The following is a 53,529-nucleotide window of genomic DNA, read 5'->3' on the forward strand; positions in this document are numbered from 1 at the left end:
AGGAAGCCGACCTCGCTGCCGCCGGAGAGAAGATCGCCGCCGAACTCGAAGCCGCCGGCATCGACGTCCTGCTCGACGACCGCGACGAGCGCGCGGGCGTAAAGTTCAAGGACGCGGAATTGATCGGCGTGCCCTACCGCATCAACATCGGCAAGAAGCTCGCCGAAGGCCAGGTGGAGCTCGTCGACCGCCTCCAGCAGACGACAACAGATGTTGCAGTCGAGGAAGTGACACAAACCCTCCAGCGCCTTCTCACCGCATCCAAGTAACGTAGTCATTGCCGGTAGCGATTGTTCCGCCGACCCGCTAACCGCTGTTCTGCTATTTAGCTATTCCGCTGTCTCCCTGGCCCTCTCCCATGCCCGTAAAAGTCAAGCTCGGTCGCAACGCACCCTCCCGCAGTTCCACCGGCACACGTCTGCTGCAGTTTCTCCTTGCCGGCGTTGCGATCGTCGCGGTCGCATGCCTGCTGGTCTTTGGCTTCTACTGGCTCAAGTACCGCGGCCTCGTCGACGATCGCCTCAAGCAGGGCCCGCTCTTCGCCTCGCTCGCACAGGTGTACGCCGCGCCGCAGGAGGTCCGTCCCGGCCAGCAGCGCACCGCGGACAGCATCGCAGCCTCGCTGCGCCGCTCCGGCTACAACGGCGATGCCGCGCACGGCAACCCCATGGGCAGCTTCGAGCTGCGCAGCAACTCCATCCTCATCAAGCCCGGCCCGCAGAGCTTCCTCGCCACCGATGGCGCGACGATCAACACCTCCGGCGGCGTGGTTCAGTCCATCTCCGCCGAGAACGGCGCAGCCCTCGCAGGCTACAAGCTCGAGCCGCAGCTCATCACCGCACTCTCGGAAGACAAGGGCCGCACCAAGCGCCGCCTCGTCACCTACAACCAGATTCCGCCGCAGATGGTGCAGGCGGTCATGGCCATCGAGGATCGCCGCTTCTTCGATCATGGCGGCCTCAACTACGCGCGCACTATAAAGTGCGCCGTGCAGGACATGCTCGCGCACCACATGAGCTGCGGCGGTTCCACGCTCACGCAGCAGCTCGCACGCGGCTTTTTCCTCACGCCCGAGAAGACCTACTCGCGCAAGATCGCCGAGATCGTCATCACCTTCCAACTCGAGTCGCGCTTCAACAAGCAGCAGATCTTCGAGATGTACGCCAACGAAATCCCCATGGGCCAGCGCGGTTCGTTTGCCGTCGCTGGATTCGCGGAAGCTGCCCAGGCGTACTTCGGCAAAGACCTCAAGCAGCTGGATCTCGCCGAGTGCGCTCTCCTCGCCGGCATCATCCAGCGCCCCAGCTACTTCAATCCGTTCCATCATCCCGACCGCGTAATGGAGCGCCGCAACCTCGTGCTCTCTTCGATGGTGGAGACCGGAGCGATCACGCAGGACCAGGCCGAGCGCGCCAAGGCCGAGCCCATCCGCCTCGCGCCGCCCAACGTGGATGCCAGCGAAGCCCCCTACTTCGTGGATCTCGTACACGACCAGATCATTCAGCGCATGGGCGACAACGACCTCTCGCGCTCGCCGCTGCGCATCTACACCTCGCTCGACCCCGAGCTGCAGCGTGCTGCCGCCGAGGCCGTGCAGGCCAGCATGGCCAACGTGGATGAGCTGGTGCGCAAGGTGCATCGCCACGCCACTGGCCCCATCACCTATCCGCAGGTCGCGCTCGTCGCGCTCAACCCGCACACCGGCCAGGTGCTCGCACTGGTAGGCGGCCGCGACTACGGCTCGTCGCAGCTCAATCACGCCGTCGCCGAGCGCCCCACGGGCTCCATCTTCAAGCCCTTCGTCTACGCAGCCGCCTACAACACCTCGCTCAACGGAACGGCCATTGATGGCTCCGGCGTCTTCACCGCGGAGACCAAGCTCAACGACGATCCGCAGGACTTCGGCACGAATGGCCAGTCGTACATCCCTGGCAATTTTGAGAAGGGCGAATACCCCGGCATGGTCGCCGCGGCAGACGCCCTCGCGCACTCGCTGAACATCGCGACCATCGCACTCGCGCAGAAGGTTGGCTACGGCAACGTTGCGGCCCTCGCGCATCAGGCCGGCATCGTCAACGCACGCGCCACGCCCTCCATGGCCATCGGCACCTACAGCGCCACGCCCGTTGACATGGCCGGCGCCTACACCACCTTCGCCAACTCCGGCGTCCACATCAAGCCCTGGTTCCTCTCCAGCGTGCGCAACCAGAACGGCGACATCGTCGCCGACTTCACTCCGCAGGCCCAGCAGGTGCTCGACCCTCGCGTGGCCTACCTCACGCAGACGCTGATGGAAGGCGTACTCAATCGAGGTACTGGCATCAAGGTCCGTTCGCTCGGCTTCACCGCGCCCGCAGCGGGCAAAACCGGCACCTCGCACGATGCATGGTTCGCCGGCTACACCACCAGCCTGCTCACCGTCATCTGGGTGGGCAACGACGACTACACCGACGTGAAGATTCAAGGCGCTGACGCCGCCGCTCCCATCTGGGCCGCATTCATGAAGCGCGCCATCAGCCTTCCGCAGTACTCCGACAACAAGGCCTTTGTTGCACCCGAGGGTGTCGAGAACCTGCGCATCGATCGCGCCAGTGGCCTGGTTGCTGATGAGTCCTGCCCCAGTGACAGCTTCACGGCAGCGTTCCTCGTCGGCACCGCGCCGCAGGGCACCTGCTCCCACATGGGAGTCGACGCACAGACGCTGGGCAACCAGATCTTCAATCCCGACGGCACGCCAGCCGACGACCCCAGCAAGCCCCATCGCAACTTCTTCCAGAAACTCTTCGGCCTCAACGGCGAGAAGCAGCCCAACCCTCCACCCGACCAGCAGCAACCCCCACAGCCACGCAACGAACCGTAGGTGCTCTACAGAGCCCCTGAACCAGCCCTTGCTTTGTCAGGGCGGGACTTCAGTCCCGCCATATGGGCAGTAATCCAATGCGGCTTTAGCCGCTGAGGGAATGTTCTGGGCCTGATCAAACATTGCCTCAGCAACTGATCTTCCGTCGCCCCGGCCCCGTACGCTTCGCCGCCCGTCCCTCCGGAGCCGTATCGCTCTGCCCTTCCGCCGCGATCCACGGTTGGCACTGCGGACACCAGTACGTCGGCCGAGCCTGCGTGCCCTGCAACCGCCGCAGAATCGTCGCGCCGCAGCGCCGGCACTCCTCGCCCTCGCGCCCATACACCCAAAGCCTGTCGCCAACGTTCATCGCATGCGTGGTGCGCCGCTTGCCGCCATACGTCACGATGGCCCCACTCGCACCATCGCTCACATTGGCCCGCATGTACTTCGCCGAGGCGTCGACCATCGCCTGCACTTCGCGCGCGGTCACTGTGCTCATGCGGCGAAACGGATGCACGCCCGCGGCAAACGCCACCTCGCTCTTGTACACGTTGCCGAGCCCAGCCATCACACGCTGATTCAGCAGCGTCACGCCCACCTCCGCCTCAGGATGCTGCAGCGCATGCTGCGTCATCGCCGCAATGCCAGCCTCGGCAGTGAAGCCCTCGGCAAGAATATCCGGCCCCAGCTTGGGCACCTGCGAGCTACGCGCCAACGATCGCTCCGTATGAAACTCCGCGATCGGCACGTTAAACGCAACCGCCTGCATCTCGCCGCAAGTAATCGCCACCCGCATCTTCGCCCGCGGCTGCCACCATTTCTCGCCCGTCCGATACACATGCCACGACCCCGACATCAGCATGTGCGTGACAAGCACCACGGGGCCGCCATCGCTGGCTCCGCCTTCCGCCGTTGCCTTTCTGGTTGTCATTCCCGAAGGGAATCTGCTTTTGTCCGCCTCGGATTCCGGGTGACCCACGTCTCGCTTCTGAGACGTGGGAGTAGCGGAACCAAACCCCGCCCGCGCCGAGAAGTAAATCAGACACCACTTCCCCCGCGCCTCCACCCTCTCCACGGTACGACCCACGATCGGCGCATCGTCAGCCACGCGAGCGAGCGGAGCCAGCCCCGTCTCAAACGCAGTGACCACGCGCCCCCCAAGCGCCTTCTCCAACGCCCGCGCCGCTCGGTAAATGGTGTCGCCTTCAGGCATGGGGTCCCCGTTGCGTAATAAGATGCCGAGGTATGCCCCTTCGACACCTCTTGCTGCGCCTTCTGGTCGTCCTGCTTCTAATGAACCGCTTTTGTTTGGCGCAGACCAACACCCCTTACCAGGAGATCATGCTGGCAACTGACACCTTCTTCGACTTTGGGCCGCCATTTAGCTATTACAACGTTTACAAACTAACTTCATTAGGAGAGCGAACCACCGTCGAGAGGGTCTCTGTCACACCGCCTGCAGGCACCTGTGCTCTACCCGAGGTGAAATCCGCCTCGGCTACCCTCGACGACGGGCTGTCGACGCTATTCGGCGGGCGTGATCTTTGCCGAATCCCCTCCAAGGACCTGAAACGCGAAGAAAAACGATGCAAGCACTGCTTGACCTTTAGCGGAATTCACATGACCGCGCAGGTGTCTTGCGCTGGCGTGACCCGAAATATTCGATTCGAAGTTCTCGACCGCGATATCTTCGACCAGCGGACGCAGACACCGATGAATACTTCTCGTAGCATGGCCTTGCTCGGCAAACTCGACAAGGCGTTAGGCGGAGGGCCGATGAATGAACCAGCATTCCGGATCAACAACTCGCGAGAACCAGCGGCCCCCGTCAACCCCGACGCGATGCTTCTAGATCTGGAGTCAGGTCGCTACGATGCACTCATAAGCGGGGACTCGCTTTCAGCCTTGTACAAAGACTCTCAACAACCATCAATAGATAGAACGGTGACAGTGGAGGCAGTTGAAGGCCCGGCTCCTATTCACCCCACACGGCCGGTATACCCTCCTATCGCGCGCGCAGCTCACGTTGAGGGCGAAGTCCTGCTGAGCATTCGAATGAACCCTGATGGAGCAGTGACCGAAGCCTCAACCATTTCGGGACCGAAATTGCTCCAAGGAGTATCGGAAGCTGCAGCGAAAGAGTGGACCTTCCCTTCCACAGCCGACGGTGGCACTTCTAAAATTCGATTCGTTTTCGCTTTGAATTGCCCCACTCTACACACATCCAGTTCTAGTCTGCGCTAGCCGTACCGACACGCGAAACTGGCATCAGTCCCCTTCGCACATTGAATCCCACCGGCGCCGCCTGGAAGCCCGCATCCAGCAGGAACCGTGCGAGCGGATGCTCTGCGACAGGCGCGCCGTTGATGCTCGCAATCAACATGCTCGTGCGCCCGCGGCCTTCAGGGTTGTCGTCCCGCTGCACCTGTGCGACGAGGAACCCTGCCAGCACGCGCGCGTACTGCGAGCGCTGCGGCTCTTCCTCCGGCAGCAGTAACTGAATATTCGGATTCCCACGCCGCAGATACGCCGTCAGCGCCCCATCCACCAGCACCACGCGCGCGCCAACGCTCCGCGTCAACGAGCTTCCTTCCTCCGGCGCCGCAGGCCAGCGCAGTAGCGTCCCATAGGGATTCGCCACATCGCTCGCCGCAAGCATCACCACCTCGTGCTTGTCGCCGTCGACGTTCAGCACGCCGGGCCGCAGCGATCGCAACAGGTCCACCGCCCCCGGCATCGCAAACTGCGTCGCGCCAAGCTCCGCAGCGAAGTAGCCACGCCGCACGCGGCCCGATTCCTCCAGCGTCTTCAACGCATCATAGATCGCCGAGAAACCGCCAGGCAGGCTCTCCGCATGCGCCGTCTCACGAAACACCACGCCATACCGCGCGAGCAGCTGCAGCGCAATCGCCGCAGACCATGCCGTAACTCGCGCCGGCGTGATCGCGGCCTCATCGAACGCCGCAGCGTTGAGGCTCCATCGTCCCTGCGCCGTAGGCGGCGTGGTGCGCCGCGAACGAAACGCCTGCTGATTATGCACCCGCCGCGCAGGCGCCTTACGCACCGCACTCGCCGACGAACGCTCGCAGTACGCGCGAAGCGCCTGCACCGCATCATTGATCACCATGCCGCGCCACACCAGCGACCACAACGCATCCAGCGTCTCGCCCGGATAACCACCACCCACACCATCATGCAGCGGCTGAAAGAACGAAGCCCCATGCCCCCGCAGATACTCGAGCAATTGCAACTCACGCTCGCTCAGCGCGCCGCCCTCATTCGCCTTGTCATCCTGAGGAGCCTTGCGACGAAGGACCTGCTTCTCGGAACCCTCGATCCTGTTCGGCGGCCACAACAGGCGCACGCGATCCGCAAGGTACAGCGCGACGCGGCCGTCGTACTCACCCAACGGCTCGAGCCCAACCCACACGACTTCGCCCGCAGCGACCAGCGTGTCGAGGTCTGCAGCCTTGTAACCAAGCAAGCGAGCAGAAAGAATCTCCGTCTCCAGCAACGATGCCGCAAGCGGCGCGCCCTGCAAGCCCTCGATCACATCCAGCAACGCATCCAGCCCGCGCCGCGGCGACACCACACCCTGCCAGCGTGTGAACAGCCGCGCCAGCGTCTGCTGCGCCACGGGCTCTATCTGCTTCCGCAAGCGCGCAAGCGACTTGCGGCGTATAGCCCGCAGCACCTCGCTCTCCACCCACTCGCGATTGAGCCCACCCGGACGGAAGCCGCCCTCCACGACGCGGCCCATGCCCACCAACCGCTCCAGCACAGCCTCAAGCTGCGCCTTCGGCAGCTGGTAACGCTCTGCAAGCTCGACCGTCGTGAAGGGTCCATGCGTGCGAGCATAACGTCGCGCAATGTCCAGCATCGCCTCCGGCGCAACCTCAAGAAATGCAGCTGGCAGTCCCGGAGGCAACGGCACACCCAGCGCATCACGAACTCGCGCTGCATCCTCCATCGCAATCACCCGCTTCTCCCCTGCAATGCGAACCTCGAGCACCCGTCGCGCCTTGAGCAGCCGCTCAATCCACGCCGAAGCATCGCCATCAGCCCGTTCTGCAATCTCTTCGCGTGTCAGGTCACCGAGCCGCAACAAAAGATCATGCACGCCATCGAGCGACCTTGCCTTGTAATCATCCGCCAGACACTGCAGCTGCTCTTCCGTCTCTTCGATCGCCGCAGCATCCAGCAACTCACGCAGGTCCGCATCGCCCAGCAGCTCCCTCAACTGGTCTTGATCGATAGCCAGCGCCTGCGCGCGACGCTCGGCCAGCGGAGCGTCGCCATCGTAGATATAGTTCGCCACATAGCTGAACAGCAGCGCTCCAGCAAACGGCGAAGGCGTGCGCGTATCAACGACGTGAACGCGTAACGCCCGATTCGTGATCGCCCGCAGGATCTCCATCAACGCCGGCATGTCGAAGACATCGCGCAGGCACTCGCGATAGGCCTCCAGCAGCATCGGAAACTCGCGATACCGCGCGGCCACGCTCAGCAGGTCATACGCTCGCTTGCGCTGCTGCCACAAGGGCGTTCGCCCGTCGGCGCGACGGCGCGGCAGCAGCAGCGCGCGTGAGCTGGCCTCGCGAAACTTCGCCGCAAACAACGCGCTCGATCCAAGCTGCCGAAGGATCAGATCGTTCGCCTCTTCGGCAGGCATCAACAGCAGCTCCGCGTCCGGCGCGGCATCCGTATCCGGAAAGCGAATGACGAAGCCGTCCTCGCTCCACATCGTCTCCACATCAAGGCCCGCATCCTTCAACCGCGCACTCACGGCCATCGCCCATGGTGTGTGCACTCTGCTGCCGAAGGGCGTGAGACAGCACATGCGCCAGTCGCCCATCTCGTCGCGCACGCGCTCGATCACGATGGTGCGATCGTCCGGCACCTCCGTCGTCGCAAGCTCCTGGTCCGCGAGATAACGCAGCACATTCTCCGCAGCCTGCTGCCCAAGATCATGCTCGTTCATGAGTCGCGTCATCGCTGCCGATCGAGGAAGCTCGCGCAGCTCGCGCGTCAGCGCCCCGATGCGGCGTCCGAACTCGACGGGCCGCCCCGGCCGATCGCCATGCCAAAACGGCATCTTGCCCGGCTCGCCGGGAGCCGGCGACACCAGCACACGATCATGCGTAATCTCATCGATACGCCACGTCGATGCGCCAAGCACGAACGTCTCACCTGTCCGTGCCTCGAAGACCATTTCCTCATCCAGTTCGCCGACCCGCAGCGGTTTGGTCGCTCCACTGAGAAACACACCATACAGCCCGCGATCAGGAATAGTGCCACCATTCAGGATCGCCAGCCGCTTCGCTCCCTGCCGCGGCGTCAGCCACTGCCGCTGCCGGTCCCACACAATGCGCGGACGTAGCTCCGCAAACTCATCCGACGGATAGCGGCCCGCAAGCATGTCCAGCACACCCTCGAACGAAGTCACACTGACCACACTGAACGGAGCCGCCCCCCGCACGATGCGCAACAGCTCGTCATAACTGATCCCCGCCGACTCCTCCGCATCCCCAACCTCGGAGTTGTCATCCTGAGCGGAGCGAAGGACCTGCTTCTTGTCTGCCGCGGCAATCTTCAAAGGCGGTTGCGCCACCATTGCCACAATCTGCTGCGCCAGCACATCCAGCGGGTTACGCAGGAACCGCGTCGACTCCACATGCCCCTCATGCATCGCCTGCGTCACCGCAGCACACGCCACCAAGTCCGCGCGGTACTTGGGAAAGATGATGCCCGTAGACGGCGCGCCCACCTGGTGCCCTGCGCGCCCAATACGCTGCATCCCGCTCGCTACACTCGGCGGCGCCTCGATCTGCACCACAAGATCGACCGCACCCATATCAATACCAAGCTCGAGCGACGACGTGCACACCAGCGCCTTGAGACGCCCGGCCTTCAGCATCTCTTCAATCTCACTGCGCTGTGCCGCAGCCAGCGATCCATGATGCGCGCGCGCAAGGTTCTCGCCGGCGAGTTCATTCAGCGCACCGGCCAACCGCTCCGCCACACGCCGTGCATTGACGAAGATCAGTGTCGACGTGCGCGCCCGCACAATCTCCAGCAGCCGCGGATGAATCGACTGCCAGATCGACGTCCTCTTCGGCCCCTGCGACGCCGGCCCGCTAGGCAGTTCCTCCATCTCGCCAAGCCGTGCCATATCCTCAACAGGCACCTCAACCGTGAGCTCCAGCCGCTTGCGTGCTCCAGCATTGATGATCGTCACCGGCCGATAGCGAATGTCGGTGACATCGTTTGGTGTCTCGACTTCGTTGTTGCCTTTTTTGCTGTAGTTTCCTCTCTTGTTGTCATCCCCGAAGGGGATCTGCTTCTCCCCATTGGACGCGGCCTCGCTATCCACTGCGCCCACGCTCTCGCCCTCTGGACCCTTGGCCCTGGTCCCTTGGCCCTCTCGTCTCCCTTCAGCTCCACCCAGAAACCGCGCCACCTCTTCCAGCGGCCGCTGCGTCGCGCTCAGTCCTATCCGCTGCAACCTCCGCCCGCACAACGCCTCCAGCCGCTCGATCGACAGCATCAGGTGCGCCCCGCGCTTGGTCGGCACCAGCGCATGGATCTCGTCGATGATGACCGTCTCGATGGTTCGCAGCGCTTCGCTTGCATTCGAGGTCAGCAGCAGATACAGCGACTCCGGCGTGGTGATGAGGATGTCGCCCGGGTGCGTGCGAAAACGCGCACGATCGCGCGGACTCGTGTCGCCGGTGCGCACGCTGATCTCCGGCACATGCACCGCAACACCCTCGCGCTGCGCCATGTTCGCAATGCCCGCAAGCGGTGAGCGCAGGTTGCGTTCGACGTCCACAGCCAGCGCCTTCAGTGGCGAAATGTACAAGACCTTGCAGCCTGCGCCAGGTGCCCGTCCTCCGCGCTTGGCTTTAGGCAACCCAGCTGCCTGCTCCGCTACTGCGCCTTCTGAACCCTGGCCCCTAAACCCTGGACCCTTGGCCCTTGACCCTTGGCCCTCGTCACTCAGCATCAACCGATCCAGGCACCAAAGAAACGCAGTCAACGTCTTGCCCGTACCCGTCGGGGCAAGGATCAGCGTCGACTCGCCGCGTGCGATGGCCGGCCACCCCTCGCGCTGCGGCGCGGTCACGTCCTCAAAGACCGCACGAAACCACCCCGCAGTCACGGGATGGAAGAGCGCAAGCACATCCTCGGTGCTCTGTGTCTCCGCCGCTGCGGGCAGCTCGATCGTCTTCGTTCGCTTGGCCAAAGTATCGCTCAATGGGCAACGACACGCGGGCAACGCGCCGAAGCCTCTCGATTGGATGCAAACAGGACGAAACGGTGCGGTCAAGCGCTTGTGCTACAAGGGCAACGCCCGCCCCAACTTCCGCCCGACAGGGAACCTCTCCACGCGATGCCCTGGGGTTGCACTCTCGCAGCCTTCGGCTTAGGATCGACCTTTCCCGGAGCCGCAAAAAGCGTCTTTGGGAAGGATGCCCAATGGCATGGGCTCTAGAATCTGGCCTCTAAAAATCTAGCCTCTAGGATCTGGCCTCTGGGAGGAGACCGTGATGCAGGCGACAAACAACAAGATCTCCAACCTCTCCGACGACCTGCGCGCCAGGCTGCGCGAGCTCGCCACAGCTGTCGCACAACACTCCTACTCACCCTACAGCCGCTTTCGTGTAGGAGCAGCGCTGTTGTTCGCGGATGGCTCCATCGTCACCGGCTGCAACGTCGAGAACGCGTCCTACCGCCTGACCTCCTGCGCGGAGCAGGCCGCGATCGCCCGCGCTGTCAGCGAACTTGGCCCCGCCATCCGCCTCCGCGCCGTGGCTGTCGCCAACCTCAACGACTCAGCCTCCATGCCCTGCGGTGCCTGCCGTCAGACCCTCTCCGAGTTCGGCGATGACAACACCCTGATCCTCTACCCCGCCGAGCACGGCGCACCCGCCGAGACCACGCTCGGCGAGCTGCTGCCGCATGCCTTTCGCGGGGCCTTCATTGAGCCCCGGTAAACAGTTCGCAGGCAACACACTGCCGACCCAGAAGAAGCATCTCCCATGTCACAAGCTGTGATCCACCCGATCGACCTCATCCTGAAGAAGCGCGATGGCGGCGAGCTGAGCGCCGCCGAGATCGAACATTTCGTCCGCACCGTCGTGCTCTATGGCGAGCAGCAGATCGCCGAATCCCACGGCGAAGTGCCCGCAGCTCTGGCCGCGCAGGACCGCATCACCGCCGCACAGATCGCCGCCATGCTGATGGCCATCTTCCAGCGCGGTCTCACCCGTCAGGAACTCGCCGATCTCACCAACGCGATGCGTTACTCCGGGGAGACCTTCGACGCCAGCGGCCTAGATACCTTCACCGTCGACAAGCACTCCACCGGCGGCGTCGGCGACAAGAGCTCCCTGCTCATCGCGCCCATCGTCGCGGCAGCAGGCCTCCAGGCCTCTCCCTCGATCTCCGTGCCGATGATCTCCGGGCGCAGCCTCGGCCACACAGGCGGTACGTTAGACAAACTCGAAACAATCCCCGGCTTCGACACCCAGCTTCCCTTAGCCCGCATGCGCGAGGTCCTGGCACGCACCCACGCCGCGCTCGTCGGCCAGACCCCGCGCCTCGTCCCGGCCGACCGCATCCTCTACGCCATGCGTGACCACACCGGCACGGTCGAATCGCCGTACCTCATCTGCGCCAGCATCATGAGCAAGAAGCTCGCCGAGGACATCCGCGGCCTCGTGCTCGACGTCAAGGTAGGCTCAGGCGCGTTCATGCCCAGCTACGAGCAATCGAAGTTTCTCGCCAGCCTCATGGTCTCGACAGGCGAACTCGCAGGCACGCGCACCGCAGCGGTGCTCACCACGATGGACGAGCCGCTCGGGCGCTTCAGCGGCAACTGGGTCGAGGTCTGGGAGTGCGTCGACATCATGCAGGGAAGACGACATGCCATGTCGTCTGACTTAATCGCCCTCTCGAACGTGCTCTCCGGCTGGATGCTCTACTTCGCCGGCAAGACCGCTTCACCCGAGGACGGCGCGAAGCTCAGCGATGACCTGCTGCTCAGCGGAGCAGCCTACAAGTCTTGGCTCGCGATCGTGGAAGCCCAGGGCGGCGACGTGCGCGTCTTCGAGGATCCCGCCAGCGGGCATCAGCCCAAGGCCACGCGAATCGTCACCGCCGAACGCGCCGGCTATCTTCGCGGTATGGATTGCAAGCAGGTGGGCTGGGCGGTGCAGCGGCTGGGCGCGGGGCGCGCAAAGCCTGGCGATCCGGTGAGCGCTCACGCAGGCATCGAGTCCCACGCAAAACTGGGCATGAAGCTCGAGGCCGGGCAACCGATCTTCACGCTCTTCAGCGAAGACCCCGCGCTGCTCGATGAGCCCGAACAGATGCTGCGAGCGACCCTTGAGATCGGCGCAGAGCCGCCCACGTTACACCCTCTGGTGCGCGAAGTCGTGACCAGCGGACATTGAATGTTGAAAGGGACCGCGCGGAGCGGCCCCGAGCTTACGCCTTGGCTTCCGCGGTGCCGGCAGTCCAGGCGAGCGAAGCGGCAGCAGAAAATGCCGAACCCTGGCGGCGCGTGGTGCGATTGCCGGCAAGCGCCGGCTTCTCAGCCTCTACACTCGCGGTTGCGGCGGCGGGAACCGGCGTTTCGTCTTCGAGGGTCGGCTCCGTGGCACGCATCGAACGCGGCAGATCCTTCTCGCTGAACTCCATCCCGTCGGCCACCAGGCGCTTCGCCGTCTTCACCAGCAGCTCGCGCTTCAGCGTCAGCTTGCGGGCTGCGGCGTTGCGGTCGGCTTCGGTCGGGAAGGTCTCGTACTTCATCAAGTGCGCCAGCTTCCGATCAAAGAGGTCGATCTCTTCGTGCACGCTCTTCAGGTAGTACTTGTTCTCGCTCGTGTTCGCCATGTAGTGCTCTCCTCAATTCCGGTCAAAAACGCGACCGTGAATCTCCGACCTTGCAGGAATCGTGCAATGGACCTGGCAGCGCGTCGGCGCCAAGGCCCCAAAAAAGAAAAAAGGGCGGTCCCAGGGAACCGCCCCTTTCCCATATTGTGATGCGTTACGCGACGCGAACGTTCTCGGCCTGCCAGCCCTTGGGGCCCTTGACCACGTCGAACTGAACCTGCTGGCCTTCCTGTAGCGAACGGAAACCGTTGCTCTGGATGGCGGTGTGATGGACGAATACGTCCTCACCGTTAGCGCGGCTCAAAAAACCAAAACCCTTAGTATCGTTGAACCACTTCACTGTTCCAGTTTCCATTGTCTTGTCCTTTAAATCAGATGAACCGCTGAACGCAATTTGGAATTGTTTGCGAGTAGAGCGGACAGCCAGAACAGGCAATAGACCAGATCGGATTCGTCGATCTCTTTCAGTGTAGCATTGCCAGCCACAACTTAGCCCCGGTTAGTGCGTCGAAACACGAAACTTCTTCTTCGCGACCGTCTGGGGCCCCACATCTGTCCCGATCCGGCGTCCTCCGGTACACTTGCCTTTTCTGGCGAACCATCTTCATTTGTAAGCATTAAGGGAGCGCGCCTTGGGACGATTCACCGGTCTGCTTGGACTTCTTGTCTTTCTCGGCGTAGCCTACGCACTCTCCACCAATCGCCGCGCCATCCGCTGGCGCACCGTCGCGTGGGGACTCGGTCTGAAGCTGTTCTTCGCCATCTTGGTAATCACGGTAAGCTACGGCCAGAAGGGCCTCAAGGCCGGCTCCGACGCCGTCACCGCCCTCCTCGGCCACGCCGTCGACGGCTCCGCCATGGTCTTCGGCCAGCTCGGCGACCCGCACAGCCCGCTCCAGGTCTTCGCCTTCTCCGTCCTGCCGACCATCATCTTTGTCTCCGCGCTCTTCGCCATGCTCTACCACCTCAAGATCATGCAGCAGGTCATCAAGGTCATGGCCTGGCTCATGCAGCGGACCATGGGCACCTCCGGCGCGGAGTCCACCAACGTCGCTGCTTCCATCTTCATGGGCCAGACCGAAGCCCCGCTCACCATCCGCCCCTTCCTCGGCGACGCCACCCGCTCCGAGCTGATGACCATCATGACCTCCGGCATGGCCCACGTCTCTGGCGGCATCATGGCGGCCTACATCCTCTTCGGTATCCACGCGCAGGACCTGCTCTCGGCCGTCATCATGACCGCGCCTGGCACCATCCTCATCTCTAAAATGCTCGTGCCCGAAACCGAAGTTCCCGCCACCATGGGCACCGTACACATGAGCGAGAACGAGGAGCACAAGAACGAAAACCTCATCGGCGCCGTCGCCCGCGGCACCATCGACGGCGGCCAGCTGGCCTGGAACGTCGCCATCATGCTCATCAGCTTCCTCGCCGTGGTCGGCCTCATCAACGCCATCATGCTCGGCATCTCCGACTGGACCTGGACCCACGGGCGCATTCCCTTCCCGCACTCGCTCGGCAACGCCCTCGGCGCACTGTGCTCCCCGGTCGCCTGGCTCATCGGCATCCCCTGGAGCGAGTCGAAGATGGTCGGCAACCTCATCGGAACCCGCGCCGTGCTCAACGAGTTCATCGCCTACCACCAGCTCGGCGAGCTCGCCAAGGCCGGCCAAGTCAGCGTCCGAACGCTCTCGATCACCACCTTCGCCCTCTGCGGCTTCGCCAACCTCGGCTCAGTCGGCATGCAGATCGGCGGCATCGGAGCCCTCATCCCCAACCGCCGCAACGAGCTCGCCAAGCTCGGCATGCGCGCCATGCTCGCCGGCACGATGGCCAACCTGATGTCCGCAAGCATCGTGAGCATGCTCATCAAGTAAGAAGCGCCCACGATTCTGCTAGGCTTGTGGTCGTAGGAGGCTAGCGATGACCCGCACCATTGAGGTGGAAATCGACTCCCTCGGTAGCGTTCGACCTCTGGCGCCCGAGGAAACCATCCCTACCGGCCGCGCGAAGTTGACATTCGAGTTTGCCGCCAACCACGAGACGCTTCTCTCCGAGCGCGCCCTCGCGGAAGACTGGCTGCGATCCGAAGAGGAAGACGCATGGCAGCACCTGCAGCCGGTCAGATAGCTCTAATCCGGTTTCCGTTTTCTGACCTGAGCGGGACCAAACTGCGTCCCGCACTGATTCTCGCGGCTTCTGACCGAAGCGACTGGATCGCCTGCCAGATCACCAGCAACCCCTACGGGGATACGCGCTCCATTCAGATCGACCAGGTCTCATTTTCGTCCGGTGGCCTTAGCCGGGTCAGCTTTGTTCGACCAGCCAAGCTCTTCACCGCGCACGAATCTCTCTTCGCTGGCACCGCTGGCTCGCTGCAGCCCGAAGTCTTGGCTGCCATTCGTGAACGCGTTGCGGCTATCATCATCGGCCTCTGACCTCGCCACTACCGCAGTTTCAACGTAGTCAGCGCAAACAGCGCGAAAATCAGCGCCAAAATCCAGAACCGCGCAATCACCTTCGACTCCGACCACCCGGCCAGCTCAAAGTGATGATGGATCGGCGCCATCCTGAAGATCCTCTTCCCACCGCGCAGCTTGTAGCTGCCCACCTGCAGCATCACGCTCACCGCCTCCATGATGAACACGCCGCCGATGAACGGCAGCAGCAGCTCCTGCTTGATGACCACCGCCACCGTCGCAATCGCGCCGCCCAGCATCAGCGAGCCAACATCTCCCATGAAGATCTCCGCCGGATGCGCGTTATACCAAAGGAAGCCGATGGAAGCTCCCACCATCGCCCCGCAGAAGATCGTCAGCTCGCTCACCTGCGGCATGCGCTGCAGCTCCAGGTAGTCCGCAAAGACCACGTGCCCACTCACATACGTAAGCACCGTCAGCGCGCCCGCCGCGATGATCGTGCAGCCAATCGCCAGGCCATCCAACCCGTCCGTGAGGTTCACCGCGTTCGAGCTGAACGTGATCACCAGCATCACGAAGATGATGAACGGCAGGAACGCCAGCAGACTCAGGTGCGGCACGTGCCGCAGCGAGTCGATGATGAGGTTCGGCCGCAGGTGCTTCGCGAACGGAACGATCAGCCGCGTCGAGTAGGATCCCTGTTCCTCGAGGAACACCAGCGACAGCGCTACCGCAAGGCTGGCCACGAACTGCAGCGCCAGCTTCTGCCGCGACGTGAGCCCCAGGTTCCGCTTGTGCACTACCTTGATGTAATCGTCTGCGAAACCAATCGCCGCAAACGCCACGGTCGAGAACAGCACAACCCACACGAACGGGTCCGCAAGATTGCTCCACAGCAGCGTGGGAATCACGATGGAGATGCCGATGAGCACACCGCCCATCGTCGGTGTGCCGCCCTTCTTTTTGTGGCTCTCCGGGCCTTCCTCGCGGATGTACTGTCCGATCTGGAACTCGCGCAGCCGCTCGATCACAAACGGCCCAATCAGCAGGCCGATCAGCATCGCCGTCAGGCTCGCGAAGACGCAGCGGAACGTGACGTAGCGAAAGATGCGGAAGACCGGGAAGTACGGAAAGAGCTTCTGATAGAGCAGCCAGTAAAGCAACGCGAGGTCCTCATGCGGAGGGATGGGCGATACAGCGCAGCCATCACCGCGTGGCGCTGTTCAAGGCCCATCTTACGCTGCCCGCAAGCGCAGGAACCGTGCCTTCCCGGATGCGCCTCACAACGGGTTTGCACTGGCAATTCCTGCACAAGGCCCACGTTGAAGGGCCGCGCCTCGGCCCCGCCCTACGCCCTTCTGATCGACTGGCACGAACGGCAGGTCACGGCTTCAGCCGTGACAAAAAGGCACCAAAAACTGCGGGGCGTTAGCCCCTGAGGAAGCGCTCGAAGACTTCATCAGATCTTCTAGTTCGGGCCCATCGCCAGAGCATCCAGCGCGCGCTCCAGCCGCACGCCGCGCGAAGCCTTCAGCAGGATCACATCGCCCGCACCGGCATGGGTTCGCAGCCACTCGCCTGCCTCTTCCGGCGTCTCGACAAACATCACCCGCGAGCCGCCATTCCCCGCGGCATGCACGATCTCCCGCGCCAGTCCCCGCACGCCGATCACCAGGTCGATGCCCGCATCTGCCGCCGCCAATCCGCACTCGGCATGCAGCCGCGCGGCTTCGGGGCCAAGCTCCAGCATCTCGCCTGCAATCAGCACGCGCCGCTTGGCGTTCGACACCGCCAGCGCGCGGATCATCGCCTCCAGCGCACGCGGGTTGGAGTTATACGTGTCATTGATAATCTGCGCGCCGTGGAACTCAATCACGTTGCCGCGCTTCTCGCCCGGCGTCATCTCCTCCAGCGCACCCACACACTCCAGCGGATCGATCCCCGCAAGCACGCCCACCGCAACCGCGGCCAGCGCGTTGAGCACATTGTGCCGGCCCGGAAGCTGCAGTGTCATCGGCCAGGGATCGGCCTCGAAACCTCGCAGCTCCACCTCGAACTCCGTACCCAGCAGGCCGCGGTCCTCAATGTTGATCGCGCGAACGCCCACACCGTTATGCGTGCCGAAGAGCAGCGATCGCTCGCCCATCCCGCGCGCAAAGGCAGCCACACGCTCATCATCGCCATTAAGCACGGCAATGCCATCCGGCGGCAGCGCCTGCACCAACTCGTACTTCGCCCTTTGAATGCCAGCAAGGCCGTCAGGGAAGAACTCCAGATGCACCGGCCCGACGTTCGAGACCACCGCCCAGTTAGGCTCGGCGATCTTCGCCAGCGCCTTGATCTCGCCCGCGTGGTTCATGCCCATCTCAAGCACCGCAATCTCATGCTCAGGCTCGAGCCGCAGCAGCGTCAGCGGCACACCGAATTGATTGTTGTAATTGCCCTCGGTCTTCAGCACGTGGAACTGCGTTCCCAGCACCTGCGCAATGCACTCCTTGGTCGTCGTCTTGCCGGCCGAGCCGGTCACGCCAATCACGCGCTTGCCCCACGAGCGACGCACATTCCATGCCAGCCGCTGCATCGCGAACAGGATGCAGTCATCGCAATCGGGAATGCGCAGCAGCTTCGCTTCGTCAACCGTCTCGGGCCGCAGCCAGCGCATCGAAACCACCGCCGCGACCGCGCCATCCTTGAGCGCTGTCTCCACGTAGTCGTGGCCATCCACGCGCTCTCCGCGCACCGCAAAGAACAAGTCGCCCGCACTCAGTGTGCGCGAATCGATGGAATAGCCAAGCGCCTCGGCGCTCTCGTCGAAGTCACCTTCAGCATGAATCCAGTCGGCAATCTGGCCAAGAGTGAGTTTCAAGCGTTCCGTTCTCCCTGCAGGGTCTCAAGTACGCGAGCAGCCTCGGCAACATCGTCGAAAGGCACCGTACGGTCAGCAAAGATCTGCGTCTTCTCATGCCCCTTGCCCGCCAGCAGAACGATATCACCCGGCCTGGCCGCGCGAATCGCAATCTCGATGGCCGCTCTTCGGTCTTCCTCCACCACGAAGTCACCCATGTAACTCCCATCGGCCAGCAGCAGCCCCCGAACCACCTCGGCGATGATCTCCGCAGGATCCTCGCTGCGCGGATTGTCGCTCGTCACCACCACCAGATCACTCTCTGCCGCGGCCACGCGCCCCATCTTCGGCCGCTTGGTCCGGTCGCGATCGCCGCCGCAACCAAACAGCGTGATCACGTTGCCGCCATGCGGTGAGACCAGGTCATGCGCCAGCATCAACAGGTTCTTCAACGCATCGTCGGTGTGCGCATAGTCCACCACCACCGTGAAGTTCGCCTCACGCGAGCCCGGCACGACCTCGAAGCGTCCAGGCACCTGCTTCAGCGTCGGCGCAGCAGCGGCAACCTCCTCGAGCGTCAAGCCACGCGCAATCGCCGCGCACGCCGCGGCCAGGAAGTTGTAGACGTTCACGCGCCCAGTCAGCGGCATCGTGATCTCAGCTTGGCCCTTCGGCGTCGCGAAGACAAAGTTCGACTCGCCCGCATGCAGCTCGACATCCACCGCGCGATAGTTCGCCGCCTCCACCCAGGCATCAATCCCATAGCGCATCACCTGCGTCGCATCGCCACGCGCGCGAGCCATCTGCGCGGCATAGGGATCGTCTGCGTTGATCACAGCGACACGCGGCGCAGGAGCCCCCACACCCTCGAACAGCCGAGCCTTCGCCGCAGCATAGCGCTGCATCGTCTCGTGGTAGTCGAGGTGGTCCTGCGTGAGGTTGGTGAAGATTGCCACATCCACCGGCAGCTTCCACACACGCTCCTGGTCAAGCGCATGCGAGCTCATCTCCATCACCGCCTCAGTGCAACCCGCGGCGACGCCCTCCGCAAAGATCTCCAGCACGTCGCGCGACTCCGGCGTGGTGTGCGGGCTCTCACGCACCTCATCGCCAACGTGAACCTCAATCGTCCCGATCAGCACGCTCTTGCGGCCAACACTATGCAGCAGCTGCTCCGTGAGCAGTGCCGTCGTGGTCTTGCCATTGGTGCCCGTGACGGCAATCAGCGCAAGCTTCTGTTCAGGATGCCCGAAGACCGCGGCGCTGATCTCCGCCAGCGCGCGACGTCCTGCAGTGTGCCCTTCGCCCACCAGAGCGAGCGCAAGCTCCGGATGCGCGGCCTTCAGCGCGTCGAAGACCTCGCGCGTGTCGGTGACGATCGCACTCGCACCCTTGGCAACCGCCGCATCGACGTAGCGGTTCCCATCGGTCGTGCCGCCGCGCATGGCGACAAAGATATCGCCCGGACCCACGCGGCGCGAGTCATACTGCACGCCGCTGACAGCAACGCTGCTCGGCCCCGCTGTCTCCAGCGTGGTTACATCCGCGATCGCTTCATTCCACTGCATCGCTCTCGATTCTATTGGCATGAGATCGTTTTGCGCGTTGCGTCAGCGTGAGAAGCGCACGACAACTTCGGTGCCGACCGGCACCATCGTTCCCGGCGCCGGCGCCTGCTCCCGCGCCATGCCGCTGCCCAGCGTCTGCACCCGCAGACCCAGCGCCCCAGCCTGCTGCACCACCAGCCGCAGCGCCTTGCCGTCGAACTGCGGCACGGCGACGCGCTTCGACGCATCGACCACAACCGACCCATTGCCGCGCTGCTCCACCTGCGCATGCACCGTCACCGGCTGCACCTTCGCATCGGGGTTCGAGCCCTCCGCGCCGAAGCCGCGAGGCCCCGCATGCAACGCCGCCAGTGCCTTTGCTGACAGCGAGGCCAACTCAGAGTGCTTCGCCGCGCGCTGATCGGCCTTCTGCTGCGCCGCGGCCTCAGCCTCCGCATCGGCGACTCGATTAGCAGCCATCGCTGCAGCGGTCGCAGGAGCGCGCAGTGGATCATCCTGCGGCAGGCTGTTCACATCGTCGAACATTGCTGCGAGGTCCGTGCCAACATCATCGCCCGTATCCTCGCGCTCAGTTGTCTGCTTCGACGCCAACAGTTCCGTCGGACTCTTCAGCGGCTCATCATGCGGCACGCCGAGATACTCCAGGATCTCCTGCGCGACCTCGCTGAACACCGGCGCCGAGGTCGTGCCGCCGTAACCGTTGCCCACCGTTGGCGTATCGATCACCACCGCCACCGCGATCGCAGGGTTGTTCACCGGCGCGAACCCGGCGAAGCTCGCCACCAGCTTGGTGTGCGAGTACGTGTGCGTCTTGGGGTCGATCTTCTCCGCCGTACCTGTCTTACCCGCGGCACTGTAGCCGTTCAGCGCAGCGGGACGCCCCGTGCCCTCCATCACGATGCCATGCATCATCATCCGCATCTGCGCCGCAGTGGCCTCACGGATGACACGATGCGAGCCGTCGGGAAGCTGCGCGGGAAGCGACGTCTCCGGCCGAAAAGGCTGCGCGTCGGAGTGACCATCGTGGTCCTTGTCCACCTCGCGCATCAGGATGCGCGGCGGCAGATACGTTCCACCATTCGCCAGCGTGCTCACCATCGACACCAGCTGCACCGGCGTCACGCCGATCTCCTGCCCAATCGCCAGCGACAGAACGCTCGTCGCGCTCCACTTCCGCGGCGGACGCAGCAGTCCGCGCGTCTCGCTCGGCAGCTCAATGCCCGAACGCTGGCCAAAGCCGAAGCCGCGCATGTAGTCGTAAAACTGCTGGCTGCTCAACTTGAGCGCCATCTTCGCCGCGCCCACGTCGCTCGAGTGCTCCAGCGCCTGCTGCACCGTGATTACACCGTAGTGATCGCTCTTGTCGTCGTGCAGCGTGCGGCCATACATCGTCATCGAGCCACCCTGGCAGTCCACCATGTCCGTCGGCTTCACACCCGCGGCATCCAGCGCGGCAGAGTACGTCACCAGCTTGAACGTCGATCCAGGCTCGTACACATCGCTTACCGCAAGGTCCGTCAGCGAGTCCGCATCGACATGGCGCTGGTCGTTGGGATTGAACCTCGGCGAGACCGCCAGCGCAAGAATCTGCCCCGTGTGCGGGTCCTGCACCACCAGTGTCCCATGCTCGGCCTTGTACTTCGCGACCTGCGCATCCAGCGCCTTCTCGGCCATGTACTGAATGTTCGAATCGACCGTGAGCACCAGGTTCTCACCGGGCATCGGCTCACTCACCACCGACCCCATCACATGCCGCTTCGCATCCACCGCCGTGAGCATGTGCCCCGGCATGCCGTGCAGCTCGTCGTCGAACTCCTGCTCCATGCCGCCCAGGCCGTTGTCGTCCGTACCCACATAGCCGAGCACATGCGCCGCCAGATCGCCCGAAGGATAGAAGCGCTTGAACTCTTTCTGGAGATAGATGCCCTTGAGGTTGAGCTCCCGCACCCGCTGCGCCGTCGGCGCATCCAGCTTGCGCGCAATCCACGCAAAGTTCTTCGAGTCATTCATGCGCGCCAGCATCGCCGGCTCGGTCGTGAAGCGGTCCAGCGGATCCTGGTGGATGACTTTGGCAAGGATCGCTGCGTCCTCAGCGCGGTTCTCACCCACCTCGCTCGGCACGGCATACACGCTGTCCACCAGCACGGTCATCGCCAGCTCGCGCATGTTGCGGTCGTAGAGCACGCCCCGCCGCGGCGCAACCTCAAACGTCCGCTGCTGCTGCTTCTCCGCGCGCTCCTCGAACTCGTGATGCCGCACGATCTGCAGCCAACCCAGGCGCAGGCAGATCGCCAATCCCCACAAACAGAAAAACACCGCGACCCAAACAAATCGCACTCTGCGGATCGGAGCGGTCAGTGTTCGTCGCGGAGCGGGTTTCATCGGTGGGCAAAGGCCTGGGAACACTTGGAAGTGGTGAGTTGCGAGTTCTTAGTTGCCAGCTTCGGTCGATCGCATATACCCGGCACGGACACTAACAACGAAGAACTGGCAACGAAGAACTGACAACCTGCAACTTCTAATTCGCCCGCAGCACCGGCTCCTGCGCCTGCGCCAGCACCGCATCGTTGTGGCCGCTGCCCATCGGAAGCACCACCTGTCCCGGCGCCGGGATATCCAGCCCCAGCTGCCTGGCCAGACGGTCAAGCCGATTCGGGTCGCTCAGTTGCGCGTCCTGCAACTCGAGCTGGCGGTTCTTCTCGCGCAGCTGCTCCACCTGCTGCTTCTGCGACTCCACCTTGTACCCCACCTCGATCGCCGAGAGGTGCTGCCACACGTAGACCATCGTCAGCGCGAAGAACATGGTCATCGCCATCGTGAAGATCCGCATCTCGCGGCGGCGCACCGGATCCTCAGCCTTCACCAGGCGTGAGTTGTCGATGTGCTTGGCGAAGAACATCTCCGGCGTGGGGCCGCGGCGCAGGCGGCGTTGCGCCTGGTACAGCTCGGTGTTGCGCTCCGCAACGCTGGGCGAGCGCCGCTGCTGCCGCGCCAAACGCGAGTGCATCCGCTCCATCTCGTTTCCAACTACCGCCATCGTCGCCATTGCTTGCCTCCGCGAACCTGGTACCACCCGGGCCCGGTATTGCATGTCTTGCCACTACCATCGCTAACGGCGAAGCCGCTAACGCGAAGCGCTACCCGGCTGTGCCAGCTAACTGCTGTTCCAAACTTTTTCGAGCCGAGGTTGCTGTATGGGGGAAGGGACTTTGTCTTACTTGGTTTGTCTTTCGCCTGAAAGCACGGCAGGACAACCCCGGCTCGAAACTTGTCGTACCAAACCTTGTCGTAACACCTTGTCGTACCAAACCTTGACGTACAAACTCTGCGGCCTTACCGCTTGCCCCGTCCGGGTTTCATCCCCGGCCTTGGCGCGTGCGCTGCCTTCTCCGCCGCTCGCAGCTTGGCGCTTCGGGAGCGCGGATTCATCCGCTCCTCCTCCTCGCCTGCGATCACCGGCTTCTTCGTGAGCACTTCCAGCTCGCCGGTCCGCGCTGCTTCCTTGAACGCATCCTTCACCAGCCGGTCCTCCAGCGAGTGGAAGCTGATCAACACCACTCGCCCACCCGGCTTGAGCAGAGTTCCCGCGCTCTTCAGCAGCGATTGGATCTCGCCCAGCTCATCATTCACACGAATTCGGATCGCTTGAAAGGTTCTCGTCGCCGGATGGATTTTCTCGCCTTTTATTGGCGGGGCACAGGCCGAAACGACTCGAGCAAGCTCTGCTGTCGTCGTAATCGGCCTGGCCCGCACAATAGCTCTGGCGATTCTCCGCGACCTCCTTTCCTCTCCGAATTCGTAAATCAGGTTCGCGAGGTCTTCTTCGTCCGCCTGATTTACCACTTGTTCGGCCGTCAGCTCGCTGCGCGGATCCATCCGCATGTCCAGCGGCCCTGAGGCCCGAAAACTGAATCCTCTCTGCGCCTCATTCAGATGAAGGCTGCTGACGCCAAAATCAGCCAGCAATCCATCCAGGGAACCCGGTGCGATCACCTCGGCGATCGTCGAGAAGGCCTGCGGCACATACTCGATCGCCGGTGCATTGCTTCCCAGCTCGGCAGCCACAGCGCTCAACCGCTCGCGTGCCGTGGCCATCGCCTGCTGATCGCGGTCAAACGCGATCAGCTTTCCCGTCGGGCCCAGCCGTCGAAGAATCTCCGACGAGTGACCCGCAAGACCCAGCGTTGCGTCAACCACGACGCCGCCCGGGCGCAGATTCAGAAAGTCCAAACTCTCAGCTAGAAGAACCGGTACATGCTGCGGTGTTGCCATTCGCTCTCCGCCTCATGCGCTCCCTGGGGAGCTCGTTACAGCTAAATTCCCTTCACTCCGATTACCGCGAGGTCACTACCCCGGAACGGCTCGGATTCCAACCTGCTGACGAAGCGGGAGTCGTTCACAATCTCCATACGCTCGCCCTTGCCCAGCACCGCAACATCGCCCTTCAGGTCCGCCTTCGTACGAAGAATCTGCGGAATCAGGAGGCGGTCCTGCGAGTCGAGCTCCACCACCTGGCCGTAATAGTTCACGGCATCCTCAAAACGGCTCTTGGCGTCCGAGGCTGGCATATTCGCCAAATCAGCCTCGATGCGCTCCCACACCTCCATCGGGTAGATCTCGGCTCTGGAGCCGTCCCGGCTGGTGATGTAAAACCGCCGCCCATACTTCCCGTCCATCTCGCGCTTGTGATCTGCAGGAACCTTGAGTCGGCCCTTTTCATCAACCCGCGCTGGACAGTTTCCCCGTAACACCTTTGCCTCGTTTGCGCTTCCGGTACCTCTGCGGGTACGCCTCTCGGCGCACACAGCTCCCGTTCGTGGCCCGGAAGGGTACGATCAGTAGGGTTTGTGGCTTTTGTTCTGCGATGGGCCACATCACTCCACTTTTCTCCACTTCGTTCCACTAAAGATCGCGCGAATCGATCCTCCGCGCAAGGGACAAAAGGCGCAGTTTCGCGCCGCTTTTCCACTCAAGATGTGGAAAATCAAACCCCTCGTGGTTGTCGACCCTGATACCCCAAGATGTAGTCGTTACCAAACGGAGTCGTCCCCGAAACCGCACTTGCGTGGTTTCGGGCCCCGGGTATATGGCGAAATAAAAGCGAAAGCCTCGGACGCAGCCCCAGTGGAAGATTGTGGTCGAACCGAAAGACTTCCGGCTCAAAGCTCGATGCCGCCCCTTTCCATAAAACTGGCGTCTGGCATCTGGCAAACTGGCATCCGGAACTTCAGACCTCTCCGGCCACGCCTGACCGGAACGCTTGACACACCCGATATACTGATCTCGATATAGAAAGAAGCGCCCTGCCAAAAGCCGGGCGCTTCGCATTTCCGGTTTCTGATTCCGGCTCAAACAGAGGTCCGGAGCCAAAGTCTCTGCGATGAATACTTTGCGAAAACAGGGGGGGGGAGGGGGGTACCCCAGTCAGCCCGGGTGCTACCCCCTGTTCGCCAGCTCTTCGAAGGTCCCCTTCTTCTTCAGCACCCAGAGCAGGTAAAGCAGCACAGCAATATTTACCGCCGTCAGCAGAATCTTGTACCAGGCAAAGTGCCGCAGGATCTCGAAGCCCTCCCATGGCAGCGCCAGCGCGGTCAGGGTCAACGTGAAGTACTCGGCCCAGCGCTTCTCCATCAGCAGGCCAACGGACTCCACCAGGCATAGCCCGGCATAAAGGAAGGCGAAGAGCGCTCCCTGCCGCAGTTGGTGGTGGGTGACGAGCTCCGAGCGTTCCATCAGGAACCTGGCAAAGTTGCCTTCCGCGTCCAGATGCGCCCAGTCATGGGCTCGGGACACGAAGCGCACCGCGAGATCGCCCAGATCCTTGTGGATCAGGTTGAGCGCTCCCACGCCGACCGCGGTAAAGAAGAGCACCTTGGAGAGCTTGAAGAGCCCCACCAGCCAGAGTCCCTGGCGATGCGGATGCGCGTCTGCCATGGAAGCTTCAGGCGCAGCATGCGGCATGGTTTCCGGCGCAGACGTCATCATTCTTAGTTGAAGTGTGCTCATAGGCTTTGTCAACGCGGGGGAACCTCACACCGAACCCCATCTGGAGGGTGTGGCTTCTCCCTCGCGAAGTTTTCTTCGCGATGCATCAATCCAACGGCAGAATGCCTGCGTAGTTGCAATGTGACCCAATCGCAGCCGGCGCGATGGTCCTTCAGCAGTGCGCATTCAGAACTGCGATGTGCATGACCACAGCGTTCCAACACGCGAAAGGAAGATCCATGAAGCGCTCTTTGATCACGATCCTCGCCGGTGCGGCCCTGGCCGCTACCTCCATGACCCTTGCAGCTCAAATGAAAGACCCCGATGTCGGCGGCGCGCCGATGTACTCGGACAAGACAGTCGTAGCGAATGCCTCGACCGCCCCGAACCTCACCACGCTGGTAGCGGCCGTCAAGGCCGGCGGCCTCGTCGACACGCTCTCCTCGCCCGGCCCATTCACGGTCTTCGCCCCCACCAACGATGCCTTCGACAAGCTCCCCGCCGGCACGGTGGACACGCTCGTGAAGCCCGAGAACAAGGCCACGCTGGACAAGATCCTCACCTACCACGTGGTCAAAGGGAAGATCACCTCCAAAGACCTCATGAAGTGGATCAAGAAGAGCGGCGGCAGCTACACCGCAACCACGGTCGAGGGCGGCAAGCTCACCTTCACCATGGACATGGGCAAGATCAAGATCACCGACGAAAAGGGTGGCACGGCGTGGATCACCACCGCGGATGTCTACCAGTCGAACGGCGTCGCACATGTCATCGACACGGTGCTGATGCCTTCCTAAGTTCCTACGCAGGGAAAGCAGCGGTCCGCACGACCACTGTCCTCGGGTGACGCCTTACTAGGGGGCGTCGCCCATTTTTTTCGCACGCACGAAGGGAAGAGCCCACACTCGCCATGAAGAAAATCTGCATGCCGCACAGCGGCGAGTCGCGGAGCGATCTATACTCGCAGCCACCGATGCATCTTCACTTCGAAGCGCAACAGACTTTGCACTTTCCGGTGGAGCTCGTCTTCGCCTTCTTCGCCAACCCCGAAAATCTGCCTCGCCTGATGCCGCCGTGGCAGAAGGCCCGCATCGAGGAGGCGAGCTTCGCTCCTCCTCCGAGACCGCCGGTGACCGCCAACCCGCCCCGCTTCGGCGTCGTCGCCGGCAATGGCACGCGGCTGAGGATGACCTTCCGTCCCGTGCGTTTCCTGCCGATACGCTTTCCCTGGGAGGCCACCATCGAGGACTTCCGCTGGTACCAGGGCTTCTGCGACGTGCAGGGACAGGGCCCCTTCGCTTACTGGCGGCACTGCCACTCCATCTCGCCCGTCGAGGTGCACGGCAAGCCGGGAGCCATCGTCACCGACCGCGTGGAGTACGCGCTCCCCCTGGCTCCCATCACGCACCGCTTCAATGCTCTGCTGGTGCGGCCACAGCTTCGCAGCATCTTCCGCTACCGCCAGAAGCGCACCTCGGAGCTGCTGGGGCTCATCGCCCGCCATCAGGCGTAGCGGCTACGCGATCACCGGCTTGCGCAGCAGCGGGCGTACGCGCTCCAGCGCGGCCTCGGCGGTCACACCGTACTTCGCGCGAAGCAGCTCCACCTTGCCGTGCTCGATGAACTCATCCGGCCAGCCAACGCGCACCACCGGAACCTCGATCGACTGCTCGTTGAGGCTCTCCAGCACCGCCGAACCATAGCCGCCGGCGAGGACGTGGTCCTCCATCGTGACGACAACGTCAGCATGGCGCGCGAAGGCGCTCAGGCACTGCGCATCGATCGGCTTGGCAAAGCGGCCATTGATGAGCGCGACCGTGTGTCCTTCGGCCTCGAGAGACTTCGCGAGCTTCTCGCCCTCGGCAACCATGTTGCCCAGCGCGAAGACTGCAACCTCGACGTGGCCGGACCGATCTCGGCCATCCTGCAGCACCTCGGCCTTGCCAATCTCGAGCCTCGCAGGCTCCAGCTTGACGACGGCCCCTGGCCCCGTCCCGCGCGGATAGCGGATGGCGCTCGGCCCGTCATACTCGAGCGCTGTAAACATCATGTCCTGCAGCTCGTCCTCATCCTTCGGGTCCATGTGGATGATGTTCGGGATGCCGCGCAGGTAGCTGATGTCGAAGAGCCCATGATGCGTCGGGCCATCGTCGCCGCTCAAGCCGCCACGATCCATGCAGAAGACCACCGGGAGCTTCTGCAGTGCGACATCATGCACCACCTGGTCGAAGGCGCGCTGCAGGAAGGTGGAGTAGATCGCGCAGAATGGGCGGAAGCCCTTGGTCGCCATGCCCGCCGCAAAGAGCACCGCATGCTCTTCGGCGATGCCGACATCGAAGTAGCGCTTGGGATGATGCGGCCGGAAGAGATCCAGTGCGGTGCCGTTCGGCATGGCAGCCGTGATCGCCACGACCTTGTCATTCATCGTCGCCAGCTTGGTCAGCGACTCCGCAAAGATCTCCGAGTAGGTCTTCTGCCCTGTTGGCTTGGTCTCGCCGGTCTCAGGATCGTACGGCCCCAGGCCGTGGAACTTCTTCTGCTTCTCGATCGCCGGCTGGAAGCCTCGACCCTTCTGTGTGAGCGCGTGCAGCACCACGGGCCTGTTCTGGGCTTTGAGGAACTTGAAGGTCTCGATGAGCAGCGGCAGGTTATGACCGTCGACCGGGCCATAGTAGTCCAGCCCGAACTCCTCGAAGATCATGCCGCGGCCGATGACACCCTTGGCGGCTTCCTCAGCCTTGCGTGCGATGTGCGATGCCGCACGGCCGCCGAATTTGCCGATTAGTCCTACCGCGCGATCGTGCAGGTTCACGTAGGTGGGATTGGTCGCGATCTTGTGGAAGTACTCCGCAATGGCGCCAACGTTTTTGTCGATCGACCACTCGTTGTCGTTGAGGACGATGATGAGTCGCTTGGTGGAGGCGGCCACGTTGTTGAGCGCCTCAAAGCTGATGCCATTGGTGAAGGCCGCGTCGCCCGCCAGCGCGACCACATGCTCGTCGCCGCCAGCCATATCGCGCGCCACGGCCATGCCCAGCGCCGCGCTCAGCGCAGTGCCCGCATGGCCCGCGCCGAAGCTGTCGTGATCGCTCTCCGTCCGCAGCATGAAGCCATTGAGGCCGTTAGGCTGGCGGATGGTATCGAAACGGTCCTCGCGGCCCGTCAGCAGCTTGTGGACGTAGCTCTGGTGGCTCACGTCGAAGACGAAGCTGTCCTTCGGAGTATTGAAGACGTAGTGCATGGCAATGGTCAGCTCGACCACGCCGAGATTGGGGCCGATGTGTCCACCGGTCTTCGCGACGCCCTGAATCAGGCGTTCGCGGATCTCCTCGGCAAGACGCTCCAGCTCGATGATGCCGAGCCGTTTGACGTCCGCGGGAGACTTGATCTTGCTCAGGTACTCACTCATTCGCGAAAGGTCCAACATCCGGGAGAGGAACGCTTACAGCTGGCCTAAGCCGACCATAGCGCGGGACGAACCCGCCGCCAACTCCATCCAACCAGTTTACCAATCCCCGGTACCGTAGGACGGGAGTGGACGCGTGCGGGTTGTGGTCCGGTCGTTTCTATTGCGCCGGGTGAATCGTCCATCCAACCCAAAAGTATCGCCGCGCGGGCAGACTTGCCGCGATTCTACGGATTTGGTGTACCTGGTCAATCGTAATTTCGCCGGTGCAAAGTGCCTCGCGCCCCGCTCCGGACTCCGTGCCGCGCCTCACCCGCATCCCTCGCAACCTTGCAGTAGGATGTACCGCATGATGCGACACACCCGTACGGCCGTGGCTGCAGCTCTCTTCGCTCTCCCCTTCGGACTTCCTCTGGCCGCGCAGAGAACGACGCTTCCTCTGTGGCCGCACCAGCCCCCCGAGCCGCCTTCGACGACCGACCCCGAAAAGGACGTCACCACGCCACAGATGCCGCTGATCAGCGGCCACCGCAGCACCCGGCTCACACCCGTCACCCAGCCCACGCTGACCATCTACGAGCCCGCCAAGCCGCTCGCCAACCATCCGGGAGTGCTTGTGTTTCCCGGCGGCGGCTACACCCGCCTCGCCTGGGATGGCGAGGGACTGGACTCCTGCAAGTGGCTCAACTCCGTCGGTATCACCTGTCTGCTGGTGAAGTATCGCGTGCCCCAGGATCGCTATCCGACCAGCTATGCGGATCTGGAAGACGCGCAACAGGCCATGCGCCTCGCCCGAAAGCATGCCGAAGAGTGGCACCTGAATCCCAAGCAGATTGGAGTTCTCGGCTTCTCGGCCGGAGCGCACCTGGCCGTGGTGCTCAGCTCCCACGCGGACGACACGCACGTGATGTCCACACCCGCAGCCCCCGATGTGGATAGCTCTATCGACGCGCGGGCCAACTTCGCGATGGTGATCTATCCGGCGTATACCGCCGCGGACTCGGATGCCGGCAAGCTCACCGTTCTCGATCCCAATCTCACGCCGACCGAGCTGACACCGACGACTTTCCTGCTGCAGGCCGAGAACGACCCGGTGCACGTGGAGAACTCGCTGGTCTACTACCTGGCGCTCAAGAAGGCTCACATCCCAGCGGAGATGCACCTCTACCCCACTGGCGGCCATGGCTTCGGGCTGCACCCGCTCAACTCGCCGGAGAGCCACTGGACCGACCTCGCGACCACCTGGCTGCGCACCATCGGTGTGATTCCCTCCGGCAAGGGCGACGACAGCGACGCGAACTTCGGTGGAACCCCGACGACCACGCCCTGCGCGGTTCATCCGCCGTCCACGCCGCCACGCGCTGGCCGCCCGGATGCTCCAAACCCGTCGCCCCAGACGAACGATCCGAACTGCCCGTAAGAGAGGATCCTACGTTGTGCGTTCTACGTTGTACGAGTCGCTATTGCAGCCTTGCACGTAGAACGCAGAACGTATAACGGTTCCACCTCACAGCTCCGCGACTTCCAGCGCAGCCTCACTCGGAGGCTCGGAGTCCATCGAACCCTCCCATTGCGCGACGATGGCGCAGGCGAGGCAGTTGCCCACGACGTTGATCATCGTGCGGCCCATATCCAGCATGGCGTCGAAGCCGAAGAGCACGGCGATGGGCCACTCCGGAAGGTGGAAGGTCGCGGCGGTGGCCAGCAGCACCACCAGCGCAGCGCGCGCGACCCCGGCAACGCCCTTGCTGGTCAGCACCAGCGTCGCCATCATGAAGAGCTGCTGCCCCAGCGAGAGATGAATGCCCGCGGCCTGCGCGACGAAGATACTCGCGACCGCGAGGTACAGGCAGCTGCCGTCGAGATTGAAGCTGTAGCCTGCCGGGATGACGAAGGCGACGATGCGCCGCGGCACGCCCATGGCCTCCATCTGCTCCATCGCGGCGGGCAGTGCGGCCTCGCTGGTCGCGGTGGCGAAGGCGATAGTTGCGGGCTCGGCGACATGGCGCAGGAAGCGGCGCACTGGAACGCGGAAGAACAGCGCCGTCGGCAGCATGACCAGCACAGCGAAGGCCGCGATAGCGCCGTAAAGCGTGAGCGCGAGCTTGCCCAGGCTCCAGAGCACGCCCACGCCCAGGTGGCCGATGGTCGCGGCCATGGCACCGAAGACACCGATAGGCGCGAAGTACATCACGAGGCCCGTGAACCGCATCATCACTTCGCTGAGGCTGGAAGCCAGCGCCAGCATGGGCGCGCGCTTCTCTTCGCTGACGAGGCAAAGCGCAGCCCCGAAGAAGACTGCGAAGACCGCAACCTGCAGCAGTTGGTTTTCGGCGATGCTCTTGGCAATGTTCTCCGGGAACATATGCAGCACCACCTCGTCCCACTTGAGCCTGGGAGCCTCCGGCAGCGCGGGCGCGGCTGCTTTGGCAGGCGCAGACTGCACGGAGGAGACCACCTGCGGGCCTTGAGCCAGTCCCACACCTGCCTTGCTCAGGTTGATCGCCACCAGCCCGATGACGAGTGCAAGGGTCGTGGCCACCTCGAAGTAGATCAGCGCACGGATGCCCATCCAGCCGACCTTCTTCAGGTCGCCATTGCCGGCAATGCCCACCACCAGCGTACCGAGGATCAGTGGAGCCACAATCGTCTTGATCAGCCGCAGGAAGATCGCCGAAAGCACGTTCATCTGCATCGCCGCATGCGGCGCGTCGACACCGACCTCCGCACCGGCCACCATCGCAACGAAGATCCACGGCGTGAGCTTGCGGCGTCGTACCGCGTCCGCACACAGGATCGCGATGCCGACCCAGCGGAGCACGATTCCGATGGAGTGGGCGTGAAGCGCTGTGCCTAGCGCTAGTAGCACCACGCCGCCCGCCGCCAGCAGCGAGCCTTTGCCAATCTTTGGGGCCATGATGCGAAGATAGCAGCCGCGCACGAGCCCGGTCTCGGGGCCACGGGCCATTGCGCCGAACCGGAGAGCATCCAACGAGGGACTGCAGGTTTTTGCAACCGTCGCCGGGCCTCATTCGTCTCCTGTACAGTCGTAGGCGGCCAAACGCTGCGTACCAGAGCAGCACGCCCATGCGGAGGCCCTATGCGTTCCCTCGCAGTCGCCGTTGCGTTGTCTCTCGTTTCCCCTCTCTCCGTTATGGCCCACGCGCAGGACACTGCCCCGAGCGTCGGCCAGAGCCTGCCCCAGATCGTCCGCCTCAGCCTGGTGGAAGGCGACGTACGCCTAGAGCGCGGCAAAGCCGCCGGCCCTACTCCTACCGGGTGGGTAAAGGCCAAGGCTGGCGTGCCGCTGGAGTCCGGCTTCAGCCTTGTCACCGGCGACGGTCGCGCGGAGATTGAGTTCGAAGATACCTCCACGGCTTACGTCGACGCCAACTCGGCATTGACCTTCAATCAACTCACCACCGAAAACGGCGCGCCGCAGACCGCCATGACGCTGTTGACCGGCACGGTGACCCTGAACGTCACGACCACGGTCCGCGGCGAGCGCTACCTCGTCGCCACGCCCCAGCACGACGTCTTCGTGCCGTATCCCGATCGCAGCTATGTCCGAATCCAGAGCTACCTGGATGGCATGGATGTCACCCCGCTCTCCACACTGCCGGTGCGCGTCTCCTCAGGCAACCGGAGCGCCATGGCGTCGTTGGGCCATACCCTCCACTACACCTCCGGCAATCTCCCCGTGGTCACGCCGGCTGCCGGGGACGGCACTGGGTTCGACAGCTGGGTGGAACAGAAGCTCTCGGAGCGCCAGAGCACGATGAGCGAGGTGATGGTGCAGGCCGGGCTCAACGGTCCGCTGCCCGGGCTTGGCGATCTGAATGGCCGGGGACAGTTCTTTCCCTGCGCACCGTATGGCACCTGCTGGGCGCCCACCGGCGGGTGGATGGCCTTCCGGGGAGGCGCGCAGCTGAACGGCGTGCACTGGGAGGACGAGGACGAATTCTTCCCCTGCTGGGCGGGCCGTTACCGCAACCTCGTCGGCCTGGATGCCATCACCCGCCAGCGCCGGCTAGTGTACTCCGAGCTCGAAGACTTCGACGATTACAACTGGACGGTCTGCCACGCCGGCTGGTGGATTCACCGCGAGCATGGCTGGGCGTGGGTCGTCGGGCGCAAGCTGCACCATCGCTGCCCGGTGCGCTGGGTGGAGTCCGGAGGCCACAAGGGCTACGTGCCTATTCATCCCAAGGATCGTCCGGGCCAGGCTCCGGAGAACCTGAAGCTCGGGATCTATACGGTGGCCGACAAGCACGACCACACGGTGGAACACGACGTGTGGAACACCGGCGACCCGATCAAGCTGCTGAACCAGGCTCCGAAGGACTTCCGCAAGGAGTATTTCGGTCCTCTGCCTGCAACCGAGACGCCGAAGCTGGAAGCACACGTCGAACCGCTGCGCCTGGCCGCGGCTCAGCTCGAAAAGCTGGGCGAGGGCCGCCTGGCGGACGCCCACGGCAACTCGCATCCCGTAAAGCTGAATGGGGTCGAGACGCCCAAGCCTGGGACGCTGACCTTCAACGCCCACTCGCAGACCTTCATGCTGGCGCACGAGGTCGATCGCGGCGGCCACACCAGCTCCGTCACACAGCCCTTCGGCGGGAGGACAGACTCCAACGTGGGCCACGGCGGCACGATCTCACCCGCCAACTTCTCGAGCGGAGGAAACTCAGGCTCATTCAACCGCGGCGGAGGCAGCTCCGGCTCGTTCAACCATGGCGGAGGCGGTGGTTCGGCCGGTGGTGGAGGCGCATCCCACGCGGGCGGTGGAGGCTCGGCCCAGAGCGGAGGGGGCGGTGGAGCTTCTCATGGCGGCGGCGGTTCCGCTCCCTCGGGTGGCGGGTCGTCGTCGGGGGGCGGTGGAGCTCACCACTAGGCCTCTGACCCGCAGCTACCCGACGCACGCTCTGCGCTTTACAATCAAGCGCATGCGTGGAGCCCTCCTGACCCTTCGCCGCGCCGTTCTCGTCGCCGCATTCTCTACCGCTGGGCTCGCCGCGGCGCAGGTTCCTACGCTCACGCCTTTTCCGCAGGGGCAGGCGCCGCCGGTCCCAGGCAAGAACGGACCCTCGCTGACACCGATTCCCACCCCAACACTCTCGCCCGGCGTGGTCGAGCTGCTCAAGCTGGAAGGCCAGTTCGGCCAGGCCGTCGCCAAAGGTGGAGGCAAGGCCTTTGCTGACTGGTTTGCCGACGACGGCGTGACGCTGAGCAACGGCAAGCCTCCCGTGCAGGGCAAAGCTGCCATCTCCGCCACTGCCCAATGGGACCCCAAAATCTACCAGCTCACCTGGTATCCCGAGGGCGCACAGGTCGGGCCCTCCGGCGACACGGGCTTCACCTGGGGGCACTACGACGCCACGACCAATAGCCCGGACGGCAAATCGACTACCAGCTCCGGCCGATACATCACCTTCTGGAAGAAGGTCGCTGGCAAATGGAAGGTCGCCATGGATGCCAGTGCGGACGATGCACATTCGCTCAGCAACTGAAAATCCCCCCGGACGAGCGGAAACGCAGCAATTCCGGCGATCTTCGGACGCGACCGTCCCTCCGGCGACACTTTATTCGAAATCAGTCCCCACGAAGTTCCCCGTTTCTTCCCTGACGTGACTCAAGTAAGGTGACCCTTTGATCGGCGATTGCAGCCAAAGTGGGACTCCCTCCGTACCCCTCTACTTCGTATGCTCAAAGTGAGGATGACAGAAGCCCCCATAAACGGTGTCGAGCAGCAGCGGCTCGAGGCCCTGGCGCGCTACGCGCTCGCCGAGGCGCCGCACGACCCTGCCCTGGACGACATCGCTCGTCTGGCCGCACAGCTGTGCAACGCTCCCGTGGCTGCCATTTCCATCATCGATCGCGACCGGGTCATGCTGATCGGCCGCCATGGCACCGACGTCGAGTCCGCGCCGCGCCTCTCTCTGCCCTGCGAGATCACCATCTCCGGCGAGGGCATCTACCAGATTCCTGACGCCCGACGCGATCCCGAGTGGTCGCCGGGGGGCATCCCGTTCGGAGACCACCGCTACCGCTTCTACGCCGGCGCTCCCATCGTCACACCTCATGGCGTCGCGATCGGCTGCCTTGCGGTGTTGGATTCCGCTGCACGCAAGCTCACGCCAGAACAGCTCGAATCCCTGGAGAGCCTCAGCCACGTCGTCACTACGCGCCTTGAACTCATCCTGCGGATGCGCGAGACAGACTACTCCGCCCGCGAACGGATGCGCGTGGAGTCGGCCCTCACCGTCGAACGCAACTTCGTCTCCGCCGTGCTGGACACCGTCGGCGCGCTGGTGGTGGTCTTCGACACCGCTGGCCGCATCGTGCGCTTCAACCGCGCCTGCGAGATCATCTCCGGCTACAAGTCCGCCGACCTGGTCGGCAAGTATGCCTGGGAGCGCCTGATCCCCGAGAGCGACGTCCCCGCGTACATCGAGAGCTTCGACCGCATCCGCAGCGGCCAGTTCCCTACCACCTACGAGAACTACTGGGTCGCGGCCGATGGCTCGCGCCGTCGTATCTCGTGGTCGGCTACAGCGCTGGTGGACTCCCAGCGGCAGGTGGCGTTCATCATCGCCACCGGCATAGACGTTACAGTGCAGCGCATCGCCGAGACCGCCATCCGCGAGTCGGAGTCACGCTACCGCCAGATCGTCGAGGGATCGCTGGGCATGGTAGCAACCCATGGCCTCGATGGCGTCGTGCTGTCGATCAACCAGTACGGTGCGCAGGGCATCGGCCGCCGCGTAGAAGATGTCGTCGGCTGTCCACTGACCAGCTTCCTCTACCCCAATCGCCACATCACGCTCGAACCCTACGTGAACCAGCTACTCACCACGGGCGAAGCGCAGGGGCTGTTCCACATGCAGCACCTCAACGGCGAGGAGCGCGTTATTGCCTACCGCAACCGTCTCGTTGAGCCGCGTGACGGAAAGCCGTACGTGCTCGCCTTCGGCGTGGACATCACCGAGCAGGTGCGCGCCGAAGAGCAGCTGCGTGCGCTCATCCGGCAGTCGAACTCCGTGCTCGAGAGCGTCGGCGATGGCATCTTTGGTATCGACCTTGAGGGCCGCTGCACCGTCGTGAATCCTGCTGCCGCGCAGATGCTCGGCTACCGCCCGGAAGAACTGCTGGGCCGCAACATGCACGCCCTCGTGCATCACACCCGCTCCGATGGTTCGCCCTACATGGCCAGCCAGAGTCCCATCGCGCTAGCTTTGCGCAACCGCACCACGGTACGCGTGTCGAACGAGTGCTTCTGGCGCAAGGACGGCACGGGCTTCCCCGTGGAGTATGTGGCCCGGCCGCAGATCGAATCGGGCGACGAGACCCAACCGGTCACCGCCGTCGAGCTGCAGCACCCACACCATCCTCCGGAACCGCCGCTTGGCCCCATCGCCACCAACGCCGCCGGGGCTCCGCTCTCGCGGCAGTCGATGGTGCTGGCCGAAGCCCCGCTGGTCGAAGGCCAGGCCGTCGGTGTGGTCGTCGCCTTCACGGACATCAGCGAGCGCAACGCGCTGGACCGCATGAAGGACGAGTTCATCTCGACCGTCTCGCACGAGCTGCGCACGCCGCTCACCTCGCTGCGTGCCGCGCTGGGCCTAGTTGCTGCTGGAGCGCTCAACGCCAGGCCCGAGCGCATCAAGCAGATGATGGAGATCGCCATCGGCAATACCGACCGCCTGGTCCGGCTGGTGAACGACATCCTCGACCTCGAGCGGATTGGCTCGGGCAAAGCCGAGCTGCGCCGCACCATGTGCTCCATGGACGAACTCATGCGTCGCACCACGGCTCTGCTCGCGACAGCCGCACAGAAGTCCAATGTGCGCTTCGTGATCGAAGCCGGCGACGTGCAGGTCTACGGCGACGCTGACCGGATCCTGCAGATGCTGACGAACCTCGTCTCCAACGCCATCAAGTTCTCACCGCAATCGGAGACCGTCACCAGCGAGATCCGCCTGTCAGCGCATCATGTCTCGCCGGACCAGGCGCTCATCGAGGTGCAGGACCATGGCCGCGGCATTCCAGCCGACAAGCTGCAGCAGATCTTCGAGCGCTTCAAGCAGGTGGACGCCTCCGACTCGCGCGAAATGGGCGGTACAGGCCTCGGTCTCGCCATCTGCCGCAGCATCGTGCAGCAGCACGGTGGCTCCATCTGGGCCACGAGCACGCTGGGGCAGGGCTCGACCTTCCACTTCACCCTGCCCACACACCCCAGCGGCCACCTGGGCTAGAGCACCGTTGCGAAGTCGCATTGCATATGCAAAAAAGAGGCCCGCGCCGAAGCGCGAGCCTTGAGGTGTTGATTGTGCGTGCGTGCACAAGCTTGAGGTGTGCGGCCCGAGTGGCCGCGAGCAGCGCGCTAGGTCGCGCTGGTGAGTTGGCTGCCGACGCTGCTGAAGGCAGTGCTGATCTTGGTGGCCAGCACCTTGACCGATGCAACCGCCGCCAGTCCGATGAGGCCCGCCAGAAGCGCGTATTCGATCAGATCCTGCCCCTCTTCTTCGCGTAGCAGGGCAGAAAGCAGATGGTTCACTTCTGTCATCGTCTTTGTCCTTTGAGTCCCGTTTTCGATGCTCATCCCTGCTCGCCAACCGGATGGATCGTGTTACCACAGTATCTTTCGATCCCGCGGGCAACAATGACCCATCGGCGGGAGGGCGCTACCCCTCAGGTTCCGGGGGATAGGACTTCCCGGTGAGAACAGAACTGAAATGAGACGATCGGCATCTTGATCTCTCTTATTGAGCCCTGTCCGTTTTCGATCGCAGGTATGGATCGGACGTCCGTTGCGGATCATCGGATATCCGCTATGTCTGACACCCTCTCACCCGACGTCCGCATCGGCCACGTTCACCTTCGCGTCTCGGACCTCGACCGCGCGCTGGCTTTCTACCAGAGCGTGCTCGGCTTCGATCTCACGCAGCGCTTCGGCCGGCAGGCGGCGTTTCTTTCTGCCGGCGGGTATCACCACCACATTGGGCTGAACACCTGGGAGAGCCTCGGCGGCAAACCTCCTGCCCCAGGATCAACGGGCCTCTATCACCTCGCGGTGCTGTATCCCACGCGGGCTGCGCTGGGCGTCGCGCTGCGCAGGCTCGTCGATCACGGCATCCAGCTCGATGGCGCAGCCGACCACGGAGTCTCCGAGGCACTCTACTTGCGCGATCCCGATGAGAACGGCGTCGAGCTCTACTGGGATCGCCCGCGCGAGCAATGGCCCAGGGATGCCAAGGGCGAGCTCACCATGTTTACCGGGCCGCTCGACCTGCATGAGCTGCTGAAGGGAGCTGAAACGCAGGCTTCCCAGTAGGGCAGTAAAACCCAACTCCGTCGTCCGAGGACCTTCCACAGAATCGACGAGATTTGCAATTGCACGCACAGCTAGAGCGGGAATAATGTTCCGTCAACTGATGAGCGGGCAGTCAGCCGGACGCGAACTCAGCCGGAACCTCCAGAGACGAAACGCACGGCGCGCAAGCGCAGGGCGCGACTCTCCGGCACCTCCGGCGAGGGAGCGAAGGGCGATGAACGCGGATCAGTTCGAAGGCGCGCCTCTTGTGCTGGAGGCCTGACTCAGGTCAGACCACCAGCACAGGGGGCGCAGGTTCCGAGGGCGACGGCGGCCGGAGCGAAAGCGAAAGCAGCCGGAAGACCGAAGGCTCGTTGCGCAGCGGAAGCACGAAGGCGAAAGCCGGAGCGCCAAAGCAAGCGGATAGCCGAAGGAGCCCGGAGCAGGCGGCGACGGTCGCAGGCGCTGGGAGCACAAGGGACATCGTTGCAGCGGAACCGCGAAGAGGCCGTCGGGCCAGGACGCGCGGGAAGCCGAGGGAGCGCTTGACGTCATCGCAAAGGCAGGCGAAAGTCGGCCGGAGGCGACGGAGAGCGAGCGGAGTCCGGGTCGAGGAGACGAGCACGCAGGGCGAAAGCCCGACGAGCGAGGATTCAAGGCACAACTCCAAGGCAGAGAGCGGAGAGCGAAGCAGCCAGGCGCAAGCCGGGCAATGGAGCTTGAGGCAGGACGCATCTTCCAAGACCGCAGGCTCAAAGCGCAAGCTGCGAGGACTGCGGACAGCGAGCAAAGGCTCCAGCAGCACGCAAGCCGCGGAGACGAGGGCGGGCCGCGAGTCCAGCCCGACGCCCGAAGCAAGCCAGCTGCACGATCCACCTCCCTGGCGCGCACCAGGCGACGAGGATCAGCGGAGCGCCCACGAGCCGAGCGAAGGACGCAAGTCCAACTCGCATGTCATCGAGGGAGCTGCCAACGAACAGGAACCCGGACATCACTGTCAGGCGGTCAACGAGAGGGCGCCATGGACGAAAGTCCCTGGCGCCTTCGGCTTTAAGAGAGATACGAAATTCAAGATGAGAGATGTGCCATCCATATCTCGCATCTCGTATCTACTTGTCCGGAATCAGCGGATGCGACAGCCGATGCTGCAGGGCCTGATAGCTCTGCTCGGTGACAACGATGGTCTCGGCGAGGCGATCCTGCGCACAGCGGCGGTAGGGGTGGATGAAGAACTGGATGAAGCCGAAGCCGCCCTCGAGCGCGGCGGCGCCGTAGCCCAGGGCACGCTCTACCGAATGCCAGAAGCTGAAGTGCCGATGCGCGATCGACATCACGCGGATCTTCATTAGCCTCTTCCCTACCGTGCGGCCATGCCATTTCCACGTGAGGATGCCGAAGTAGAGGATGGGCACCACGATATCGTTGACGAACTCCATCGCCTTCTCCAGGGGTCCGTGCTCCTCAGTGGCATTGAAGGACTTGCCCGGCCCGAGGTTGAAGTGGAGCTCGTCCTTATTCTTACTGCCCTCGGTGACCATGTGCCTGAAGTCCGGCAGCGGCTTGCCTTGCAGGTGGCGCACGCCGAGCCAGCTCATCGCGATGAAACTCGTCACCAGCGTGAGAATCATCGTCACCAGGATCCAGTCGATGACGAAGGCAAAGGCCCGCGGCCAGAAGTTCGCCAGCTCAATCCCATCGAGTTCCAGGAGCCATTCGGTCTCCTTGGCTGAGAATTTGCGCATGCGAAGAGTGTAGCGGGAGAAGCGAGATTCGAGAGACGAGATGCGAGATGAAGCTCGCCGCTCACAACCCGCAACTCGATCAGCCTTCTCTGGCCGCGATTCATCGCGTCACAGCGTTCATCACGACCAGTCCTGCCACAGCCATCAACATCGCAACCGGCATGGCCACGGCCCCTACCTTGAGAAAGTCCCAGGCAGTGACGTTGAGCTTCTCGCGGCGCAACGCGAGCAGCCACAGGATGGTAGCCAGAGAGCCGGTCACGGAGAGATTGGGCCCGAGATCAACGCCGATCAGCACGGCGTTGGCCAGCACACCCTGCACATGAGACTGCGCGACGGTCGCTCCGGCGAGAAGACCCAGTGGAAGGTTGTTCAACAGGTTGTTGGCGATACCGACGGCAAAAGCCACGACCGCCGCGCCAGCAGGAGAGGCCAGGTGACCGCACCATGCCAGCCATCGGCCGGTGACCTGCAGCGCGCCGATGGACTCCACCGCATCGACCATGACGAAGAGCCCGGCCACCAGGAGCAGCGTCGTCCAGCTGACGTTGCGTAGGAGCGGCAGCGGGCTTTGGTGTGCGATGGCCGAGACGGCAAGCGCCACGACGATCGCCGCGATGCAGGTCGGCAGACCGAGGTCTCTCCCCAACGCGGAGGCGACCAGCAGTACCACCACAACCAGGCCCAATCCGGAGACGACCAGCTTCCCGGTCGCTGTCAGCTCATGGTCGTCGACCTCGGTCTCGATCGGCTCCTGCAGATCGCTGCGGAAGAGCCAGCGCAGGACGGCGTAGGTTGTGAGGATCGACAGCAGCGAGGGAACGGCGAAGGCTGCCAGCCATCGTCCCAGAGGAGGCATGGCTCCCTGGAAGACCACCAGGTTGGCAGGGTTCGAGATCGGCAGGACGAACGAGGCTGCGTTCGCGATCATCGCGCAGACGAAGAGCAGCGGTAGCGGCTTCGCTTTGGCGCGGCGTGCGGCGGCCAGCACCGCCGGAGTGAGGACCACCGCGGTCGCGTCGTTGGAGAGGCAGATGGTGACGACGGTGCCGGCCAGATACAGCAGCAGGAAGAGCCTTGGTGCGCTGCCGCGGGCGCGGCGCACTGCGGTGGAGGATACCCAGTCGAAGACGCCCTGCTCACGGGCCAGCTCCGAGAGCAGCATCATCCCGATGAGGAAGAGATAGACGTCGGAGCCCCTGGCGATTGCGTGGCCCGCTGCTCGCAGCGGCACCAGGCGCAACGCAACAAGCAACACGGCGCCGCCACAGACCCACCAGGCCTCGGGCCAGTCGCGTGGACGCCACAGCATCAGCAACAGGCTGAGCGTAACGATGACGAGCAAAAAGATATGCACGAGAGGCATTCTCTCGCGTTGGATGCAGATGATTTCTTGAAGGAACGGAGAGCGTTAGGTAGCGGAGGTGAGTGTAGAACCCACGCCCGAGAAGACGCTACTGATACTGCCCGAGAGCAACTTCAGCGATGCAATGGCGGCCAGACCGATGCACCCTGCGACGAGGGCGTACTCCACCAGGTCCTGGCCGTTCTCCTCGACAAGCAGTGCGAACAGCTGTACGGCCCAAACCATGGTTGTCTCCCTATTCCTCGAGCCTAAGCTGGCTTCTCCCGCTTCTATCGGCAGAAGCTTGCGAGAACTTCAGTGAGAGTAGCCCAAAAGTGTAGTCAGGAAAAGCGTTAGGACCGCCCCGATGGTGCTATCGACACTCCCCGAAGGTCGCAGATAGAGATGGGGGTGTCTGCAGAGCAACGGGGGATACCCCCCTCCCCCACTTTTCCGCAAAGTCTTGAGGCGGCTTGGGTTGGAGGTGGACTTCCGCCATACCCGGTTCAGGCCGGGGCTGAGGATGTGGAAATCCAATTCCCGATCCTCTCTTCCATTGTAGCGAGCCAGACCTGGAACTCTGCCACGAATGCCGCGCCCCCGTCTCAAACTCCGAGGAGGGTCCGGATGCTGTTCATCAGGGCATTGGGCGTAAACGGCTTCTGAATGTATCGGGTTCTTGTGTTGGGCTCGCGGACGGTTCGATCGGTGTAGCCGGACATCCGCAAGATAGGGACCTGCGGGCGGATTTCCTGGAATCTGGCGGAAAGATCATCGCCTCCAAGCTCGGGCATGACGAGATCGGTGAGGAGGAGATCGATGGGTCCGTCGAACGCCTGGGCCACCTGCATGGCTTCGCGGCCATTTTTCGCCTCGATGACTCGATAGCCATGGAATTCGAGGACATCCCGGATGTAGTCGCGGAGCGCGGGCTCGTCCTCTGCGACCAGGATCGTTCCGCCGGTCGGAGCGCTGAACATTTCGCGCTCCGGGAGAGGATCTGCGGCTAAAGGCTCAGGCTCCCCGACTGTTGGGAAGAGAATTTTGAAGACGGTGCCCTGCTCCGGCTCGCTATAGAGCGAAATTGCTCCGCCCATGTTGATGACCGCGGCGTAGACAGTGGCGAGTCCAAGACCAGTTCCATGCCCGGGATCCTTGGTGGTGAAAAAGGGTTCGAAGGCATGTTCCTTTACGTGCTCGGGCATGCCCGTGCCCGTGTCCGTGACGGTGAGGAGGGTATAGGTGCCGGGCTTCATTCCTACATGGGCGCCGGCATATTCCTGATCGACAAGGAGACCGGCGGTCTCGATGACGATTTCTCCCCCGTTGGGCATAGCGTCGCGGGCGTTGACGACCAGATTGAACAGGACCTGATCGATCTGGACGGGGTTAGCTCGAATGACGCCCGCCCTGGGATCCAGGTTGAGGACGAGGTGAATGTCTTCCCGAATCAGCTGGCGAAGGATGGGCTCGGAGCTGAGGACAACTTCGTTGATCCCCAAGGTCAGAGCGTCTTCCGGTTGATGGCGGCTGAAGTTGAGGAGCTGCCGGGTGAGAGTGGTGGCGCGTTCTGCGGCGTCAGCAACGGCCTGGAGCCGCTTCTTGAGCGGGGGGTCCTGCCAGGCGCAGGCGAGCACCAACTCCACGTTGCCACTGATGACGGTGAGCAGGTTGTTGAAGTCGTGCGCGACGCCGCCGGCAAGCTTGCCCAGGCTATCGAACTTCTGGGCCTGGAGGAGCTGCTTCTGGAGACGCTTCCGGTCGGTTTGATCCGACACGAGGGAGAGGAACGTGCCGTCGATCGTGACGCTTCCTACCAGCACCGGGACGGGCTTGCCGAGCTTGTCGAGGAACTCGGTTTCGATGGCCCTGGAAGTCCCCAGCTCCTTCAGCTCCTTCATGGATTGGAGATGCTTGGCGACCTCATCCGGCGCGATGATGCTGTTCCAGGTGAGCGTATGGAGATCGTCACGGCTGTAGCCGAGCATCTTCAGGAACTCATCGTTCGCTTCGAGCACGCGATCGAAGTCGGCGATGACGACGCCGGCGAGGTTGGATTCGGAGAGGCGGTGGAAGCGGCTTTCGCTGGCCTGCAGGGCGGTTTCGGTTCGCTTGAGCCGGGTGAGTTCGGTGTTGACCTCGACCACGACCTGGGTGAGCTTGCCGTTTGCCGGCCCCATCGCCCAATCGCTGGCGACCCAGATCCTTTCGCCATCTTTACGGGTGTGGCGCAGCTCTCCATTCCAGTGCGAGGTTGCCTGGACGGTGGCGTCGATCTGCCGAAGCGGCTCCGGGAACTCCGTTCTGAGAAGCTCGTGGCTGATGCGGCCAGTGGCCTCCTCAGCCGAGTAGCCGTAGAGTCTTTGCGCGCCGCGACTCCAGAAGAGGATCTCTCCATGCGCGTTCCGGATGATGGCCTGGGCGAGATCGAAGGTCTCGGCGAGCTGCCGGATGAGCCCCAGTTTTTCGGCTGCAATGGCTGCCTTGGCGATCCAGGCGTCCCCGATCGTCGCAACCGCAATGATCATGACCACCGAGAGGGTGCGGTTGGTCAAGACAGCGGACATGGACATGACGTCGGGAGGAGCTCCGAGGAAGACTCCGAGATAGGAAAGAGCCGCTGCGGCAAGAGCGAGGGACCATACGAGCTTCCGCGAACGCGAGGCGATGGCAGCCAAGATGGCTGCCGGATAGAAGAGCGGGATATTGATGTCCGCGGGGGTGAAGAAATCGACCAGAAAGGTCAGTGTGAGCAGGGTAGCGCTTATCGCCAGGAGTTGGTTGAAGCTCCAATGGTAGTGCGAAGGATCCACGTGGGGGGATCCGCCCAGAGCACGCGCGTAGAGGGTTTCGTTATCTCGTGCATGATTCCTCTCGCGTGCCATCCTGCCATCCAATACCGCTCTTGGGACCCGGTGTGGAGCGATGGTACGGCTCAGCGGCGAGCATGGCTCAAGTTTGCGTGCCTCTGAAGAGGTGCTGTCCCAAACTGACACAGTTGGGTCGCGCCTGCCCGTCAATGGGTAGGGAGGAACTGGCCGGCGCCCTGGGTAAGGACGTGGAGGGTGGCGAGGATCGCGAGGCCTACGCTGAGGGCCAGGAGGAAGTGCTCGACGGTATCCATTCCGTGCTCTTTGGAGAGGAGCGCGCGCAGGAGAGAGGGTTCGTTCCGCTTCATGAGGTTCCCCGTAGGTCGGTCGCTCGATGGGATCGACGCTGCTGGGACTATCGGCGAAGCGGGAAAACTTACTACGGCTGTGACGAGGATCGGGCGGCGGGGATTCCCATATAAGGGCTGGGGTACCCCCCTCCCCCCTTTTTGCGTAAATGCTCAATCGAGAGACTTTAAGGGTGGACCTCTCATTTCGAGGTGGGTGGGACGCTCCTGCGGGAGAGAGGGTCTATCTCCATTGTAGTGAGTGGGAGGGGGAAGTCTGCCAAGTGGGGGCGTTGGCGGGGTCGGGCTTCGCCCGATACCAAACCAATGGCTCACCCGGCTCATCGGGGTGTGATGGTGACTGGGCCTGCTTCGTTGAAGGCGTACGCTCGATGGCTGCTCCAAGCCCAGTCAGCCGGGGTTCGTGCGAGTCCTGCGTGGACCGGGTTCATGTGGATGTACTCGAGCTTCTCGTGAAGCTTCTCCGGCGTGAAGACATTGAAGTCGTAGTAGCGGCGCTCCCACACTTCTTCGTCTAGGACACGGGTGCGGGAGAAGCGTTGCTTGATGACCTGCATGGCTGTGGCCAGCTTTGCCTGTTCGGGCTCGGAGAGAAGTAGATGGACGTGGGTCGGCATCACTACGTAACCGATCACCTGGAAGAGATATTTCTGTCTTGCTTCTTCGAGGATCGTCAGGAAGGCGTCACGGGGCTCGGGCGTGGCGAAGATGGCTCGCCTGCGGAAGCAGTTCACGTTGATGGCGTGGAAATGGCCTGAACTCTGGAGATGGCGGAGAGGCTAACTCAGTTTTGTGACCGACTCAAGATCTGTTGGGTGGCCCATCCTTTCACGTTGTTTGTGAAAGGGTGAGGTGTCGTTTGCGGTAGCAAACGACCGTCTTGAACTTCGTCGGGAGGTCAAGGAGAGCGGTCGGGCTTACGCCCGATACCCCACCCTTTCACGATGAAACTGTGAAAGGGTAGGCCACCCAAAGCAAAGGGCGGACTCTTTCGAGTCCGCCCTTGGTGTCTTGGGATGTTGTGGAGGCGGCAGGGCTGAAGCCCTGCCCTGCCGGTCGAGCTCTCCGCGTTATTCGGCGGCGAGTTCTTCCTGTTCGCCTTCCATGCGCATCTGTTCGAGCTCGCGCTCTTCGGCTTCGATGGCTGCGGTGACTTCCTGCTGGACCTGGGCTGCCGCTTCTTCCAGTTCTGGGGAGAGCTGGACGTTGCGGTAGTACGCCATGCCGGTGCCGGCGGGGATCAAGCGGCCTACGATGACGTTTTCCTTGAGGCCACGGAGCGTATCCACAGCGCCGTTGATGGACGCTTCGGTGAGTACGCGGGTGGTCTCCTGGAAGCTGGCGGCCGAGATGAAGCTATCGGTCGAGAGCGACGCCTTGGTGATGCCGAGGAGCAGCGGGCGGCCGATGGCGGGACGTCCGCCATCCATGAGGACGCGCTGGTTTTCGGCGTTGAAGCGGAAGCGATCCACCTGCTGCTCGAGCAGGAAGTTGGTGTCGCCGACTTCTTCGACCTTCACCCAGCGGAGCATCTGCCGCACGATGGTCTCGATGTGCTTGTCCGAGATGGACACGCCCTGGAGCCTGTAGACTTCCTGGATTTCGTTGACCAGGTACATCTGCAGCTCACGCTCGCCGAGGACCTCGAGGATGTCGTGCGGGTTGCGCGGACCGTCGATGAGGGCATCGCCGGCGCGAACACGCTCGCCTTCCTGGACGTTGATGTAGACGCCGCGCGGTACCGAGTACTCTTCCTCGTTGCCGTTGTCCGCGGTGACGTACACCTTACGCTGACCCTTGGAGACGTCGCCGAAGCGAACGACGCCGTCGATCTTGGAGATGATCGCCGGATCACGGGGCTTGCGGGCCTCGAAGAGCTCGACGACTCGCGGCAGACCGCCGGTGATGTCCTTGGTGCGCGTGGTCTCGCGAGGAATCTTCGCGAGGACGTCGCCCGGGTGGACTTCGTCGCCATCGACCACCATGAGGTGGGCGCGGCTGGGCATGAGGTAGCGCTTCTGGGTTCCCTTGCCCGAGTGGACGAGGATGGCCGGCTGGCGCTTCTCATCCGCGGAGTCGGCGACGACGAGACGGGAGAGGCCAGTGACCTCGTCGATCTCTTCGTGCAGCGTGACGCCTTCCTGCAGGTCCTTGAACTTCACGGTGCCTGCAATCTCGGTGAGGATCGAGAAGGTGTAGGGGTCCCACTCGCCGAGAGTTTCGCCGAGCTTGACCGACTGACCGTCTTCGACCTTCAGCTTGGCGCCGTAGACGATCGCGTAGCGCTCCTTCTCGCGGCCCTTTTCGTCGATGATGGCGATGGAGCCGGAGCGGTTGAAGGCAACCAGACCACCTTCCTTGGAGCGGACGGTGACGAGGTTGATGAAGTGCACCTTGCCGTTGTTCTTGGCTTCGAGGTGCGATGCATCCGCCGAGCGCGAGGCCGTTCCACCGACGTGGAAGGTACGCATGGTGAGCTGGGTTCCGGGCTCGCCGATGGACTGGGCGGCGATGACGCCGACAGCCTCGCCGAGCTCGACCATCTTGCCGGAGCCGAGGTTACGGCCATAGCAGAGGACGCAGCAGCCGCGCTTGGACTCGCAGGTGAGCACGGAGCGGATCTTGACTCGCTCGATGCCGGCAGCCTGCACAGCCGAGGCCTTGTCTTCGTCGATCTCGTCGTTGATTTCGACGATGACGTTGCCCTCGAAGTCCTTGAGCTTCTCGAGCGACACGCGGCCGATGATGCGGTCGCGGAGGGGCTCGATGGTCTCGCCGGCTTCGATGATGGGCATGACGTAGATGCCTTCGACGGTGCCGCAATCGTGCTCGGAGATGATCACGTCCTGCGCCACGTCGACGAGACGGCGGGTGAGGTAGCCCGAGTCCGCGGTCTTGAGAGCGGTATCGGCCAGACCCTTACGAGCACCGTGCGTCGAGATGAAGTACTGCAGCACGGTGAGACCTTCACGGAAGTTGGCCGTGATGGGGGTCTCGATGATCTCGCCCGAAGGCTTGGCCATCAGGCCGCGCATACCCGAGAGCTGACGGATCTGCTGCTTGGAACCACGCGCACCGGAGTCGGCCATGATGTAGATCGGGTTCATGGCTCCTTCCTTGTCCGCGCGCTTCATGTTGTTGAACATCTCGTCCGCAACACGCTCGGTGACGTTGGACCACATCTGGGTGACCTTGTTGGAGCGCTCCAGGTTGGTGATCGAACCATCGAGATACTGCTGCTGCAGCGTGATGACCTGCTTTTCGGCGTCGGCGACGGTGGTGTACTTCGAGTCCGGGATGACCATGTCGTCGAGACCGACGGAGAGACCCGAACGCGTGGCGTACTGGAAGCCGAGCTCCTTGATGCGATCCAGCGCGTGCACCGTGACCTCGAGACCGAGGTTGAGGTACAGGTAGTTGATCAGCTGGCCGATGCCCTTCTTCTTGAGCAGGCCGTTGACGTATGGCATGCCGGAGGGGAGAGCGTCGTTGAGGATGGCGCGGCCGACGGTGGTGTTGATGAACTGCTTCTCGAACTCGACCGCCTCGGTGTGCGTGAGGTCCTGATCGTCGTAAGCGACGGTCATGTCGAGCACGGGGCCGGTGTAGCGGAGGCGGATCGGCGTGAGCGTCTCCACCTGCTTGGCTTCGAGCGCCATCAGCACTTCTTCGATGTTGGCGAAGACGCGGCCTTCACCCTGCGCGCCGAGCTTGGCCTTGGTGAGGTAGTACAGGCCGAGCACGAGATCCTGGGTCGGCACCGTGATGGGCTGACCGGAGGCGGGCGAGAGGATGTTGTGCGACGCCAGCATGAGGACCGAAGCTTCGATCTGGGCCTCAGGCGAGAGCGGGATGTGGACAGCCATCTGATCGCCGTCGAAGTCGGCGTTGAACGCCGTGCAGACGAGCGGGTGGATCTTGATGGCCTTGCCCTCGACGAGGACGGGCTCGAAGGCCTGGATGCCGAGGCGATGCAGGGTCGGGGCGCGGTTCAGCAGGACGGGGTGGTCCTTGATGACCTCCTCGAGGATGTCCCACACGATGGGCTCCTGCATCTCCACCATTTCCTTGGCCTGCTTGATGGTGGTGCAGTGACCCGTCTGCTCGAGACGGTGATAGATGAAGGGCTTGAAGAGCTCGAGCGCCATCTTCTTGGGGAGACCGCACTGGTGGAGCTTGAGCTCCGGGCCAACGACGATGACCGAACGGCCGGAGTAGTCGACGCGCTTGCCGAGCAGGTTCTGACGGAAGCGTCCCTGCTTGCCCTTGAGGGTATCCGAGAGCGACTTGAGGGGACGGTTGTTGGCGCCACGCAGGACGCGGCCACGGCGGCCGTTGTCGAACAGAGCGTCGACGGCCTCCTGCAGCATGCGCTTTTCGTTGCGGACAATCACTTCAGGCGCATGGAGGTCCATGAGCTTCTTGAGGCGGTTGTTGCGGTTGATGACGCGGCGATAGAGATCGTTGAGATCGGAGGTCGCGAAACGGCCGCCGTCCAGCGGGACGAGGGGGCGCAGCTCGGGCGGGATCACGGGGATCACGTCGAGGATCATCCACTGGGGCTTGTTGTCGGAGCGGCGGAAGGCCTCAACGACCTTGAGACGCTTGGCGTACTTGAGCTTCTTCTGCAGCGAGGTCTCGGTCTTCATGCGCTCGCGCAGCTCGACGGCGAGCTCCTCGACTTCAACGCGCTTGAGGAGTTCCTTGATGGCCTCGGCGCCCATCATGGCCTTGAAGCCGGAGGGGCGGTACTGCTGGTCGAGCTCGCGGAAGCGATTCTCGTCCTTGATGACCTCGCGCTCTTTGACGGGCGCGTCGCCTGGATCGACGACGACGTAGGACTCGAAGTAGAGGACAGCCTCGAGCTCACGGAGCGAGATGTCGAGCAGGTGGCCGATGCGCGACGGCAGGCCCTTGAAGAACCAGACGTGCGAGCAGGGCGAGGCAAGCTCGATGTGGCCGAGGCGCTCACGACGGACCTTGGACAGCGTGACTTCGACGCCGCACTTGTCGCAGATGACGCCGCGGTGCTTCATGCGCTTGTACTTGCCGCAGAGGCACTCCCAGTCGGTGATGGGTCCAAAGATGCGCGCGCAGAACAGGCCATCGCGTTCGGGCTTGAACGTGCGGTAGTTGATGGTCTCGGGCTTGGTGACCTCACCATGGGACCACGAGCGGATCTTCTCGGGCGAGGCGAGCTGAATCTTAATGGAGTCGAAGTCCGTGATGGGACCGGCCATTTCAAAGGGGCTGGAGCGGAACATTTGGTTTCTCCGTTGGGGCGGGACAGCTTCTAGCTGCTAGCTTCTAGCTCTTAGCTAAAGGCCCGCGGTTTGTGTTCCTGCAATCACTCTCGGCGGATCGCTTTGCCGTGGTTCTGGAACTGTTGCGCTTTTGTCTTCGATTGTCTTGAGGCCCGGGGCTGAAGCCCCTTGTTGCCTCGGCCGGGGACCGCGGCCTGAAGGCCGCTGCTACTCCGGGTGTTGCGGCGATGATTGTTGTCCGGCTCATCGCGGCCGTATGGTTCTGAACTTGTGGCTGGAGCCGTTAGCCCTTCGCTTCTGTACGCATTGCTAGAAGCGAGGAGCTAACGGCTGGCAGCTGGTAGTTAGTCTGCGACAGCCAGTTCGGGGACGACGTTCTCTTCCGCTTCGTTGCCGGTCTTCTTCACCAGCTCGACGTCGAGGCAGAGGGACTGCAGCTCGCGGATGAGGACGTTGAACGACTCGGGCACGCCCGGTTCGATCGCAGCCTCACCCTTGACGATGGCCTCGTAGATCTTGGTACGGCCGAAGACATCGTCGGACTTGGCGGTGAGCAGCTCCTGCAGGATGTACGCCGCGCCGTACGCTTCGAGCGCCCAGACTTCCATCTCGCCGAAGCGCTGGCCACCGAACTGCGCCTTACCACCCAGCGGCTGCTGCGTGATGAGGGAGTACGGTCCGATCGAGCGAGCGTGGATCTTGTCGTCGACCAGATGCGAGAGCTTGAGCATGTAGATGTAGCCCACGGTGACCGGCTGTTCGAACGCTTCGCCGGTCATACCGTCGATGAGCTGCGTCTTGCCCGAGGACGGGAGTCCAGCAGCGGCGAGGAGATTCTTGATCTCGTACTCCTGCGCGCCGTCGAAGACTGCCGTGCCGAACCAGATACCCGAGTTCATGCCAGCAGCGACGCGAAGCGTCTGCTGGTCATCGAGCGAGAGCAGCTGGTGGAGCGCTGCGGTGCCCTTGAACTGCTCCTTGAAGATCTCGCGGACGGCGCCAGCTTCCTGGTGCTCGGCTGCGAGAGCCGCTACCTTGCGACCGAGCTCACGTGCAGCCCAGCCAAGATGCGTCTCGAGGATCTGACCGACGTTCATACGGGAAGGCACGCCGAGGGGATTGAGCACGATCTCGACGGGGGTTCCATCGGGAAGGTACGGCATATCCTCTTCGGGCAGGATGCGCGCGATGACGCCCTTGTTACCGTGGCGTCCGGCCATCTTGTCACCGACCGACAGCTTGCGCTTCATCGCGATGTACACCTTGACCATCTTGATGACGCCGGGAGCGAGTTCGTCGCCCTTCTGCATCTTGCCGATCTTCTCGTTGGTGATCTTGCGCAAGACGTCAATCTGGCGCGAGGTCATCTCCTCGATCTCATCGATCTGCTCGTTGACGCGCGGATCCTTGTCGGCGTAGCGAATACGCTTCAGGTTGCGGGTCGAGATCAGCTCGATCATGTCGCGGGTGAGAATGTCGCCCTTGGAGAGCAGCTTCTTGTTGGTGCGCTCGTCGTGCAGGTCAGCGAGGACTTCCTTGTCGCCCAGGATGCCTTCGAGACGCTTGAGACGCTCGTCGGTGAGGATTCGAATTTCGTCCGCAAGGTTGCGCTCGAGCTTCTCGATCATCTCCTGCTCGATCTGCAAGGCACGGGCGTCCTTCTCTTGTCCCTTGCGGCTGAAGATACGAACATCGACAACCGTTCCCTCAATTCCTGGGGGGCAGGTAAGGCTCGCATCGCGTACATCGCCGGCCTTTTCCCCGAAGATGGCGCGGAGCAGCTTCTCTTCGGGGGTCAGCTGGGTTTCGCCCTTCGGCGTTACCTTGCCCACGAGGATGTCGTTGTGGCCGATCTTGGCTCCGATGCGGATGATGCCCGACTCGTCGAGGTCGCGGAGCGCATGCTCCGAGACGTTCGGGATGTCGCGCGTGATCTCTTCCGGTCCCAGCTTGGTGTCGCGGGCTTCGATCTCGAACTCCTCGATGTGGATCGAGGTGTAGTAGTCCTCGCGGACCAGCTTTTCCGAGATGAGGATCGCGTCCTCGAAGTTGTACCCGCGCCACGGCATGAAGGCTACGAGCACGTTGCGGCCGAGACCAAGCTCGCCCTGCTCCGTGCAAGGACCGTCCGCCAGCACCTGACCCTTGAGGACACGGTCGCCCTTGCGGACGATCGGCTTCTGGTTGATGCAGGTGTTCTGGTTGGAGCGCTTGAACTTCGTGAGCTGGTAGATGTCCGAACCAACCTCACGCGACAGCTGCGTGGGGTGATGCTCGCCTTCGACGCGCACGATGATGCGCTCGGAGTCGACGGAATCGATGATGCCGTTGCGCTTGGCCAGGATGACGGCTCCGGAGTCGCGGGCGGTGACGCCCTCCATCCCGGTTCCGACAAACGGGGCCTCGGAGACGAGCAGCGGCACCGACTGGCGCTGCATGTTCGCTCCCATGAGGGCGCGGTTGGCGTCATCGTGCTCGAGGAACGGAACCAGCGAGGCGGCGACCGAGACCAGCTGCTTGGGCGAGACGTCGACGTAATCGACCTCAGGCTTGGGCACCAGGACGAAGTTGCCGGCCTTACGGGCGTTGACCAGGTCTTCCGTGATCGCGCCATGCTCGTCGAGCTTCACATTGGCCTGCGCGATGGTGTGGCGATCTTCCTCCCACGCGGAGAGGTAGAAGCTGTACGGCTCGACATCGACCGTGCGCTTGCCATCCTTGACCAGCTGCTCGTTGAGCTTGTGCCACTCGTGGACCTGGAGCACGTCGGCCTGACGCAGACCGCTCTCACCGGCATTGGTGACAGCGACGTAGTCCAGCACCTGGCCGTCCTTGACCTTGCGGTAAGGCGACTCGATGAAGCCGTACTCGTTGATACGGGCGAAGCACGAGAGGGACGAGATCAGGCCGATGTTCGGGCCTTCCGGGGTCTCAATCGGGCAGATACGACCGTAGTGCGTGGGGTGCACGTCGCGGACTTCGAAGCCAGCGCGCTCACGCGACAGACCACCAGGCCCAAGGGCCGAGAGGCGGCGCTTGTGCGTGATCTCCGATAGTGGGTTGGTCTGATCCATGAACTGCGAGAGCTGCGAGGAACCGAAGAACTCGCGGATCGCGGCCATGACCGGCTTGGCGTTGATGAGGTCGTGCGGCATGGCCGTCGACATCTCCTGGTAGACGGACATCTTTTCCTTGATGGCGCGCTCCATGCGAACCAGGCCGATGCGGAACTGGTTTTCCATGAGCTCGCCGACCGCGCGGACGCGGCGGTTGCCAAGGTGATCGATATCGTCCACGCTGCCGATGTTCTTGCGCAGCTTGAGAAGGTAGCGGATGGTGCCGTAGAAGTCCTCGGGGGTCAACGTGCGCTTGTCGAGGCCAGAGGGATCCTGGTTCTCATAGAGCTTGATGTTGAACTTGAGACGGCCAACGCGCGAGAAGTCGTACTTGCGCGGATCGAAGAACATGCCCTCAAAGAGCGCAGTTGCGGTGTCGAGCGTCGGTGGGTCGCCGGGACGCAGCTTGCGGTAGATCTCGATCAGCGCCTCTTCCGGCTTGCGAATCGAGTCGCGCCGCAGCGTGTTGGTGATGAGGTTGCCCACGTCGTCGCGCTCTGGGAAGACGACCTCGATCGAGGACACGCCCGCCTGTAGCACCTTGTGCAGCTTGTCGGCGGTCAGCTCCTGGTTGGCCTCATACAGCAACTCGCCGGTGGTCAAGT

Annotated in this window: 37 protein-coding genes and 1 pseudogene (1 of these 38 running past the window's edge); 15 read left to right on the forward strand and 23 right to left on the reverse strand. The window is 63.2% G+C overall.

What is annotated here, in order from left to right; translation table 11 throughout:
* Nucleotides 1-269: the final stretch of a proline--tRNA ligase gene (locus AC5E6W_RS01695; RefSeq protein WP_491750525.1), read on the forward strand. 1,615 nt of this gene lie to the left of the window's left edge; 269 of the gene's 1,884 nt are visible here — the last part of the coding sequence; its start codon lies off the left edge, out of view; it ends in the stop codon at nucleotides 267-269.
* A gap of 89 nt (nucleotides 270-358) precedes the next feature.
* Nucleotides 359-2,860 carry a transglycosylase domain-containing protein gene (locus tag AC5E6W_RS01700; RefSeq protein ID WP_491750526.1) on the forward strand — a complete coding sequence of 834 codons (2,502 nt, stop codon included), beginning with the start codon at nucleotides 359-361 and terminating at the stop codon, nucleotides 2,858-2,860.
* Nucleotides 2,861-2,987: 127 nt separating this feature from the next.
* On the opposite strand, the gene AC5E6W_RS01705 is transcribed toward AC5E6W_RS01700, so the two are convergent.
* Nucleotides 2,988-4,055, reverse strand: coding sequence for a DNA-formamidopyrimidine glycosylase family protein (locus AC5E6W_RS01705; protein ID WP_491750527.1), 1,068 nt, complete (start codon nucleotides 4,053-4,055; stop codon nucleotides 2,988-2,990).
* A 50-nt stretch (nucleotides 4,056-4,105) separates the two neighbouring features.
* Here AC5E6W_RS01705 and AC5E6W_RS01710 point away from each other — a divergent pair, with 50 nt between their 5' ends.
* On the forward strand, nucleotides 4,106-5,086 hold the full coding sequence (locus AC5E6W_RS01710) for an energy transducer TonB (RefSeq protein WP_491750528.1): 981 nt from the start codon (nucleotides 4,106-4,108) through the stop codon (nucleotides 5,084-5,086).
* On the opposite strand, the gene AC5E6W_RS01715 is transcribed toward AC5E6W_RS01710, so the two are convergent.
* Complete coding sequence (locus AC5E6W_RS01715; RefSeq protein WP_491750561.1) at nucleotides 5,073-10,067, reverse strand: Lhr family helicase; 4,995 nt, start codon at nucleotides 10,065-10,067, stop codon at nucleotides 5,073-5,075. The two genes, AC5E6W_RS01710 and AC5E6W_RS01715, sit on opposite strands and share 14 nt — an antisense overlap.
* 325 nt (nucleotides 10,068-10,392) lie before the next feature.
* Here AC5E6W_RS01715 and AC5E6W_RS01720 point away from each other — a divergent pair, with 325 nt between their 5' ends.
* The gene (locus tag AC5E6W_RS01720; RefSeq protein WP_491750529.1) at nucleotides 10,393-10,839 is read left to right on the forward strand and encodes a cytidine deaminase; all 447 of its coding nucleotides are present in this window, start codon (nucleotides 10,393-10,395) and stop codon (nucleotides 10,837-10,839) included.
* Nucleotides 10,840-10,884: 45 nt separating this feature from the next.
* Nucleotides 10,885-12,300: a thymidine phosphorylase gene (locus AC5E6W_RS01725; protein WP_491750530.1), complete on the forward strand. Its 1,416-nt coding sequence runs from the start codon at nucleotides 10,885-10,887 to the stop codon at nucleotides 12,298-12,300.
* A 34-nt stretch (nucleotides 12,301-12,334) separates the two neighbouring features.
* Here AC5E6W_RS01725 and AC5E6W_RS01730 read toward each other — a convergent pair whose 3' ends face one another.
* Together AC5E6W_RS01730 and AC5E6W_RS01735 are read right to left on the reverse strand one after the other, a co-directional pair.
* Nucleotides 12,335-12,742 (reverse strand): hypothetical protein, encoded by a 408-nt coding sequence (locus AC5E6W_RS01730; RefSeq protein ID WP_491750531.1) that lies wholly within the window; start codon nucleotides 12,740-12,742, stop codon nucleotides 12,335-12,337.
* A gap of 154 nt (nucleotides 12,743-12,896) precedes the next feature.
* Nucleotides 12,897-13,097 carry a cold-shock protein gene (locus tag AC5E6W_RS01735; RefSeq protein WP_103934505.1) on the reverse strand — a complete coding sequence of 67 codons (201 nt, stop codon included), beginning with the start codon at nucleotides 13,095-13,097 and terminating at the stop codon, nucleotides 12,897-12,899.
* A 277-nt stretch (nucleotides 13,098-13,374) separates the two neighbouring features.
* On the opposite strand from AC5E6W_RS01735, the gene AC5E6W_RS01740 reads away from it, so the two are divergent.
* From AC5E6W_RS01740 to AC5E6W_RS01750, 3 genes are read left to right on the forward strand one after another with little or no spacing between them, the layout of a single operon-like run.
* Complete coding sequence (locus tag AC5E6W_RS01740; RefSeq protein WP_491750532.1) at nucleotides 13,375-14,619, forward strand: NupC/NupG family nucleoside CNT transporter; 1,245 nt, start codon at nucleotides 13,375-13,377, stop codon at nucleotides 14,617-14,619.
* 46 nt (nucleotides 14,620-14,665) lie between these two features.
* Nucleotides 14,666-14,872, forward strand: coding sequence for a hypothetical protein (locus tag AC5E6W_RS01745; protein WP_491750533.1), 207 nt, complete (start codon nucleotides 14,666-14,668; stop codon nucleotides 14,870-14,872).
* Entirely contained in the window at nucleotides 14,845-15,180 is a 336-nt protein-coding gene (locus tag AC5E6W_RS01750; RefSeq protein ID WP_491750534.1) for a type II toxin-antitoxin system PemK/MazF family toxin, read from the forward strand. Before AC5E6W_RS01745 ends, AC5E6W_RS01750 begins: the two co-directional genes overlap by 28 nt.
* Before the next feature lie 8 nt (nucleotides 15,181-15,188).
* On the opposite strand, the gene mraY is transcribed toward AC5E6W_RS01750, so the two are convergent.
* The 8 genes from mraY to AC5E6W_RS01790 all read right to left on the reverse strand — a co-directional run bounded on the left by mraY (nucleotide 15,189) and on the right by AC5E6W_RS01790 (nucleotide 25,509).
* Nucleotides 15,189-16,325 carry a phospho-N-acetylmuramoyl-pentapeptide-transferase gene (mraY, locus tag AC5E6W_RS01755; protein ID WP_491750535.1) on the reverse strand — a complete coding sequence of 379 codons (1,137 nt, stop codon included), beginning with the start codon at nucleotides 16,323-16,325 and terminating at the stop codon, nucleotides 15,189-15,191.
* Nucleotides 16,326-16,630: 305 nt separating this feature from the next.
* Entirely contained in the window at nucleotides 16,631-18,028 is a 1,398-nt protein-coding gene (locus tag AC5E6W_RS01760; RefSeq protein ID WP_491750536.1) for a UDP-N-acetylmuramoyl-tripeptide--D-alanyl-D-alanine ligase, read from the reverse strand.
* The gene (locus tag AC5E6W_RS01765; RefSeq protein WP_491750537.1) at nucleotides 18,025-19,575 is read right to left on the reverse strand and encodes a UDP-N-acetylmuramoyl-L-alanyl-D-glutamate--2,6-diaminopimelate ligase; all 1,551 of its coding nucleotides are present in this window, start codon (nucleotides 19,573-19,575) and stop codon (nucleotides 18,025-18,027) included. Before AC5E6W_RS01765 ends, AC5E6W_RS01760 begins: the two co-directional genes overlap by 4 nt.
* A 42-nt stretch (nucleotides 19,576-19,617) precedes the next feature.
* Nucleotides 19,618-21,957 carry a penicillin-binding protein gene (locus AC5E6W_RS01770; protein ID WP_491750538.1) on the reverse strand — a complete coding sequence of 780 codons (2,340 nt, stop codon included), beginning with the start codon at nucleotides 21,955-21,957 and terminating at the stop codon, nucleotides 19,618-19,620.
* Nucleotides 21,958-22,093: 136 nt separating this feature from the next.
* Nucleotides 22,094-22,621, reverse strand: a complete 528-nt coding sequence (gene ftsL, locus AC5E6W_RS01775; RefSeq protein ID WP_491750539.1) for a cell division protein FtsL — start codon at nucleotides 22,619-22,621, stop codon at nucleotides 22,094-22,096.
* 287 nt (nucleotides 22,622-22,908) lie between these two features.
* On the reverse strand, nucleotides 22,909-23,847 hold the full coding sequence (gene rsmH, locus AC5E6W_RS01780) for a 16S rRNA (cytosine(1402)-N(4))-methyltransferase RsmH (protein WP_491750540.1): 939 nt from the start codon (nucleotides 23,845-23,847) through the stop codon (nucleotides 22,909-22,911).
* A 41-nt stretch (nucleotides 23,848-23,888) separates the two neighbouring features.
* Nucleotides 23,889-24,380, reverse strand: coding sequence for a division/cell wall cluster transcriptional repressor MraZ (locus AC5E6W_RS01785; protein ID WP_491750541.1), 492 nt, complete (start codon nucleotides 24,378-24,380; stop codon nucleotides 23,889-23,891).
* A 631-nt stretch (nucleotides 24,381-25,011) separates the two neighbouring features.
* Nucleotides 25,012-25,509, reverse strand: a complete 498-nt coding sequence (locus tag AC5E6W_RS01790; protein ID WP_491750542.1) for a DUF2127 domain-containing protein — start codon at nucleotides 25,507-25,509, stop codon at nucleotides 25,012-25,014.
* A 290-nt stretch (nucleotides 25,510-25,799) separates the two neighbouring features.
* On the opposite strand from AC5E6W_RS01790, the gene AC5E6W_RS01795 reads away from it, so the two are divergent.
* Both AC5E6W_RS01795 and AC5E6W_RS01800 read left to right on the forward strand, forming a co-directional pair.
* Complete coding sequence (locus tag AC5E6W_RS01795; protein ID WP_491750543.1) at nucleotides 25,800-26,357, forward strand: fasciclin domain-containing protein; 558 nt, start codon at nucleotides 25,800-25,802, stop codon at nucleotides 26,355-26,357.
* A gap of 113 nt (nucleotides 26,358-26,470) precedes the next feature.
* Nucleotides 26,471-27,073 (forward strand): SRPBCC family protein, encoded by a 603-nt coding sequence (locus tag AC5E6W_RS01800; protein WP_491750544.1) that lies wholly within the window; start codon nucleotides 26,471-26,473, stop codon nucleotides 27,071-27,073.
* 3 nt (nucleotides 27,074-27,076) lie between these two features.
* On the opposite strand, the gene dxs is transcribed toward AC5E6W_RS01800, so the two are convergent.
* Nucleotides 27,077-28,969, reverse strand: a complete 1,893-nt coding sequence (gene dxs / locus AC5E6W_RS01805; RefSeq protein WP_491750545.1) for a 1-deoxy-D-xylulose-5-phosphate synthase — start codon at nucleotides 28,967-28,969, stop codon at nucleotides 27,077-27,079.
* A 346-nt stretch (nucleotides 28,970-29,315) separates the two neighbouring features.
* Here dxs and AC5E6W_RS01810 point away from each other — a divergent pair, with 346 nt between their 5' ends.
* The gene (locus tag AC5E6W_RS01810) at nucleotides 29,316-30,386 is read left to right on the forward strand and encodes an alpha/beta hydrolase (RefSeq protein WP_491750546.1); all 1,071 of its coding nucleotides are present in this window, start codon (nucleotides 29,316-29,318) and stop codon (nucleotides 30,384-30,386) included.
* A gap of 87 nt (nucleotides 30,387-30,473) precedes the next feature.
* On the opposite strand, the gene AC5E6W_RS01815 is transcribed toward AC5E6W_RS01810, so the two are convergent.
* Entirely contained in the window at nucleotides 30,474-31,883 is a 1,410-nt protein-coding gene (locus tag AC5E6W_RS01815; protein WP_491750562.1) for a dicarboxylate/amino acid:cation symporter, read from the reverse strand.
* Nucleotides 31,884-32,066: 183 nt separating this feature from the next.
* On the opposite strand from AC5E6W_RS01815, the gene AC5E6W_RS01820 reads away from it, so the two are divergent.
* From AC5E6W_RS01820 to AC5E6W_RS01830, 3 genes are all read left to right on the forward strand, one after another.
* Nucleotides 32,067-33,860: a FecR domain-containing protein gene (locus AC5E6W_RS01820; protein WP_491750547.1), complete on the forward strand. Its 1,794-nt coding sequence runs from the start codon at nucleotides 32,067-32,069 to the stop codon at nucleotides 33,858-33,860.
* A 52-nt stretch (nucleotides 33,861-33,912) separates the two neighbouring features.
* Complete coding sequence (locus tag AC5E6W_RS01825; protein WP_491750548.1) at nucleotides 33,913-34,476, forward strand: YybH family protein; 564 nt, start codon at nucleotides 33,913-33,915, stop codon at nucleotides 34,474-34,476.
* 207 nt (nucleotides 34,477-34,683) lie between these two features.
* Complete coding sequence (locus AC5E6W_RS01830; RefSeq protein WP_491750549.1) at nucleotides 34,684-37,221, forward strand: PAS domain S-box protein; 2,538 nt, start codon at nucleotides 34,684-34,686, stop codon at nucleotides 37,219-37,221.
* Between the two features lie 128 nt (nucleotides 37,222-37,349).
* Here the strand turns inward: AC5E6W_RS01830 and AC5E6W_RS01835 are convergent, their stop codons facing one another.
* Complete coding sequence (locus tag AC5E6W_RS01835) at nucleotides 37,350-37,532, reverse strand: Flp family type IVb pilin (RefSeq protein ID WP_491750550.1); 183 nt, start codon at nucleotides 37,530-37,532, stop codon at nucleotides 37,350-37,352.
* Between the two features lie 267 nt (nucleotides 37,533-37,799).
* Between AC5E6W_RS01835 and AC5E6W_RS01840 the strand changes: the two genes are divergently transcribed.
* Nucleotides 37,800-38,300, forward strand: a complete 501-nt coding sequence (locus tag AC5E6W_RS01840; protein ID WP_491750551.1) for a VOC family protein — start codon at nucleotides 37,800-37,802, stop codon at nucleotides 38,298-38,300.
* A 1,088-nt stretch (nucleotides 38,301-39,388) separates the two neighbouring features.
* Here the strand turns inward: AC5E6W_RS01840 and AC5E6W_RS01845 are convergent.
* From AC5E6W_RS01845 to rpoB, 8 genes and pseudogenes are all read right to left on the reverse strand, one after another.
* On the reverse strand, nucleotides 39,389-40,021 hold the full coding sequence (locus AC5E6W_RS01845) for an RDD family protein (protein ID WP_491750552.1): 633 nt from the start codon (nucleotides 40,019-40,021) through the stop codon (nucleotides 39,389-39,391).
* A 100-nt stretch (nucleotides 40,022-40,121) separates the two neighbouring features.
* A complete protein-coding gene (locus AC5E6W_RS01850) occupies nucleotides 40,122-41,387 on the reverse strand; it encodes an SLC13 family permease (protein WP_491750553.1) in 1,266 nt (421 codons plus the stop codon).
* 45 nt (nucleotides 41,388-41,432) lie between these two features.
* Complete coding sequence (locus tag AC5E6W_RS01855; RefSeq protein ID WP_491750554.1) at nucleotides 41,433-41,612, reverse strand: Flp family type IVb pilin; 180 nt, start codon at nucleotides 41,610-41,612, stop codon at nucleotides 41,433-41,435.
* Nucleotides 41,613-41,971: 359 nt separating this feature from the next.
* Entirely contained in the window at nucleotides 41,972-44,251 is a 2,280-nt protein-coding gene (locus AC5E6W_RS01860) for a hybrid sensor histidine kinase/response regulator (protein ID WP_491750555.1), read from the reverse strand.
* A 131-nt stretch (nucleotides 44,252-44,382) separates the two neighbouring features.
* A complete protein-coding gene (locus AC5E6W_RS01865) occupies nucleotides 44,383-44,544 on the reverse strand; it encodes a hypothetical protein (protein WP_491750556.1) in 162 nt (53 codons plus the stop codon).
* Nucleotides 44,545-44,864: 320 nt separating this feature from the next.
* Nucleotides 44,865-45,305 (reverse strand): annotated as a pseudogene (locus AC5E6W_RS01870) (REP-associated tyrosine transposase); the annotation flags it as partial.
* 309 nt (nucleotides 45,306-45,614) lie between these two features.
* The gene (rpoC, locus tag AC5E6W_RS01875; protein ID WP_491750557.1) at nucleotides 45,615-49,808 is read right to left on the reverse strand and encodes a DNA-directed RNA polymerase subunit beta'; all 4,194 of its coding nucleotides are present in this window, start codon (nucleotides 49,806-49,808) and stop codon (nucleotides 45,615-45,617) included.
* Nucleotides 49,809-50,152: 344 nt separating this feature from the next.
* On the reverse strand, nucleotides 50,153-53,529 hold a 3,377-nt coding region (rpoB, locus tag AC5E6W_RS01880; RefSeq protein WP_491750558.1), incomplete at its 5' end, for a DNA-directed RNA polymerase subunit beta.

The organism is Bryocella sp., from assembly GCF_058498515.1.

Excerpts from the sequence above, each read along its gene's own strand:
- AC5E6W_RS01700 (WP_491750526.1), top strand. The coding sequence starts at position 359 with ATGCCCGTAAAAGTCAAGCTCGGTCGCAACGCACCCTCCCGCAGTTCC.
- AC5E6W_RS01705 (WP_491750527.1), bottom strand. The coding sequence starts at position 4,055 with ATGCCTGAAGGCGACACCATTTACCGAGCGGCGCGGGCGTTGGAGAAG.
- AC5E6W_RS01720 (WP_491750529.1), top strand. The coding sequence starts at position 10,393 with ATGCAGGCGACAAACAACAAGATCTCCAACCTCTCCGACGACCTGCGC.
- AC5E6W_RS01725 (WP_491750530.1), top strand. The coding sequence starts at position 10,885 with ATGTCACAAGCTGTGATCCACCCGATCGACCTCATCCTGAAGAAGCGC.
- AC5E6W_RS01730 (WP_491750531.1), bottom strand. The coding sequence starts at position 12,742 with ATGGCGAACACGAGCGAGAACAAGTACTACCTGAAGAGCGTGCACGAA.
- AC5E6W_RS01735 (WP_103934505.1), bottom strand. The coding sequence starts at position 13,097 with ATGGAAACTGGAACAGTGAAGTGGTTCAACGATACTAAGGGTTTTGGT.
- AC5E6W_RS01745 (WP_491750533.1), top strand. The coding sequence starts at position 14,666 with ATGACCCGCACCATTGAGGTGGAAATCGACTCCCTCGGTAGCGTTCGA.
- AC5E6W_RS01750 (WP_491750534.1), top strand. The coding sequence starts at position 14,845 with ATGGCAGCACCTGCAGCCGGTCAGATAGCTCTAATCCGGTTTCCGTTT.
- AC5E6W_RS01765 (WP_491750537.1), bottom strand. The coding sequence starts at position 19,575 with ATGCAGTGGAATGAAGCGATCGCGGATGTAACCACGCTGGAGACAGCG.
- AC5E6W_RS01770 (WP_491750538.1), bottom strand. The coding sequence starts at position 21,957 with ATGAAACCCGCTCCGCGACGAACACTGACCGCTCCGATCCGCAGAGTG.
- ftsL (WP_491750539.1), bottom strand. The coding sequence starts at position 22,621 with ATGGCGACGATGGCGGTAGTTGGAAACGAGATGGAGCGGATGCACTCG.
- rsmH (WP_491750540.1), bottom strand. The coding sequence starts at position 23,847 with ATGGCAACACCGCAGCATGTACCGGTTCTTCTAGCTGAGAGTTTGGAC.
- AC5E6W_RS01790 (WP_491750542.1), bottom strand. The coding sequence starts at position 25,509 with ATGGCAGACGCGCATCCGCATCGCCAGGGACTCTGGCTGGTGGGGCTC.
- AC5E6W_RS01795 (WP_491750543.1), top strand. The coding sequence starts at position 25,800 with ATGAAGCGCTCTTTGATCACGATCCTCGCCGGTGCGGCCCTGGCCGCT.
- AC5E6W_RS01800 (WP_491750544.1), top strand. The coding sequence starts at position 26,471 with ATGAAGAAAATCTGCATGCCGCACAGCGGCGAGTCGCGGAGCGATCTA.
- dxs (WP_491750545.1), bottom strand. The coding sequence starts at position 28,969 with ATGAGTGAGTACCTGAGCAAGATCAAGTCTCCCGCGGACGTCAAACGG.
- AC5E6W_RS01810 (WP_491750546.1), top strand. The coding sequence starts at position 29,316 with ATGATGCGACACACCCGTACGGCCGTGGCTGCAGCTCTCTTCGCTCTC.
- AC5E6W_RS01815 (WP_491750562.1), bottom strand. The coding sequence starts at position 31,883 with ATGGCCCCAAAGATTGGCAAAGGCTCGCTGCTGGCGGCGGGCGGCGTG.
- AC5E6W_RS01820 (WP_491750547.1), top strand. The coding sequence starts at position 32,067 with ATGCGTTCCCTCGCAGTCGCCGTTGCGTTGTCTCTCGTTTCCCCTCTC.
- AC5E6W_RS01825 (WP_491750548.1), top strand. The coding sequence starts at position 33,913 with ATGCGTGGAGCCCTCCTGACCCTTCGCCGCGCCGTTCTCGTCGCCGCA.
- AC5E6W_RS01830 (WP_491750549.1), top strand. The coding sequence starts at position 34,684 with ATGACAGAAGCCCCCATAAACGGTGTCGAGCAGCAGCGGCTCGAGGCC.
- AC5E6W_RS01835 (WP_491750550.1), bottom strand. The coding sequence starts at position 37,532 with ATGACAGAAGTGAACCATCTGCTTTCTGCCCTGCTACGCGAAGAAGAG.
- AC5E6W_RS01840 (WP_491750551.1), top strand. The coding sequence starts at position 37,800 with ATGTCTGACACCCTCTCACCCGACGTCCGCATCGGCCACGTTCACCTT.
- AC5E6W_RS01845 (WP_491750552.1), bottom strand. The coding sequence starts at position 40,021 with ATGCGCAAATTCTCAGCCAAGGAGACCGAATGGCTCCTGGAACTCGAT.
- AC5E6W_RS01850 (WP_491750553.1), bottom strand. The coding sequence starts at position 41,387 with ATGCCTCTCGTGCATATCTTTTTGCTCGTCATCGTTACGCTCAGCCTG.
- AC5E6W_RS01855 (WP_491750554.1), bottom strand. The coding sequence starts at position 41,612 with ATGGTTTGGGCCGTACAGCTGTTCGCACTGCTTGTCGAGGAGAACGGC.
- AC5E6W_RS01860 (WP_491750555.1), bottom strand. The coding sequence starts at position 44,251 with ATGGCACGCGAGAGGAATCATGCACGAGATAACGAAACCCTCTACGCG.
- AC5E6W_RS01865 (WP_491750556.1), bottom strand. The coding sequence starts at position 44,544 with ATGAAGCGGAACGAACCCTCTCTCCTGCGCGCGCTCCTCTCCAAAGAG.
- rpoC (WP_491750557.1), bottom strand. The coding sequence starts at position 49,808 with ATGTTCCGCTCCAGCCCCTTTGAAATGGCCGGTCCCATCACGGACTTC.